Annotated in this window: 65 protein-coding genes and 2 pseudogenes (2 of these 67 only partly in view); 34 read left to right on the top strand and 33 right to left on the bottom strand. The window is 60.4% G+C overall.

Annotated features, from left to right (window positions below; all coding sequences use genetic code 11):
* From A6U98_RS32445 to A6U98_RS32425, 5 genes are all read left to right on the top strand, one after another.
* Positions 1-595: the 3' portion of a hypothetical protein gene (locus tag A6U98_RS32445; protein WP_064655303.1), read on the top strand. It extends 194 nt beyond the left edge of the window; 595 of the gene's 789 nt are visible here — the last part of the coding sequence; its start codon lies off the left edge, out of view; it ends in the stop codon at positions 593-595.
* A gap of 373 nt (positions 596-968) precedes the next feature.
* Positions 969-2,882 carry a DUF3604 domain-containing protein gene (locus A6U98_RS32440; RefSeq protein ID WP_156667920.1) on the top strand — a complete coding sequence of 638 codons (1,914 nt, stop codon included), beginning with the start codon at positions 969-971 and terminating at the stop codon, positions 2,880-2,882.
* Positions 2,879-3,808: a peptidylprolyl isomerase gene (locus A6U98_RS32435; RefSeq protein ID WP_245304592.1), complete on the top strand. Its 930-nt coding sequence runs from the start codon at positions 2,879-2,881 to the stop codon at positions 3,806-3,808. Before A6U98_RS32440 ends, A6U98_RS32435 begins: the two co-directional genes overlap by 4 nt.
* Positions 3,805-4,800, top strand: coding sequence for a HupE/UreJ family protein (locus A6U98_RS32430; protein WP_064655301.1), 996 nt, complete (start codon positions 3,805-3,807; stop codon positions 4,798-4,800). Before A6U98_RS32435 ends, A6U98_RS32430 begins: the two co-directional genes overlap by 4 nt.
* Positions 4,801-5,049: 249 nt before the next feature.
* Positions 5,050-5,592 carry a hypothetical protein gene (locus A6U98_RS32425; protein WP_064655300.1) on the top strand — a complete coding sequence of 181 codons (543 nt, stop codon included), beginning with the start codon at positions 5,050-5,052 and terminating at the stop codon, positions 5,590-5,592.
* Between the two features lie 6 nt (positions 5,593-5,598).
* Here A6U98_RS32425 and hutH (A6U98_RS32420) read toward each other — a convergent pair whose 3' ends face one another.
* The 5 genes from hutH (A6U98_RS32420) to A6U98_RS32400 all read right to left on the bottom strand — a co-directional run bounded on the left by hutH (A6U98_RS32420) (position 5,599) and on the right by A6U98_RS32400 (position 10,387).
* A complete protein-coding gene (gene hutH, locus A6U98_RS32420) occupies positions 5,599-7,086 on the bottom strand; it encodes a histidine ammonia-lyase (protein ID WP_064655299.1) in 1,488 nt (495 codons plus the stop codon).
* Positions 7,083-7,859 carry an ATP-binding cassette domain-containing protein gene (locus tag A6U98_RS32415; protein WP_064655298.1) on the bottom strand — a complete coding sequence of 259 codons (777 nt, stop codon included), beginning with the start codon at positions 7,857-7,859 and terminating at the stop codon, positions 7,083-7,085. Before A6U98_RS32415 ends, hutH (A6U98_RS32420) begins: the two co-directional genes overlap by 4 nt.
* A gap of 27 nt (positions 7,860-7,886) precedes the next feature.
* Positions 7,887-8,591 (bottom strand): ABC transporter permease subunit, encoded by a 705-nt coding sequence (locus tag A6U98_RS32410; protein ID WP_064655297.1) that lies wholly within the window; start codon positions 8,589-8,591, stop codon positions 7,887-7,889.
* A 10-nt stretch (positions 8,592-8,601) separates the two neighbouring features.
* Positions 8,602-9,327, bottom strand: a complete 726-nt coding sequence (locus tag A6U98_RS32405; RefSeq protein ID WP_064655296.1) for an ABC transporter permease subunit — start codon at positions 9,325-9,327, stop codon at positions 8,602-8,604.
* Positions 9,328-9,544: 217 nt separating this feature from the next.
* Positions 9,545-10,387, bottom strand: coding sequence for a transporter substrate-binding domain-containing protein (locus A6U98_RS32400; protein WP_064655295.1), 843 nt, complete (start codon positions 10,385-10,387; stop codon positions 9,545-9,547).
* A 196-nt stretch (positions 10,388-10,583) separates the two neighbouring features.
* Here A6U98_RS32400 and hutC (A6U98_RS32395) point away from each other — a divergent pair, with 196 nt between their 5' ends.
* Positions 10,584-11,339 carry a histidine utilization repressor gene (gene hutC / locus A6U98_RS32395; RefSeq protein ID WP_003554216.1) on the top strand — a complete coding sequence of 252 codons (756 nt, stop codon included), beginning with the start codon at positions 10,584-10,586 and terminating at the stop codon, positions 11,337-11,339.
* 378 nt (positions 11,340-11,717) lie between these two features.
* On the opposite strand, the gene hutC (A6U98_RS32390) is transcribed toward hutC (A6U98_RS32395), so the two are convergent.
* Positions 11,718-12,437 carry a histidine utilization repressor gene (gene hutC / locus A6U98_RS32390; protein WP_064655294.1) on the bottom strand — a complete coding sequence of 240 codons (720 nt, stop codon included), beginning with the start codon at positions 12,435-12,437 and terminating at the stop codon, positions 11,718-11,720.
* Between the two features lie 118 nt (positions 12,438-12,555).
* On the bottom strand, positions 12,556-13,902 hold the full coding sequence (locus A6U98_RS32385; RefSeq protein WP_064655293.1) for a formimidoylglutamate deiminase: 1,347 nt from the start codon (positions 13,900-13,902) through the stop codon (positions 12,556-12,558).
* Between the two features lie 122 nt (positions 13,903-14,024).
* Between A6U98_RS32385 and hutI the strand changes: the two genes are divergently transcribed.
* The 6 genes from hutI to A6U98_RS32355 all read left to right on the top strand — a co-directional run bounded on the left by hutI (position 14,025) and on the right by A6U98_RS32355 (position 20,726).
* A complete protein-coding gene (hutI, locus tag A6U98_RS32380; RefSeq protein ID WP_064655292.1) occupies positions 14,025-15,287 on the top strand; it encodes an imidazolonepropionase in 1,263 nt (420 codons plus the stop codon).
* Complete coding sequence (hutH, locus tag A6U98_RS32375) at positions 15,284-16,819, top strand: histidine ammonia-lyase (RefSeq protein WP_064655291.1); 1,536 nt, start codon at positions 15,284-15,286, stop codon at positions 16,817-16,819. Before hutI ends, hutH (A6U98_RS32375) begins: the two co-directional genes overlap by 4 nt.
* Position 16,820: 1 nt before the next feature.
* Positions 16,821-17,642 carry an N-formylglutamate deformylase gene (gene hutG / locus A6U98_RS32370; protein ID WP_064655290.1) on the top strand — a complete coding sequence of 274 codons (822 nt, stop codon included), beginning with the start codon at positions 16,821-16,823 and terminating at the stop codon, positions 17,640-17,642.
* 24 nt (positions 17,643-17,666) lie between these two features.
* Positions 17,667-19,340, top strand: coding sequence for a urocanate hydratase (gene hutU / locus A6U98_RS32365; RefSeq protein ID WP_064655289.1), 1,674 nt, complete (start codon positions 17,667-17,669; stop codon positions 19,338-19,340).
* A gap of 5 nt (positions 19,341-19,345) precedes the next feature.
* A complete protein-coding gene (locus A6U98_RS32360; protein ID WP_064655288.1) occupies positions 19,346-19,921 on the top strand; it encodes a HutD family protein in 576 nt (191 codons plus the stop codon).
* Positions 19,922-20,096: 175 nt separating this feature from the next.
* Positions 20,097-20,726: a J domain-containing protein gene (locus A6U98_RS32355; RefSeq protein ID WP_064655287.1), complete on the top strand. Its 630-nt coding sequence runs from the start codon at positions 20,097-20,099 to the stop codon at positions 20,724-20,726.
* Between the two features lie 21 nt (positions 20,727-20,747).
* Here A6U98_RS32355 and A6U98_RS32350 read toward each other — a convergent pair whose 3' ends face one another.
* The gene (locus A6U98_RS32350; RefSeq protein ID WP_064655286.1) at positions 20,748-21,449 is read right to left on the bottom strand and encodes a DUF899 family protein; all 702 of its coding nucleotides are present in this window, start codon (positions 21,447-21,449) and stop codon (positions 20,748-20,750) included.
* Between the two features lie 442 nt (positions 21,450-21,891).
* Here A6U98_RS32350 and A6U98_RS32345 point away from each other — a divergent pair, with 442 nt between their 5' ends.
* The 7 genes from A6U98_RS32345 to A6U98_RS32315 all read left to right on the top strand — a co-directional run bounded on the left by A6U98_RS32345 (position 21,892) and on the right by A6U98_RS32315 (position 24,391).
* A complete protein-coding gene (locus A6U98_RS32345; protein WP_064655285.1) occupies positions 21,892-22,317 on the top strand; it encodes a hypothetical protein in 426 nt (141 codons plus the stop codon).
* Positions 22,317-22,589, top strand: a complete 273-nt coding sequence (locus A6U98_RS32340) for a hypothetical protein (RefSeq protein ID WP_064655284.1) — start codon at positions 22,317-22,319, stop codon at positions 22,587-22,589. Before A6U98_RS32345 ends, A6U98_RS32340 begins: the two co-directional genes overlap by 1 nt.
* 151 nt (positions 22,590-22,740) lie before the next feature.
* Positions 22,741-23,031, top strand: a complete 291-nt coding sequence (locus A6U98_RS32335; protein ID WP_064655283.1) for a hypothetical protein — start codon at positions 22,741-22,743, stop codon at positions 23,029-23,031.
* Positions 23,032-23,337, top strand: coding sequence for a hypothetical protein (locus A6U98_RS32330; protein WP_027687811.1), 306 nt, complete (start codon positions 23,032-23,034; stop codon positions 23,335-23,337).
* A 207-nt stretch (positions 23,338-23,544) separates the two neighbouring features.
* Entirely contained in the window at positions 23,545-23,745 is a 201-nt protein-coding gene (locus tag A6U98_RS32325; protein ID WP_064655282.1) for a hypothetical protein, read from the top strand.
* Positions 23,746-23,825: 80 nt separating this feature from the next.
* Complete coding sequence (locus tag A6U98_RS32320) at positions 23,826-24,140, top strand: hypothetical protein (protein ID WP_064655281.1); 315 nt, start codon at positions 23,826-23,828, stop codon at positions 24,138-24,140.
* A gap of 38 nt (positions 24,141-24,178) precedes the next feature.
* Positions 24,179-24,391, top strand: a complete 213-nt coding sequence (locus A6U98_RS32315) for a hypothetical protein (protein ID WP_245304595.1) — start codon at positions 24,179-24,181, stop codon at positions 24,389-24,391.
* 278 nt (positions 24,392-24,669) lie between these two features.
* Here A6U98_RS32315 and A6U98_RS32310 read toward each other — a convergent pair whose 3' ends face one another.
* Positions 24,670-24,933: a DUF982 domain-containing protein gene (locus A6U98_RS32310; RefSeq protein ID WP_064655279.1), complete on the bottom strand. Its 264-nt coding sequence runs from the start codon at positions 24,931-24,933 to the stop codon at positions 24,670-24,672.
* Between the two features lie 631 nt (positions 24,934-25,564).
* Between A6U98_RS32310 and A6U98_RS36995 the strand changes: the two genes are divergently transcribed.
* Positions 25,565-25,777, top strand: coding sequence for a hypothetical protein (locus A6U98_RS36995; RefSeq protein ID WP_156667919.1), 213 nt, complete (start codon positions 25,565-25,567; stop codon positions 25,775-25,777).
* Positions 25,778-26,188: 411 nt separating this feature from the next.
* Positions 26,189-26,527 carry a helix-turn-helix transcriptional regulator gene (locus tag A6U98_RS32295; protein ID WP_064655277.1) on the top strand — a complete coding sequence of 113 codons (339 nt, stop codon included), beginning with the start codon at positions 26,189-26,191 and terminating at the stop codon, positions 26,525-26,527.
* Positions 26,528-26,758: 231 nt separating this feature from the next.
* Here A6U98_RS32295 and A6U98_RS32290 read toward each other — a convergent pair whose 3' ends face one another.
* The 5 genes from A6U98_RS32290 to A6U98_RS32270 form a co-directional block, all read right to left on the bottom strand.
* Positions 26,759-27,247 carry a GNAT family N-acetyltransferase gene (locus A6U98_RS32290; RefSeq protein WP_064655276.1) on the bottom strand — a complete coding sequence of 163 codons (489 nt, stop codon included), beginning with the start codon at positions 27,245-27,247 and terminating at the stop codon, positions 26,759-26,761.
* Positions 27,247-27,531 (bottom strand): DUF1778 domain-containing protein, encoded by a 285-nt coding sequence (locus A6U98_RS32285; RefSeq protein ID WP_064655275.1) that lies wholly within the window; start codon positions 27,529-27,531, stop codon positions 27,247-27,249. Before A6U98_RS32285 ends, A6U98_RS32290 begins: the two co-directional genes overlap by 1 nt.
* Positions 27,532-28,017: 486 nt before the next feature.
* Positions 28,018-28,767 (bottom strand): sulfite exporter TauE/SafE family protein, encoded by a 750-nt coding sequence (locus tag A6U98_RS32280; RefSeq protein ID WP_064655274.1) that lies wholly within the window; start codon positions 28,765-28,767, stop codon positions 28,018-28,020.
* Positions 28,768-28,911: 144 nt separating this feature from the next.
* Complete coding sequence (locus A6U98_RS32275; protein ID WP_064655273.1) at positions 28,912-29,226, bottom strand: GRP family sugar transporter; 315 nt, start codon at positions 29,224-29,226, stop codon at positions 28,912-28,914.
* A gap of 360 nt (positions 29,227-29,586) precedes the next feature.
* Positions 29,587-29,841: a hypothetical protein gene (locus A6U98_RS32270; protein WP_064655272.1), complete on the bottom strand. Its 255-nt coding sequence runs from the start codon at positions 29,839-29,841 to the stop codon at positions 29,587-29,589.
* A 74-nt stretch (positions 29,842-29,915) separates the two neighbouring features.
* Between A6U98_RS32270 and A6U98_RS32265 the strand changes: the two genes are divergently transcribed.
* The 3 genes from A6U98_RS32265 to A6U98_RS32255 are packed head-to-tail and all read left to right on the top strand — an operon-like array spanning position 29,916 to position 32,271.
* The gene (locus A6U98_RS32265) at positions 29,916-30,809 is read left to right on the top strand and encodes a Ku protein (RefSeq protein WP_064655271.1); all 894 of its coding nucleotides are present in this window, start codon (positions 29,916-29,918) and stop codon (positions 30,807-30,809) included.
* Between the two features lie 9 nt (positions 30,810-30,818).
* Entirely contained in the window at positions 30,819-31,646 is an 828-nt protein-coding gene (locus A6U98_RS32260) for a Ku protein (RefSeq protein ID WP_064655270.1), read from the top strand.
* Between the two features lie 28 nt (positions 31,647-31,674).
* Positions 31,675-32,271 (top strand): SOS response-associated peptidase, encoded by a 597-nt coding sequence (locus A6U98_RS32255; RefSeq protein WP_064655269.1) that lies wholly within the window; start codon positions 31,675-31,677, stop codon positions 32,269-32,271.
* A gap of 370 nt (positions 32,272-32,641) precedes the next feature.
* Here the strand turns inward: A6U98_RS32255 and A6U98_RS32245 are convergent, their stop codons facing one another.
* The gene (locus A6U98_RS32245; RefSeq protein ID WP_197496467.1) at positions 32,642-33,283 is read right to left on the bottom strand and encodes an AprI/Inh family metalloprotease inhibitor; all 642 of its coding nucleotides are present in this window, start codon (positions 33,281-33,283) and stop codon (positions 32,642-32,644) included.
* Positions 33,284-33,364: 81 nt separating this feature from the next.
* On the opposite strand from A6U98_RS32245, the gene A6U98_RS32240 reads away from it, so the two are divergent.
* Both A6U98_RS32240 and A6U98_RS32235 read left to right on the top strand, forming a co-directional pair.
* Positions 33,365-33,556, top strand: a complete 192-nt coding sequence (locus A6U98_RS32240) for a CsbD family protein (RefSeq protein WP_064655266.1) — start codon at positions 33,365-33,367, stop codon at positions 33,554-33,556.
* A 406-nt stretch (positions 33,557-33,962) separates the two neighbouring features.
* Complete coding sequence (locus tag A6U98_RS32235) at positions 33,963-35,663, top strand: diguanylate cyclase (protein WP_348627442.1); 1,701 nt, start codon at positions 33,963-33,965, stop codon at positions 35,661-35,663.
* Here A6U98_RS32235 and A6U98_RS32230 read toward each other — a convergent pair.
* From A6U98_RS32230 to A6U98_RS32220, 3 genes are all read right to left on the bottom strand, one after another.
* On the bottom strand, positions 35,632-36,084 hold the full coding sequence (locus A6U98_RS32230) for a response regulator (protein ID WP_064655264.1): 453 nt from the start codon (positions 36,082-36,084) through the stop codon (positions 35,632-35,634). The two genes, A6U98_RS32235 and A6U98_RS32230, sit on opposite strands and share 32 nt — an antisense overlap.
* A gap of 112 nt (positions 36,085-36,196) precedes the next feature.
* Complete coding sequence (locus A6U98_RS37905) at positions 36,197-36,649, bottom strand: hypothetical protein (protein ID WP_245304591.1); 453 nt, start codon at positions 36,647-36,649, stop codon at positions 36,197-36,199.
* Positions 36,650-36,667: 18 nt separating this feature from the next.
* Positions 36,668-36,907: a hypothetical protein gene (locus A6U98_RS32220; RefSeq protein WP_064655263.1), complete on the bottom strand. Its 240-nt coding sequence runs from the start codon at positions 36,905-36,907 to the stop codon at positions 36,668-36,670.
* Between the two features lie 383 nt (positions 36,908-37,290).
* On the opposite strand from A6U98_RS32220, the gene A6U98_RS32215 reads away from it, so the two are divergent.
* Positions 37,291-37,599 (top strand): hypothetical protein, encoded by a 309-nt coding sequence (locus A6U98_RS32215; RefSeq protein WP_064655262.1) that lies wholly within the window; start codon positions 37,291-37,293, stop codon positions 37,597-37,599.
* A gap of 41 nt (positions 37,600-37,640) precedes the next feature.
* On the opposite strand, the gene A6U98_RS32210 is transcribed toward A6U98_RS32215, so the two are convergent.
* Together A6U98_RS32210 and A6U98_RS32205 are read right to left on the bottom strand one after the other, a co-directional pair.
* The gene (locus tag A6U98_RS32210) at positions 37,641-37,823 is read right to left on the bottom strand and encodes a hypothetical protein (RefSeq protein ID WP_064655261.1); all 183 of its coding nucleotides are present in this window, start codon (positions 37,821-37,823) and stop codon (positions 37,641-37,643) included.
* A gap of 183 nt (positions 37,824-38,006) precedes the next feature.
* Positions 38,007-38,201, bottom strand: coding sequence for a hypothetical protein (locus A6U98_RS32205; protein ID WP_064655260.1), 195 nt, complete (start codon positions 38,199-38,201; stop codon positions 38,007-38,009).
* Positions 38,202-38,324: 123 nt separating this feature from the next.
* Here A6U98_RS32205 and A6U98_RS32200 point away from each other — a divergent pair, with 123 nt between their 5' ends.
* The 3 genes from A6U98_RS32200 to A6U98_RS32190 all read left to right on the top strand — a co-directional run bounded on the left by A6U98_RS32200 (position 38,325) and on the right by A6U98_RS32190 (position 40,494).
* Positions 38,325-38,882, top strand: coding sequence for a DUF4142 domain-containing protein (locus tag A6U98_RS32200; RefSeq protein WP_064655259.1), 558 nt, complete (start codon positions 38,325-38,327; stop codon positions 38,880-38,882).
* Between the two features lie 372 nt (positions 38,883-39,254).
* On the top strand, positions 39,255-39,620 hold the full coding sequence (locus tag A6U98_RS32195; RefSeq protein ID WP_064655258.1) for a hypothetical protein: 366 nt from the start codon (positions 39,255-39,257) through the stop codon (positions 39,618-39,620).
* A 253-nt stretch (positions 39,621-39,873) separates the two neighbouring features.
* Complete coding sequence (locus A6U98_RS32190) at positions 39,874-40,494, top strand: hypothetical protein (protein ID WP_064655257.1); 621 nt, start codon at positions 39,874-39,876, stop codon at positions 40,492-40,494.
* A 96-nt stretch (positions 40,495-40,590) separates the two neighbouring features.
* Here A6U98_RS32190 and A6U98_RS37900 read toward each other — a convergent pair.
* The 3 genes and pseudogenes from A6U98_RS37900 to A6U98_RS32180 form a co-directional block, all read right to left on the bottom strand.
* Positions 40,591-40,799, bottom strand: a pseudogene (locus A6U98_RS37900) (HlyD family type I secretion periplasmic adaptor subunit); the annotation flags it as partial.
* 237 nt (positions 40,800-41,036) lie between these two features.
* Positions 41,037-41,828: an aldolase gene (locus A6U98_RS32185; RefSeq protein ID WP_064655256.1), complete on the bottom strand. Its 792-nt coding sequence runs from the start codon at positions 41,826-41,828 to the stop codon at positions 41,037-41,039.
* A gap of 16 nt (positions 41,829-41,844) precedes the next feature.
* On the bottom strand, positions 41,845-42,546 hold the full coding sequence (locus tag A6U98_RS32180) for a haloacid dehalogenase type II (RefSeq protein ID WP_064655255.1): 702 nt from the start codon (positions 42,544-42,546) through the stop codon (positions 41,845-41,847).
* A gap of 88 nt (positions 42,547-42,634) precedes the next feature.
* Between A6U98_RS32180 and A6U98_RS32175 the strand changes: the two genes are divergently transcribed.
* Positions 42,635-43,489, top strand: a complete 855-nt coding sequence (locus tag A6U98_RS32175) for a LysR family transcriptional regulator (protein WP_064655254.1) — start codon at positions 42,635-42,637, stop codon at positions 43,487-43,489.
* A gap of 152 nt (positions 43,490-43,641) precedes the next feature.
* Positions 43,642-43,850, top strand: a pseudogene (locus A6U98_RS38165) (cystathionine beta-lyase); the annotation flags it as partial.
* A gap of 157 nt (positions 43,851-44,007) precedes the next feature.
* Here A6U98_RS38165 and A6U98_RS32170 read toward each other — a convergent pair.
* Complete coding sequence (locus tag A6U98_RS32170; RefSeq protein ID WP_064655253.1) at positions 44,008-44,946, bottom strand: LysR family transcriptional regulator; 939 nt, start codon at positions 44,944-44,946, stop codon at positions 44,008-44,010.
* 59 nt (positions 44,947-45,005) lie between these two features.
* On the opposite strand from A6U98_RS32170, the gene A6U98_RS32165 reads away from it, so the two are divergent.
* Complete coding sequence (locus A6U98_RS32165; protein WP_245304594.1) at positions 45,006-45,929, top strand: SDR family NAD(P)-dependent oxidoreductase; 924 nt, start codon at positions 45,006-45,008, stop codon at positions 45,927-45,929.
* 117 nt (positions 45,930-46,046) lie between these two features.
* On the opposite strand, the gene A6U98_RS32160 is transcribed toward A6U98_RS32165, so the two are convergent.
* From A6U98_RS32160 to A6U98_RS32145, 4 genes are all read right to left on the bottom strand, one after another.
* On the bottom strand, positions 46,047-46,391 hold the full coding sequence (locus tag A6U98_RS32160; RefSeq protein ID WP_082934026.1) for a carboxymuconolactone decarboxylase family protein: 345 nt from the start codon (positions 46,389-46,391) through the stop codon (positions 46,047-46,049).
* A 191-nt stretch (positions 46,392-46,582) separates the two neighbouring features.
* Positions 46,583-47,605 carry a zinc-binding dehydrogenase gene (locus A6U98_RS32155; RefSeq protein ID WP_064655252.1) on the bottom strand — a complete coding sequence of 341 codons (1,023 nt, stop codon included), beginning with the start codon at positions 47,603-47,605 and terminating at the stop codon, positions 46,583-46,585.
* Positions 47,598-48,683, bottom strand: coding sequence for a Gfo/Idh/MocA family oxidoreductase (locus A6U98_RS32150; protein ID WP_064655251.1), 1,086 nt, complete (start codon positions 48,681-48,683; stop codon positions 47,598-47,600). The genes A6U98_RS32155 and A6U98_RS32150 overlap by 8 nt, the downstream gene beginning before the upstream one ends.
* On the bottom strand, positions 48,680-49,006 hold the full coding sequence (locus A6U98_RS32145; protein WP_245304590.1) for a nuclear transport factor 2 family protein: 327 nt from the start codon (positions 49,004-49,006) through the stop codon (positions 48,680-48,682). Before A6U98_RS32145 ends, A6U98_RS32150 begins: the two co-directional genes overlap by 4 nt.
* Positions 49,007-49,233: 227 nt before the next feature.
* Between A6U98_RS32145 and A6U98_RS32140 the strand changes: the two genes are divergently transcribed.
* Positions 49,234-50,160: an AraC family transcriptional regulator gene (locus tag A6U98_RS32140; RefSeq protein ID WP_064655249.1), complete on the top strand. Its 927-nt coding sequence runs from the start codon at positions 49,234-49,236 to the stop codon at positions 50,158-50,160.
* A gap of 206 nt (positions 50,161-50,366) precedes the next feature.
* On the opposite strand, the gene A6U98_RS32135 is transcribed toward A6U98_RS32140, so the two are convergent.
* From A6U98_RS32135 to A6U98_RS32115, 5 genes are all read right to left on the bottom strand, one after another.
* Positions 50,367-50,804 (bottom strand): DsrE family protein, encoded by a 438-nt coding sequence (locus tag A6U98_RS32135; protein ID WP_064655248.1) that lies wholly within the window; start codon positions 50,802-50,804, stop codon positions 50,367-50,369.
* A 122-nt stretch (positions 50,805-50,926) separates the two neighbouring features.
* Positions 50,927-51,892, bottom strand: coding sequence for an MBL fold metallo-hydrolase (locus A6U98_RS32130; protein ID WP_064655247.1), 966 nt, complete (start codon positions 51,890-51,892; stop codon positions 50,927-50,929).
* Between the two features lie 92 nt (positions 51,893-51,984).
* Positions 51,985-52,809 carry an alpha/beta hydrolase gene (locus A6U98_RS32125; RefSeq protein WP_064655362.1) on the bottom strand — a complete coding sequence of 275 codons (825 nt, stop codon included), beginning with the start codon at positions 52,807-52,809 and terminating at the stop codon, positions 51,985-51,987.
* 250 nt (positions 52,810-53,059) lie between these two features.
* Positions 53,060-53,359: a tautomerase family protein gene (locus tag A6U98_RS32120; protein WP_064655246.1), complete on the bottom strand. Its 300-nt coding sequence runs from the start codon at positions 53,357-53,359 to the stop codon at positions 53,060-53,062.
* A gap of 32 nt (positions 53,360-53,391) precedes the next feature.
* A protein-coding gene (locus A6U98_RS32115) for a zinc-dependent alcohol dehydrogenase family protein (RefSeq protein WP_156667916.1) crosses the window boundary here: on the bottom strand, positions 53,392-53,393 show a 2-nt sliver of it. 1,003 nt of this gene lie beyond the right edge of the window; a 2-nt sliver of its 1,005-nt coding sequence is all that appears in the window; its start codon lies off the right edge, out of view; the stop codon is cut by the window's right edge — 2 of its three bases fall inside, at positions 53,392-53,393.

Genomic DNA, 53,393 nt, shown 5'->3' with positions numbered 1-53,393 from the left:
GGAAGTCCATCTCGACTCTGACTTCAGCGATATTCTCGAAAATCTCGACTTCGCGTTCATGGCGGCAGGGGAAGCAAGATACGATCGCTTCAGCATTGTCGGCGACGTGATCTACACGAAGCTGGGTGCGGATGCCGACACGCCGGCCGGCATCCTTGCCGACAGCGTCGATGTGACGTCGAAGACCTTCGCGGGATTTCTTGGCATCGGCTACGCCATCCTCGAAGACCAAAATGGCCATCTCGACGTGGTCGGCGGCATGAAAGTCTGGTCGGTCGAAACCGAGATCTCCTTTAATGGCGGCATTCTGGCCGGAGTGGATGTCGAGGACAGCGCCACATGGGTCGATGCCGTCGCCGGCGTCAGGGGCAACTACTTCTTCACGCCGGAGATCTATCTCACGGGATGGGGTCTTGTGGGCGCCGGCGGCGCCGATCTCGACTGGGACTTGGCATTGGGGCTCGGCTACAAGTTTAACGACAGCATCTCGGCGATCGCCGGATATCGCGCACTTGGCGTCAATTACGAGAATGACGGCTTCGTCTTCGACGTCGTCCAGCAGGGGCCGATTTTCGGGGTCGCCATACGGTTCTAACGCCGGACTGGCGAACTTCGTCCGCGAGCGATTGTCCTCCCAACATGCTCGCCTTTTGAAGGCCTGGCCCAGGAGCCGGAACAACGACGCCCCCAGGAAGCAGAGAGCCGCCTTGGCAAGAACGGTGGTTCGCAGTTCGGTATCCAGCACGGATCGATCCGAGCGATATCGTTTCACTCCGGAGGTAGCGTGCTTGGCGGGCTGGGTCCAATCGGATGATGGAAGGATTGATGAAGAAATCGCTTCGGACCAAGGGGAGACGAGGTTTCCCGTCATTGGTGCAAATCAACAAGAGTCAGCTCAGACAGTTCAAGGATAACTTCTGCAAAAGGGGGAAGCGATGAACAAGAACAAGATATCTGCGAAGTTGATAATGGCGGGGCTCGTAGGCCTTGGCTCTGCCTTGCCGGCTGCGGCCCAGGAGACCACCGACATAGGTAGTCTGGACAGCGCCAAGGCTGGAAAGGCGTTTTCCAGCAAACCTGTCTACTCGCCCTATGCGGGGCGCAATTTTCCGACCCGGCCGCTCTTCGGCGACACGCATCTCCACACCGGAGCTTCGTTCGATGCCGGCGCATTCGGCGCACGGTTGACGCCTCGCGACGCCTACCGCTTCGCTCGCGGCGAGGAGATTACGGCGTCGAGCGGCCAGCCCGCTAAGCTGTCACGGCCGCTCGACTTTCTGGTGGTGGCCGACCACTCGGACAACATGGGCATGTTCCCCGACCTCTTCGCCGGCAAGCCGGAAGTCATTTCCGATCCGCAGGCCAAGACCTGGTACGAGGAGATCAAGGCGGGACAAGGCGGCAAGGCCGCACTCGAGATCATCTTCAGCTTCGGCAAGGGAACGCTTCCTAAGAGCATGATCTACGGGCCGGAGACACGTCCCTACAAGAACGCGTGGCAGGACACGATAAAGGCCGCCGAGGAATACAATGATCCGGGCCGCTTCACCGCCTTCATCGGCTATGAGTGGACCTCGAACACGGAAGGCAACAATCTGCATCGCAATGTCATCTTCCGCGACAATGCCGACAAGGCCGACCAGGTCGTGCCCTATACGACGCTTAAGCCCTTGGGCAGCGACAATCCGCGCGATCTATGGAAGTGGATGCAGGCCTATGAGGACAAGACCGGCGGCAACGTGCTCGCGATCGCGCACAACGGCAATCTGTCCAACGGCCGCATGTTCCCGCTGATTGAATCCTTCACCGGCAAGCCGGTCGACAAGGAATATGTCGAGCAGCGCTCCAGGTGGGAACGCCTCTACGAGACGACGCAGACGAAAGGCACCGGAGAGGCGCATCCGACGCTCTCGCCCAATGACGAGTTCGCCGACTTCGAGATCTGGGACTTCGGCAATCTCGACGCCAGCGTGCCGAAAACGCCCGATATGCTGGAGTTCGAATATACCAGGTCCGCGCTGAAGAACGGCCTCAAGCTCGAAGCCGAACTTGGCACGAACCCCTATAAGGTCGGGCTGGTCGGCAGCTCCGACGCGCATACGGGCCTTGCAGCCATGGAAGAGGAAAACTTCTTCGGAAAGACCACGCCGCAGGAGCCCAGCCCGGAACGCCTGACGGCAACATTCGTCAAGAATGCCAAGACTGGTATCACGGTGATGGACTGGGAGGTTGGCGCTTCGGGCTACGCGGCGGTGTGGGCGGCGGAAAACACCCGCGAGTCGATCTGGGACGCCATGCAGCGCAAGGAAACCTATGCGACAACCGGATCGCGCATGGCCGTGCGCTTCTTCGGCGGGTGGGATTTCTCGCCAGCCGATGCCGAGAGCCGCAACCCCGGCGCGATCGGCTACAGCAAGGGCGTTCCCATGGGCGACGATCTCACAGCAGCGCCGGAAGGCAAGGCGCCGTCATTTCTCGTCGCCGCACTGCGAGATCCGATTGGAGCCAATCTCGACCGTTACCAGATCGTCAAGGGCTGGCTCGACGACAAGGGCGAGACGCATGAGCAGGTGTTTGACGTCGCCTGGGGCGGGGACCGCAAACCAGGCGCCGACGGCAAGGTGCCATCGGTCGGCAGCACCGTCGACATCGAGAACGCGACCTGGACCAACACAATCGGTGCGCCGGAACTGATCGCTGTGTGGAAAGACCCCAGCTTCGACCCGAAGCAGAAGGCCTTCTACTATGGACGCGTCATCGAGATACCGACGCCGCGCTGGACCGCCTATGATGCCAAACGCTTTGGAACGAAGCCGCTTGAGGGTACGCGGATGACTGTCACCGAACGCGCCTATACCTCGCCGATCTGGTACACGCCATGACTGCGATGCCGGCGGTTGAACCGGCCGCCGGATCGTCGACCGGCCCAGCATACGGCAAAGTGAGGACGATCCTGTTGAAACGTGTGTTGAGGGAGCCGCTGGTCCACTTCCTGGCTCTCGCGCTGCTTGTCTTTGCGGCTTATGGGCTCTTTGGCGCCGATGCGGACGACAAGCCGGACAGCATCGTCGTTACGGCGCCAAAGATCGAGCAAATGGCCGCCGTGTTCGCGGGGACCTGGCAACGTCCGCCAACGGCCGAGGAACTAAAAGCCCTGATCGACGACTATGTGAAGGAGGAAATTCTGGTACGCCAGGCGCTGAAGCTCGGGCTCGACAGGGACGACACGGTGGTTCGTCGCCGCCTGCGCCAGAAGATGGAATTCCTGAACGTCGCCGACGCCGAAGCGCTGGCACCGACCGATGCGGAGTTGGACGCCTATCTGAAAGCCAATGCAGCCATGTTCCAGATCGGTTCGATGCTGGCCTTCCAGCAGGTGTACTTCAACCCTCAGCGGCGCGGCGACACGAGAGCACAGGACGCAGCTTCCGTTCTCAAAGCGCTGCTGACCGATTCGGCCACGGATCGCACCCTATTTGGCGACCCCACGATGCTCCCGCCCGACCTGCCGCTTTCGAGCAAGACATCGATCGGCCAGACCTTCGGCGCCGATTTCGCCGAAGAACTCGACAAGATCCCTGCGGGCCAATGGACGGGTCCCGTCAATTCCAGCTTCGGGCTGCACCTGATCCGCGTGACGGAGCGCGTGCCCGGCCGAGTGCCGACGCTCGACGAGGTTCGCGACGCCGTTGCCCGGGAGTGGACGAACGCTAAACGCAAAGAACTCGAGAACCAGCGCTTGGCCGAACTCCTTAAGCGCTATGTGGTGAGCGTCGAAAGCCCGGCCGGCGTGGGAACCGACCCATGACGCGGCTTGGGGCGCTGCTGGCCGTGCTGATGCCGGTGTTGCTGGCCACAGCGGGGTACACTCATGAGATTCGGCCGGCCTATCTCGACATGCGCGAAACGGCGCGCGACGAGTTCGCCGTCGTCTGGAAGGTTCCGGCGCAAGGCGACATGCGTCTCGGGCTCTATGCAAGTCTGCCAAAGCGGTGCATCGAGAAAGCCGAACCGGCGAGGTTAATCGCGGACGGAGCTTATCTGGAGCGAAGCACCGTCGCTTGTGCGGGGGGATTGAGGGGCGGCGAGATCGGCATCAACGGCCTCAAGTCGACCATGACCGAAGCGCTCGTCCGCATCGAATACGAGAACGGCGACACGGAGGTCGTGCGCCTCATGCCGGACGCGCCCTCCTTCACCGCCGCCGGCGCGCAGACCAGCCTCGAGTTCGCCCAGACCTATTTTCTGCTGGGCGTCGACCATATACTCTCGGGTCTTGATCACCTGCTCTTCGTGCTTGCAATCATGCTACTCATTCGAGACCGCTGGATGCTGGTCAAGACGATCACGGCCTTTACGATCGCGCACAGCATCACGCTGGCTGGCGCGTCACTCGGATATTTCAGTTTGCCGCAGAAACCGGTGGAAGCGACGATCGCCCTCAGTATCGCATTCGTCGCAAGCGAACTGATCAAGATGAAGCCGGGCGAAAGGCGGCTCTCCGAGAGCTACCCCTGGGTCGTTGCCTTCGCCTTCGGGCTGCTGCACGGCTTCGGTTTCGCCGGTGCCTTGATGGAAATCGGCTTGCCGCGATCCGATGTGCCACTGAGCCTGCTGACATTCAACCTGGGTGTCGAGGCAGGACAGCTGATCTTCGTCGCCGCGGCGTTGGTCGTGCTTCGGGCAGCAAGCGCGCTGAGCACGATACAGCCCGCACCGGCACGTCAGTTCGGCGCCTACATAATCGGGACCGCCGCGATGCTGTGGCTGCTTTCGCGGATCGCGGGGTTGGCGGCGTGAGCAGCCCGATCCACTGAAGGGCAGTGGGACATCCGCCCATGACCAAGACATCATCGTCAGCTCAGTTCAGTTCGCCGCAGCGTCCAGCCGAATTTTAGCCGAACTCACAGCCAGACGCGGCAAGCGGGAACAGCAGTTCAAACTGCTATAGCGCCCATCAACATGAAAAGTCGCGCGGCGCTTTAGTAGCAAAAGCTCAACCTTCTTTTGCTATTGCTGAGGCCGATGGCGTTGGAGATTATTTCGGCGATGAAAATTCCGACAGTGATGGTTCTGATGGCCGCCCTCCTGCAGCCGGTCTCAGCCTTCGGCGAGACCGAATGGATCGGCGGCGCGAGACAATGGTCAGTCGGTTTCGCCAATGAGAGCCCGCATCCCTATTGCCGGCTGCTGTGGGACAGCGAGGTCGGCAAGACCATGGAATTCCGCCAGAGCGCGACCGAGACGTTCTGGCTGGTCGCCAAGACCACATGGGATATTCCGGCCGGCACCAAGACCGAGGTGACGCTGACCGACCGTACGGCGACGAAGGTCATCGCGGCCGATTTCTTCGACAAGAACACGCTTCGCCTCTGGGGGCCGGCCAGCAAGGGGAGCGCCGGGTTGAAGAAGATCATCAAGAGTTCCTTTGCCGGAATGCCTGACGTGCAGATCACCTTTGCCGGTGACGAAGGTGACTGGACGCTGCCGCTCTCGCGGGTGGAGCAGCTCTACCCGACCTTCGTCCTGTGCCTCAAACGTCTCGAGGACGGCGAAAAGCCAAAGCAGAATTCCGAAACCCAGCCATTCTGAGGCCGATTATCGCGGCGGCGCGGTCTCGCGGATCAAGCCGCGGACAGCCTCGATATCGCCGTTGAGCGGCCGATCGTCGCCATAATGGGAAACATGCTCCCGCACGGCCTTGTAGACGAGGTCCGTGCCTGCCGCCCGCGGCGCCGTCGTCGCCAGGAAATCATGCGCCTGGGCAGCGGCCATCAATTCTATCGCCAGGATATATTCGGCATTGTCGATGACGGCGAGCAGCTTGCCGGCGGCGGCCGTCGGATGCGCGAGAAAATCTTCCTGCAGGCCGGAGGTCAGACCGCCGTCCATGGCCGCGGGTGCGGCAAGGCGGCGGTTCTCGTTGCTGAGTGCCGCGGCGGTATATTGGGCGATCATGAAGCCGGAATGGCTGCCGGCATCGCTGGCGAGGAAGGGCGGCAGGCCGCTGACCAGCGGATTGACCAGCCGGTCCATGCGCCGTTCGCTGATCGCGCCGATCTGTGCGAGCGCAATTGCCAGGCTATCGGCCGCCTGCCCAAGCGCCGGGGCAACGGCATGCGCCTCGGAAGAGACGATCGGCTGTTCCGGGGTGCCAGAGACAGCCGGATTGTCCGTCACCGAGGCAAGTTCCTGATCGACGACGCGGGCGGAATTGTCGAAGACATCGCGGGCGGCGCCATGGGCATGCGGAACCGAACGAAGGCTGAGCGCATCCTGCGTGCGCCGGCCGAAGGCGGCGGCGACAAGGCCGCTGCCCTGGAGCCGCGCGCGCAGGCTCGCTCCGACTTTCTCTATTCCCGCCGATGGGCGTAGCGCCAGCACGGCGGCGTCGAAGGCGGCAATCTGGCAGCCCGCCGCTTCCAGCGTCAGCGCTGCGATCGCATCGGCCCAGTCGAGCAGCCGCTCGGCGCGCGAAAGCGCCACGGCCGCCAGGCCGGTGGCGCAGGCCGTGCCGTTGACCAGGCTCAAGCCCTCCTTGGCGCCGAGCACCAGCGGTTGGAGGCCGATCGCAGCCAGCGCCTCGCGGCCACTCATGCGCCGGTCGCCCAGGTGAGCGCTGCCTTCGCCGATCAGAACAAGGGCAATATGGGCGTTGTGGACGAGGTAACCAGCCGAGCCCTTGGACGGCACGTCGGGAATGCAATCATGTTCCAGCATGGCCGCAAGATGCTCGACGATCTCGCGCCGCACGCCGGAATGTCCATGGGCGAAATTGGCAATTTGTGCGGCGATGATGGCGCGCACCTCGCGGGCTTCAAGCAATGGCCCGACGCCGCAGGCATGGCTGAGCACGATGCTGCGCGATAACAGGCTCTGCGAGGCACGATCGACCACCGTATCGGCCAGTGCCCCGACACCGGTATTGACGCCATAGGCGCGCACGCCCGTCTCGACGATGCGCGCAACGATGCGGCTTGCCTGCTCGACGCGCGCTGAGGCAGCCGGCGACAGCGCAAGCGCCTCCCCTGCCCCGACGCGGGCGACATCACGCCAGGTCAGCACGGCATCGATGGTGATCGTCATTGACCGCTTCCGAAATGGCCGATGAACTGGCGGAAAGCGGGTGTCGCGCCGCCGGTGAACATGTCGTCCGGCTTGCCGCTGCTTTCGATCAGCCCTTCGCGCATGAAGACGACGCGGTTCGAGACGTTGCGGGCAAAGCTCATCTCATGGGTGACGACGAGCATGGTCATGCCTTCCTCGGCAAGCGCGCGCATGACGCGCAGCACTTCGCCGACAAGCTCCGGATCGAGCGCCGAGGTCGGCTCGTCGAACAGCATCACCTTCGGCTTCATCGCCAGCGCCCGGGCGATTGCCGCTCGCTGCTGCTGACCGCCGGAGAGATGGGCTGGATAGGCATGACGTTTATCGGCGATGCCGACCTTTTCGAGCAGCGCTTCGGCCTCGGCGATGCAGTCGGCGCGCGGTCGCTTCAGCACGTGGATCGGCCCTTCGATGACGTTCTGCAGGATCGTCATATGGGACCAGAGGTTGAAGGACTGGAACACCATGCCGAGCTCGGAGCGAATATGGTCCACCTGCTTCTGGCTGGCCGGCTTGCTCCGGCCGTTCTTGTGCACCATGCGGATCTCCTCGCCGTCGACCCAGATCTCGCCGTCGCTTGCGGTTTCCAGCATGTTGATGCAGCGCAGAAAGGTCGACTTGCCGGAGCCGGAGGCGCCGAGCAGCGAAATCACATCGCCATCTTCCGCATCGAGGGAAATGCCGCGCAAGACCTCGTGCGTACCGAAGCTCTTGCGGATATTGCGGACCGATAGTCGGGTTACGCCTGGCATGAGTGCTCCAATCGGGTCAAAAGCCGCTTACGCCTTCAGCGCTTGCGGGGCCGCGCGGCGGTGTCGGGAGAGCGAATATTCGAGCAGAGCCATGCCCTGCAGGATGATGAAGTTCAAAACGAGATAGATGATCGCCGCACAGAGAAAGACTTCCATCGTGCGGTAGGTCTGCGAGATCAGCCGCTGGGCGACGCCGGTGACCTCCCAGACGGTGACGAGGCTTGCGAGTGCCGTCGACTTCATCATCAGCACGATCTCGGTGGAATAGGCCGGCAGCGCGTGGCGGAAGGCAATCGGCGCCAGGATGCGGCGGACCAGTAGGAAGCCGGACATGCCGATAGAGCGCGCCGCTTCGATCTCCTTCGGCGAGACGGCGCGAATGCCGCCACGGAAGATCTCCGCCGTATAGCCGGCGGTGCAGAGCGCCAGCGACAGCACGGCGCAGACCATCGGCTCGCGCAGGAACGGCCAGAGGAAGGAATAGCGGATGAAGCCGAACTGGCCGAGGCCATAGAACACCAGGAACATCTGGATCAGCAGCGGCGAGCCGCGGAAGATGAAGATGTAACCCTTTGCGAAGCTCGTAAGCACCGGGTTGCCGCTGGTCCTCATCCAGACGATGACAAGCGCCAGCAGGCCACCTGTGATGATCGACAGCGAAAACAGGATGAGCGTCGTCGGTACGGCCTTGAGCAGGGTGACCATGGTCGAGGCGATGAAGGTGAAATCCATTGTCGCCTCCTTACGCCTGGCCCATGGCCGATGCCGGCATGCTGCGATTGGCGCGGCGCTCCGCCCCGTTGAAGATGCGGTCAGAAAGGCTGGTGAGGAGAAGATAGAGGCAGCCGCCGGCGATGAAGAACAGGAAATATTGCCGGGTCGAGCCTGCCGCCACCTGGCTTGTGCGCATCAGCTCGGCAAGGCCGGTGACGGAGATCAGCGCCGAATCCTTGAGACTGAGCTGCCACACGTTACCGAGGCCGGGGATAGCGAGGCGAAACACCTGCGGCATGATGATGCGGCGAAGGCGCATGCCGCGATGCATGCCGATCGCCGAGGCCGCTTCGAGCTCGCCCTTGGAAATGGCGTGAAAAGCGCCGCGGAACACCTCCGCCTGATAGGCGCCGGAAATGATGCCGACCGCAAGCGCGCCTGCGATAAAGGAGGGCAAGCCGAGGAAGCCCTCGTAACCCATCGCCTGGCCGATCGCGGTGACGGCAGAGGAGCCGCCGAAATAGATGAGATAGATGATCAGCAGCTCGGGCACGCCGCGAAACACGGTCGTATAGACGTTGCCGAGCGCGACGAGGATAAGATTGCCGGAGAGTTTCGCCGCAGCAATGATCGCGCCGAGCACCGCGCCGATCGCCAGCGCCGTTGCCGTGACGGCCAGCGTCATCAAGGCGGCGGCAATGAGCAGCGCGCCCCATCCGGTCGAGCCGAAGCCGAGCAGTTCCAAGCTTGCCATATCGTCCGTTCCCCGTCCGTGGCAGTGTTTGCGGATTGACACCAGAGCATGATGCCGAAAAGTGTCAGCGGTTTTCGGACGACATCATGCTCTAACTCTGAAATTTAGAACAGGATTCAGAATTTAGGCCGACCCGGCCTAAAATCATCCTGTTCGAGCATGCCGTCTCCGGCGATAAAGCCGGAGACAGGTGTTTGCCGCCGAAAGGCCGAAACGCTTATTCCTGCGGGCTGACGTCGACCTTGAACCACTTCATCGAGAGGTTCTTGACAGTGCCGTCGGCAAGCGTCGACTTGATCGCCTCGTTGAACTTGTCGCGCAGGTCGGTATCGGCCTTGCGGATGCCGAGACCTTCGCCCTCGCCCCAGATCGAGCCGACGATCTCTGGGCCGGTGAAGGCGAGCGTGTCGTTGGCGGCCTTGAACGCGTTGGCGAAATAGACGGCGTCGTCGAAACCGAGGTCGATACGGCCGTTCTGCAGGTCGAGGTCGCGATCGGCGCCGGTCTTGTATTCGCGAATCTCGGCAATGTCGCCGAAATTGTCATAGACGAACTTGGCGTAGACGGTCGCCGCCTGGATCCCGATCGTCTTGCCCTTGAAGGCGGCCTTCAGCGCGTCGATCTCCGTCACGCCGGTCTGCCCAGGCGTCATCTTGATCGTGGCGCCGGTGCCGGCGGCGTTTGCCAGCGGGCTGTCCTTGGCGGTGGCAAACGCTGCAGGGGTGGCGGCATAGGGAATGGTGAAGCCGATCACCTGCTTGCGCTCCTCGGTGATCGACAGCGCATCCATGATGACGTCGAACTTGCCGGCGTTGAGCGCCGGGATCATGCCGTCCCAGTCGGAGGCAACCAGCGTGCACTCGATCTTGGCGCGTTCGCACAGCACCTTGGCGAGTTCCGGCTCGAAGCCGCCGAGCGTGCCGTCGGCATTGGTGAGGTTCCAGGGCGCATAGGCGCCTTCGAGAGTAATGGTCGCCTTCGTCCAGTCCTTGGAAAAGGCAGGCGCGGCGAAGGCGGAAAAAGCCGCCACGCCACAAAACAGGATTGCGCTGAATTTCATTTGTGATTTCTCCTCTGGAGTTGAAACAGACCTTGCGTCACCACGGCCGATCTTCGCCGGCTTGCCCTTTCCTGTCCTATTTTTCTCAAAGGACCGATTGGGAGGTTGTATATGGTACCATATGAGATATTTTGTGATATGCAAGAGGGAAAGTCGAATTATGTGGCGAATTCCATTCGTGCAAAAGGAATAGGCAATGAAGCGTCCGGGCGAAATGAAGCGCGAACTGGCGGAAAATGACAGCACCCCGCTTTATGCCGGCGTCAAGCAGGTGATCCTCGACCGCATCCAGAGCGGCGAGTGGCCGCCGAAATATCGCGTGCCCTCGGAAAACGAACTCGTCGTCGAACTCGGCGTCAGCAAGATGACCGCCAACCGGGCACTGCGCGAACTTGCCAATGAGGGCGAACTCGTCCGCATCCAGGGTGTCGGCTCCTTCGTCGCTGAACGCAAGGGCTATTCGGCGCTGTTCGAAGTGCGCAACATCGCCGAGGAAATCGCCGAACGCGGCCATGTCCATGAAGCCTCTGTCGTTGTTCTCGCCCAGGAAACCGCGTCTCCCGAGGTTGCCGACGCGCTGGAACTGCCGATCGGTGCTGCGGTTTTCCACTCGCTGATCGTCCACAGCGAAAATGGCGTTCCAGTGCAGATCGAGGACCGTTTCGTCCATCCGGAAGCCGCCCCGGAATATCTCGCTCAGGATTTTTCGACGCTGACTCCGAACGCCTATCTAACGGCCGCCGCCCCGCTCAGCGGCTCCGAGCACGTCGTCGAGGCGGCGATGCCGCAGGCCTGGGAATGCAAACTTTTGACCATCATGAAGACCGAACCATGCCTGACGATCCGCCGGCGCACATGGTCGGCAAAACAGGTGGTCTCGACCGCCCGCCTCGTCTATCCCGGCCACCGCTATCGGCTGGAAGCGCGCAGCGGCAAGATGTTCGAGGAATGAAAACACCCGCGATGTTGTATATGGGACTTAGCAGGCTGCGCCATCGGGTGTGAGGCTGTGATCAGCAGAGGCTCGCATCGCTCGGCTGAGGGAGGGCTACCGCAGTCAGTCGCTCCCGAGTTTGGCCGGTACCGACTTTCACAGGACGTTATAAGTCTCCGCCAAAACCTTATAACGGCCGCCTGATGCCACGGCACAATAAACCCCCCGTATCTGCCGGATCGTCCGCCATGCCTCGCCTGCTGCGATCGCATGGCGGACGATGACGCTGCCGGCGGCCCTCATGCCCAGCAGTTTCGACAGCCAGCCACGGGCGGGATTTTGACGGATCCAGCAGGTTCGTCACCGGGGAACGAGCCGGTTCGATCGGGCTCTTTATTACGATGCCGGCGTGAAACGCGCCACCAGCGCGTGACGATCGCCCGGATAGGTGAAGCGCACATGCGTCACCGGGCCGGCATTGCTCCAGGTGCGGCGTTCGACCACGAGGCAGGCGGTATTGCGTGGTAGATCGAGAGCCGCAGCCAGCTCGGCACCAGCTGAGACGGCATGGATCCGGTGTTCGGCCGTGCTCCACGGCACCTGGTTCAGCAGCCACGGACCCGGCGCCATCGTCAGAAAATCGGCATCGGCGGCTTCAGGAACCGTCGCAAGACTGATCAGCCGCTCCTCCAGGCAGAAGGGCCGCGCGCCGGCATTGTGGATGCAGACGACCTCGACGACCGAAGACGCCACCGGCAGTTCCAGACGGCGGCTGTCGTCCGCCTTGGCCTTGCGGCTCGCCTTCTTCAAAACCGCATAGGAATAGGGCAGGTTCAGCGACTGCACCTCGGCCTTGATATCGTGGATTTCGAGAATGGCCGATTGCGCCTGCGGCTGGGTGACGAAGCTGCCGGACTTCTTGCGGCGCTCGATGAGGCCGGCCTTGGCAAGCTGGGTCAGCACCTTGTTCACCGTCATGCGCGAGCAGTCATACTGCGTGGCGAGATCGACCTCGAAGGGAATGCGGTGCCCCGGCGGCCAATCGCCAGAGACGATACGGCCCTCGATGTCGCTCAGGATGCGCTGATGCAAGGTGGGATCCCTGCTTTGGTTCATCGACACGTTCCGATTGGTCTCCCGCTATCTCTTTGTTTTTACGCAATTCCGGACGAAAAACTACACTCTTTTGCTGGAACTGCTCTAATTCGAATGCCTGGACAGGAAAAGCTCTTTTTCAGGCGGCCAGCAATTCGCCCATCGCAACGAGGAACCGCCGGTCGATGGCGTCACGCTTGAGATGGCGACCGCCCTTAACCTGCTTGCGGCCGCGTGCCCAAACGCAATCGATGGAAATGCCGCCTGCAAACAGCCAATGGTCGAGGATCTGGTCGCCTGCGAGATAGGGAACCGCCGCGGCATCGAACGAAACGATATCGGCGTGATGGCCCTCGGCGAGACCTCCCGGTGCCTTCAATGCGGCGCCGCCGCCGGCAAGTGCATGTGTGAACAGCGAAAGCGCCGTCGAACCACCGGGTGCTGCGACGACGTTGCGGGCGCGAAGCGCCAGGCGCTGCGAATATTCGAGCTGACGCAATTCCTCCGGCACGGAGATCAGTACGTTGGAATCGGAACCGATGCCGTAACGCCCGCCCTCTTCGAGGAAGAGCGGCGCGGCAAAGGCGCCGTCGCCGAGATTGGCTTCGGTGATCGGGCAGAGGCCGGCGATCGCGCCGCTTTTCGCCATCCGCCGCGTTTCGTCCTCGGTCATGTGCGTCGCATGGATCAGGCACCAGCGCTCATCCACAGGCGCATGATCGAGCAGCCATTCCACTGGCCGCGCGCCGGACCAGGCGATGCAGTCCTCGACCTCCTTTACCTGCTCGGCGACATGGATATGGATGGGACCGTCGCCCGCCATCGGCACGAGCCTTGCCAGTTCCTCGGGCGTTGCGGCGCGCAGGCTGTGCGGCGCCAGCCCGAGCTCGGCGCCGTCGAGCCGGGCGGTTACCGCCCGGCATCCCTCCATCAGCCTTTCGAAGCTTTCGAGCGAATTGATGAAACGCCGCTGGCCGTCGATGGGCGCAGCGCCGCCGAAGCCGGAATGGGCATAGAAGACCGGCAGCAGCGTCAGGCCGATACCGGTCTCTTCGCTCGCAGCACCGATGCGCTCGGCAAGCTCGGCGATATTGGCATAAGTGCCGCCGTCCCTGTCATGGTGGAGATAGTGGAATTCGCCGACGCGGGAAAAACCGGCTTCCAGCATCTCCGCGTAAAGCTTGGCGGCAACCGCCTCGACATGCTCCGGCGTCATCGCCAGGGCAAATTTGTACATGACAGTGCGCCAGCTCCAGAAGCTGTCATTGGCCGGGCCGCGCACTTCCGCAAGGCCGGCCATCGCCCGCTGGAAGGCATGGCTGTGCAGGTTTGCCATGGCCGGAACGAGGAGAGCGTGGCGTTCGTCGCCGGGCTCGAAGGGAACGCCGATTTCGACCCGCGCGATGCGGCCGGCTTCGAGCGTCAGTCGCACATCCTTCTGCCAGCCCTGCGGCGTCAGCGCCGTGTCTGCGTGAAGTGTGGTCATGGCCTTGCCTCTCCTCTTGCCGTGCCGCCGATCTTTCTTTTCCAGAAAAGCGCACAAAATTTCTCTTGTCACCTGTCGATTATGTATATACATGTTTTGGCATATGGAAAGGCGCAAAGCTGATGACCGGGAACAATTTTTCAGAGGAAACCTCGTCCGCAGAAGCCCGCCCAGTGCTTTGGCGCAATGCGCGGCTCGCCACGCTGGCGCCTGGCAAGGAAGGGCTCGGCATCGTCGAAAAGGGTGCCGTGCTGGTCGAAAACGGCCGCATCGCCTTTGCCGGCGCCGAGAGCGAGCTTCCGGCATCGGCCATCGAACACTCCGAAATCTTCGATCTCGAAGGCCGCTGGGTAACGCCCGGTCTCGTCGATTGCCACACCCATATCGTTCACGGCGGCAACCGCGCCCGCGAGTTCGAAATGCGCCTGGCAGGCGCGACTTACGAGGAGGTCGCACGCGCCGGCGGCGGCATCGTTTCCTCGGTGAAGGCGACCAATGCTTTGTCGGTCGAGGAGCTTGTCACCCAGGCGCTGCCGCGGCTCGACACGCTGCTTGCAGAAGGTGTCACCACGATCGAGATCAAATCCGGCTACGGCCTGAACCGGACCGGTGAAGTGAAGATGCTGCAGAGCGCCCGCCTGCTCGGCCATGTCAGACCGGTGCGCGTCACCACCAGCTATCTCGGCGCCCATGCGACGCCCGTGGAATATAAGGGTCGCAACGGCGATTATCTCGATGATGTCGTCCTGCCCGGTCTCGACGACATACATGGCCTCGGTCTTGCCGATGCCGTCGACGGCTTCTGCGAGGGCATCGCCTTTTCCACGACCGAGATCGCCCGCGTCTTCGACAAGGCCAAGGCGCTCGGCCTGCCGGTCAAGCTGCATGCCGAGCAGCTCTCCAATCTCGGTGGCGCCAAGCTCGCCGCGTCATACGGCGCACTGTCAGCCGATCACCTCGAATATCTCGACGAGGATGGCGTTGCGGCGATGGCTGCAGCCGGCACCGTTGCCGTGCTGCTGCCCGGCGCCTTCTACGCCATCCATGAAAAGCAGAAGCCGCCGGTAGAGGCGCTGCGGCGGGCAGACGTGCCGATCGCGATCGCCACCGACTGCAATCCCGGCACCTCGCCGCTCACTTCGATGCTGCTCACCATGAACATGTCGGCCACACTTTTCGGCCTGACCGTCGAGGAATGCATCGCCGGCGCCACCCGTGAAGGTGCGCGCGCGCTCGGCCTGCTCGACAAGACCGGAACGCTCGAAGCCGGCAAATCCGCCGACCTCGCCATCTGGAATATCGAAAGCCTCGCCGAGCTCGTCTACCGCATCGGCTTCAACCCGCTTTACGCACGCGTCTTCAAGGGCGAAAGGAACGGCCGATGACCATCACGCTCCACCCGGGCTCCGTCTCGCTCAAGGATCTGGAAACCATCTACTGGACGGGCGTGCCGGCAAGGCTCGATCCCGCTTTCGATACTGGCATCGCCAAGGCCGCTGCCCGCATCGCCGAGATCGCTGCCGGCAACGCGCCGGTCTACGGCATCAATACCGGCTTCGGCAAACTCGCCTCGATCAAGATCGACAGCGCCGACGTGACGACGTTGCAGCGCAATCTCATCCTGTCGCATTGCTGCGGCGTCGGCGCGCCGCTGCCTGAGAATATCGTGCGGCTGATCATGGCGCTGAAGCTGGTCTCGCTCGGGCGCGGCGCCTCCGGCGTGCGGCTGGAACTGGTGCGGCTGATCGAGGGCATGCTGGAAAAGGGCGTCATTCCGCTGATCCCGGAAAAGGGCTCGGTCGGCGCCTCCGGCGATCTTGCGCCGCTCGCCCATATGGCGGCGGTGATGATGGGTGAGGCCGAAGCCTTCTTCGCCGGCGAACGCCTCTCGGGCGCTGCAGCCCTGGAAAGGGCTGGCCTCAGACCGATCGTGCTCGCCGCCAAGGAGGGCCTGGCGCTGATCAACGGCACCCAGACCTCGACGGCGCTGGCGCTTGCCGGCCTCTTCCGCGCCCATCGTGCCGCGCAGGCAGCTCTCATCACCGGCGCCATGTCCACCGACGCCGCCATGGGCTCTTCGGCGCCCTTCCATCCGGATATTCATACACTGCGTGGCCATAAGGGTCAGATCGACACGGCGGCCGCGCTTCGCGCCCTGCTCGAAAACTCGATCATTCGCCAGAGCCATATCGAAGGCGACGAGCGTGTACAGGATCCCTATTGCATCCGCTGCCAGCCGCAGGTCGACGGCGCCTGCCTCGATCTGCTGCGCTCGGTTGCCCGCACGCTTGAGATCGAGGCCAACGCGGTCACCGACAATCCGCTGGTGCTGTCCGACAATTCCGTCGTCTCCGGCGGCAATTTTCACGCCGAACCCGTCGCCTTTGCCGCTGACCAGATCGCGCTCGCCGTCTGCGAGATCGGCGCGATTTCGCAGCGCCGCATCGCGCTGCTGGTCGATCCGACCCTCTCCTACGGCCTGCCGGCCTTTCTGGCCAAGAAGCCGGGCTTGAATTCCGGCCTGATGATCGCCGAGGTGACGTCTGCGGCGCTGATGTCCGAGAACAAGCAGATGTCGCACCCGGCCTCGGTCGACTCGACGCCGACTTCGGCCAACCAGGAAGACCATGTCTCGATGGCCTGCCATGGTGCCCGCCGCCTGCTTGGCATGACCGAGAACCTGTTCGGCATCATCGGCATCGAGGCGCTGACCGCCGCCCAAGGCGTCGAACTGCGCGCGCCGCTGTCGACGAGCCCGGAGCTTGGCAAGGCGATCACCGCAATCCGCAGCAAGGTCCCGAGCCTCGACGTCGACCGCTATATGGCAAACGACCTCGTCGCCGCTGCCGAGCTGGTAGCGACGGGCGCGCTCAACGCCTCGGTTTCATCTGGCATATTGCCGGTATTGGAGGGCTGAGATGATGGTGGAAGAAAAAATCTCCTCCCCATACGAAATTCGCCAAGGCACCTCCCCCGTCATCCTCGGCTTTCCCCATACCGGCACCGACGTGCCGCCTGAGATCGCCGACCGGCTCAACGATAACGGCAGGATGCTCGCCGACACCGACTGGCACATTCACCAGCTCTATGATGGCCTGCTGGACAGTGTCACCACCGTGCGCGCCACCTTCCACCGCTATGTGATCGACGCCAACCGCGATCCGGCCGGCGTCAGCCTCTACCCCGGCCAGAACACCACCGGCCTCATTCCGGAAACGGATTTCGACGGCAAGGCGATCTGGAAGGAAGGCGCTGCACCCGACGAGGCCGACATCACGGCGCGGCTGCGGGACTTCCATGCTCCCTATCACGCAGCGCTCGCCGCCGAGATCGAGCGGGTGAGAGCCATCCATGGCGTCGCGATCCTTTACGACTGCCACTCGATCCGCTCGCACATTCCCTTCCTCTTCGAAGGCAAGCTGCCGGACTTCAATATCGGCACGGATATGGGCAAGACGTGCGACCGCGCGATCGAGCAGGCGACGCTCACTGTCGTCGAAGCCGCCGCAGGTTACGACGGCGTGCTCAACGGCCGCTTCAAGGGCGGCTGGACGACACGCCACTATGGTCGGCCCGACACTGGTGTGCACGCGATCCAGATGGAGCTCGCGCAATCGACGCATCTTGAGACCGAGGCACCACCCTTTGCCTACGCCGCCGCCAAGGCAGACAGACTTCGCGTTCATCTCAAGAACATTCTGGTGCGCATCGAACAGATTGCGCCAGGCCTGAAACGATAACGATCTCTCGACAGGGGAACCGCCATGAACAATCCACGCCACAATATCCGCGAAATCCGCGCACCCCGCGGCAACGATCTCAATGCCAAGAGCTGGATGACCGAAGCGCCGCTGCGCATGCTGATGAACAATCTCGATCCGGATGTCGCCGAAAACCCGAACGAGCTCGTCGTCTATGGCGGCATCGGCCGCGCCGCCCGCACCTGGGAGGATTTCGACCGCATCGTCGCGACGCTGAAGACGCTGACGGAAGACGAAACGCTGGTTGTGCAATCCGGCAAGCCGGTCGGCGTGTTCCGTACCCACAAGGATGCGCCGCGGGTGTTGATCGCCAATTCCAACCTCGTGCCGCATTGGGCGACCTGGGACCATTTCAACGAGCTGGATAAGAAGGGCCTTGCCATGTACGGCCAGATGACGGCCGGCTCGTGGATCTATATCGGCACGCAGGGCATCGTGCAGGGCACCTACGAGACCTTCGTCGAGGCCGGACGCCAGCATTACGGCGGCAATCTCAAGGGCAAATGGATCCTGACCGGCGGGCTCGGCGGCATGGGCGGCGCCCAGCCGCTCGCCGCCGTCATGGCCGGCGCCTGCTGCCTTGCCGTCGAATGCAATCCCGACTCGATCGATTTCCGCCTGCGCACCCGCTATGTCGACGCCAAGGCCGAGACGCTCGATGAAGCGCTTGAGATGATCGACCGCTGGACCAAGGCCGGCGAGGCGAAATCCGTCGGCCTGCTCGGCAACGCCGCCGAAATCCTGCCGGAGATGGTCCGCCGGGGCATCCGCCCCGATATCGTCACCGACCAGACCTCGGCCCACGACCCGATCAACGGCTATCTGCCGAAGGGCTGGACGATGGGCGAATGGAAGGCAAAGCGCGAAAGCGATCCGAAGGCTGTGGAAAAAGCAGCGCGCGCCTCGATGCGCGAGCATGTCGAAGCGATGATCGCCTTCTGGAACGCCGGTATTCCGACACTCGATTACGGCAACAATATCCGCCAGGTCGCCAAGGACGAAGGCCTCGAAAACGCCTTCGCCTTCCCGGGCTTCGTGCCGGCCTATATCCGCCCGCTGTTTTGCCGCGGCATCGGCCCGTTCCGCTGGGCGGCCCTTTCCGGCGATCCGGAGGATATCTACAAGACCGATGCCAAGGTGAAGGAGCTGCTGCCTGACAACAAGCATCTGCATCATTGGCTCGATATGGCCAGGGAGCGCATCGCCTTCCAGGGCCTGCCGGCGCGCATCTGCTGGGTAGGCCTCGGCGACCGCCACAAGCTCGGCCTCGCCTTCAACGAGATGGTGAGAACAGGCGAACTCTCCGCCCCGATCGTCATCGGCCGCGACCATCTGGACTCCGGCTCCGTTGCCTCGCCGAACCGCGAGACCGAAGCGATGAAGGACGGATCTGATGCCGTCTCCGATTGGCCGCTGCTCAACGCACTGCTCAACACGGCGTCGGGCGCGACCTGGGTGTCGCTGCATCACGGCGGCGGCGTCGGCATGGGCTTCTCGCAGCATTCGGGCATGGTCATCTGCGCCGATGGCACGGACGATGCCGCAAGACGCCTCGAGCGCGTGCTCTGGAACGACCCGGCGACCGGCGTCATGCGCCACGCCGATGCCGGTTACGAGATCGCCATCGACTGCGCCAAGGAAAAGGGCCTGCGCCTGCCCGGCATTCTCGGGAACTGAGGCCCGTGAGGATCCTGCGCGCCGGCGATCACAAACGCATGCCGTGGAAAAACGGAAAGGGAGAGACGGTGGAAATCGCCGTCTTTCCACCCGGCGGTTCGATCAACGACTTCGACTGGCGCATCAGCATGGCGACGGTCGCGGAGGACGGCCCGTTTTCCATCTTTCCCGGCATCGACCGGACGCTGGCGATCCTCGATGGCAACGGCATGGTGCTCGATGTGGCAGGCAGCACGCCGGTGCTGCTGACAACGGCAAGCGATCCGCTGGCCTTCGCGGCGGATATCCCGGTCGCCGCCAGGCTCGAAGACGGAGCGATCACCGATCTCAACGTCATGACGCGCCGTGACGGGCTCGCCCATACGCTGATCCGGATCGACGCCGATGGCGGCAAGACCGTGCCGCTGCCGCCCTCGACATGCCTGTTCTTCTGCCATCGCGGCGCATTGTCATTCCGGCGGGACGGCGAGACTGGCGCGCTTGCGGCCGGCGATGCGCTGCTGATCGAGAACGCCGCCGCAACCATTCTGGAAATCGATGGCGACGCCAGATGTTATCTCGCTTCGATCATCACAGGCTGATCTTCGAACAACGAATTGAAAACATTGAGCAATCGAAGGTTTGCCGAAGCATTTGCACAAACCATCGCCATCTCGGGCCATGGACGTCATTCCTCGTTTCGGTCTAAACTTCGCCCTTCTGATGCAGAAGAAGACCTAGACTGCCCGCAACGTGGCGGGGAGCAAGGGAGCAGGCGTGACGGATCCATACGATATTCTCGGCGTTGAACGCGATGCGGACGAGGCGCAGCTGAAGGCCGCCTATCGGCGCCTGGCGAAGGTTACCCACCCCGATTCGGGCGGTGATTCGGACGCCTTTGCCAATCTGCAGAAAGCCTACGGGCTGCTTCTCGATCCGGTCCGGCGAAAGGTGTACGACGATACCGGCTATGACGTCGAATTCGCCGATGCGGCCGAGTTGCAGGCGCTCGTGATGATCGAGAAGCTCGTCACCGACGCGGTGCTCGACGAACGCGCACCCGGAAGTTTCGATCCCGTCGCCGTCATGCAGGACAGCCTTTCCGAGGAACTGCGCAAGGCGCGTTTCAGTAAGAGCGAGCTCGAGCGCCACGCCTCGCGAATCGGACTGCATCTGGAACGACTCGAAAAACAGTCCGGCCGCGATGTGCTTGCCCACATGTTCCGCGCCCGGATCGAAGCGATCTCCAAGGCGGTCGCCGAAACCCAGGCGAAGATCAAGGCGACGGAACGCGCCGCCGACATGCTCTCCGGCTATGTCTACGACATCGATCCGCCGCCGCTGCCGGATGACGCGGTTACCAGCATCGAATGGGCCGAGCCCTCAAGAAACCGCTCCACCGGCTGACGGCGTACGACGCGGCTGATCTTAATAAGACAGCTTCGGATACCAGTCCGCCGGGCGGCCTTCGGGCGTCGAATCGATAATGGTCCAGAGCGGCATCAGGTCGGGCGCGCCGCGCGGATCCTCACCGGGATCTGCCGTCACACCGCCCATCTCCTGGCTCCAGAAATGGCGGATGGTGCCGTCGCGGCGCGTGAAGACGTTGAAGGCCGCGTCATCGCTGCCATCCCCGCCGATTCCGTGATAGTCGCGGCTGTAGTCGTCCGTCGCGTCGGAATAAAGCGGCAGATGATGCCAGCCACGCTCCTTCTTGAAGGCGAGCAGTTTTTCAATCGGCGAGCGGGCGACGACGGCCAAGGCTGCGCGCTGCTTAATGTCGGGCACCTCGCCGTCCCAAGCCGACAGCAGCGAGGTGCACATCGGGCACGGGCGCTCGCGTTGCGGGCCGAACATGTAGCTGTAGACGATCAGCGTGTCCTTGTCGGCGAAGAGCTCGCTGAAGGAGATCGGCCCGTCGCTGCCTTCGAAGCGGTAGTCTTTCGTCACCTCGCCGCCCGGCGGCAGCGCCCGGCGCTGTACCGCCACGCGCTCGATATGCCGGCGCAATTCGATCTCTTCGGCCAGCAGCGCGTCGCGGGCAATGCGATATTCCTCGCTCTCATTGGGAAACCGGACGCCGTTCTTGGCCGCGAGCACGGCGGCGGGGACCAGATGCTGATTATCCATGGCAATAGCTCCTTCTGTTGCCTGAGAACGTGCTGAAGCCACGATCGCGGTGCCAGCACATCATGACAAGGACGATCGGCTGTTGCGAAAATCGACAGTGCCGACGGAAAATATTCGCCCCGCGCTTTGGCCGGCTCGGCGCCCGGACCGCCAAAGCCAAGCAGATCAAGATCGCGCCTCCGAATGCGGATCATCGAACCAGTTCATGATCAGCATCGCGCCCTTCCGACTGCCGATCGTACATGTCCGGCGAGCGGATCTCCAGATTTGCATCGTCGGGCGGCGGTGCGATTGCGCAAACAGTAAGACAACATGGGCGCTACGCCAACGCAGCCTTCGCCGTACATCCTAAAGCTGCGTTAACGATAGATTAACATGCAATTTGACGTGGAACCGAATTCTGCGATGGTGGCAGCGGGCAACTGAGGGGTTATCCGTGAAAATGTATCTGTTAGCTCGACGTTTCGGCGTCGTGGCGATGTCGTTCGCCTTGGCGACCTGCACAACGACGCCGGTTGAATTCAACAACAAGCCGTCGGCCGTGAGCAAAGCCGCGCTTTGCAAGACGGCGCTGGAAACGCAGGATCCAGCGTTTCAATTCCAGCTCGTGGCGGAAGTGAACCGACGCGGGATGAGCATGTTGGAATGTGAGCGGATGGTCGCTCAGCAAAGGCAGGCCGCCGCGGTTCTCGTGGGGCTTGCATTGGTCGGGACGGCAGCGGCAGTATGCGCTAACGGCAACTGCGGCGGCGGTGCATATACTCCAACGAGACGCTATCCAGGCAACTGCCAGTATGATTGGCAGTACGATGCCGCGGGAAATAGGTGCGGCGGCAGAAGCGCAATGTCTCGTCCAGGAGGCTGGTAGTGCGCAGCGTGATGGCGACGTTGCTTGCGAGCGCTCTGCTGGTGGCAACCCTTGCAGCCCCGGTCTTCGCGCAGAGCTTCGGCGGGAATTCCTGCGTCGACAACTGCGAGGGTCACAGGGCCGGCTATGAATGGGCGGAGGAGAACGGCATTCAAAGCGAGGACGATTGCTCGGGCAACTCATCGTCTTTTGCAGAGGGATGCCGGACTTATGTCGAGGACTCTGACCGCGGGGCGGAGTACGACGATGATGGCAATGAGATTGACGAGTAGCACCTGATGACCCGCTTCATTAGCAAATTTCCGGCGGCCTCCCTCCTCGGCTCCTGCGGCGCGCCTGGATGGGCTGTCCGATCGACCGGCAAATCGCGGCGGGGCATCAATTCCGCTGCGCCATCCCTAATGACCGCGCGCAGGTAAACCCATGACATCTCCCGACACCGCCACACTGCTCGAGGACGCCGCCGATCGGATCGCAGATGTTTCGCGAGCGGATCTTCAGATCATGCTTCGTCGGGCCGCGCTGCGGCTGCGTAATGCAGGCGGGCTCTCGATGGAGGATGATGTCGAAGACGCCCTGCGCGACTTGGCGGGCGAGCTCGGCAAGACGCGCAACGACATGATCAGGTTTATCGTCCGGGAGTGGATGGAGAAGAACACCTATCTGCCGGTGCACGAACTGGATGAAGATGGCGAGACCGATGGGGAAGCTTGATTGAGTGAAGATCGAATTCAGTTGTGGTTCGCGTTCTGCTTTGTCGGAAGCATGTGTGCTTACAGCTGGTATTGGTACATCAGGTCGCTCATCTTTTACCTCAGAAACGGCTTCGATTTCAGCAAAGATTTCGGCCCGAAGCTCCATCGATCTGAGTTCCCAGATCATGATCAGGACTGGGCGGCGCCGAGACAGAAGTTCCTGATCGACTGGCCTTTTTGGGTACTGACGACGTCGTTCGTTCTGCTCGGCATCGTGTTGGCTCTGACGGGAGTTCTTAAGCCTTGTATCGATTGCGCACTGTAGCGGGCAGCCGTTACACAATCTCATAAAAACCGACTGCGGATCGGCTCGTCGGCTTCACCGAGGCGGCTTTGCCATCGCGCGAAGACATCAGCAGCGCCTAAAGAAGCAATTGACCCAGATTGGTTATTGACTCACATCGAGATCAGAACATAATAAGAACATCGGCGCGCGGCCGCCATTCTGGAAATCGAAGTACGGAGCACGGACATGCGAGAGCAGCCGATCGGCGAAGCCGTGGAAGACGATGAGCGTGCAGAGGTGATTGCCTACCACAGAGGCGATACGCACGCAGCTATAGACACCCTGCTGGAGGATATCCGTCACCTTCGCCGGCAGTTGGCATTGACCGAAGGCGCCATGAGCCGAGGCATGGCCCGCGGCTGGCGACCGAGCTACCATCGAGACTGATATGCCCAAAACGATTCATGAGAGAACGCGGTTGCGGTGGCAGGTCTGTCACGTCGAGCCCGAGACCAGGGCTGACGCCCATGCTTGACCGTCCCCCACCAAAGTTCGTGTCATTTGAGACTGCTCTGAGAGACTGGTGGTCGTCGCAACCGCAGTCTTTCCGCGAGAGCATCAGCCTGTCGGTTGCCCGCGCATGCTTTCGCGCAGGATACACGGCAGGCAAGCAAACGACCGAACGGCGCTTCGTATTCAAAGCCGGCCGCATGCGCATCACAGTTTGGGCAACAGGCATCACGGAAGCCAAGAAGAAGGCCGAAGCTGAGGCTGATTTCCGCGCGGCCCAGAAGGGGTGGCCGGTCCCGAAAGCGGGCTGGCAACTCCAGGAGGAAATATGAGCGACACCGACCGACGGCCGCTGACGGAAGCGCCGCAAATGCATGTCCACTATTGCGAAGAAAAGGGATGTGAGGAGTGGGGTGGCTGGGGCAACAGTCCCTCTCCGGCTGTGGTGACCCGCTGGTGGTGCTTCGAGCATTTCCCACACAAGTCATACGAGCAGGAACAGGCACTCAGGCGGAAGCTAGAGGCGGCCGAGCGTGGAGATATCGTCCAACGATTGCTGGGAGGATCATCTGCGTATCTTTGACCGTCGTCGACGGCGACACGGTAAATTCGACGGCCAGAACATGCCGTTGCTGGGGGAAGGTGTTCCCTCCTTCCTTGGCATCGACCCGTCGCAGACGCACGTGAAGTGGATGAATTAACGGAAGCTGGCACTTGTCGCCCAAAAGAGGCCAAACGAACTGGCGTCCGCGCGCCGCCTGAAGGTGATGTTTAGCGGGATGGACCTACGCGTATGCAGCGGAACGAGAGGGCTGTGTCACGGAGGCGCCCGTGAACTCATTTCATAATCGGCAGCGAAGCTCAGTGAACGACGGTGATCACCGGAATGCCAGCTTCGTCGGCGGCACGGATCAGCGCTTCTCGTGCGTCCTCGGCCGAGACGTCCCCATGAAGTGCATCCCGGCATGCCCTAATCGCTGTGAGATACTCTTCTCCATCGTCGATGGGCCAGCAAGCCGTCAGCATATTGGCGGCCTCCCAAAGAGTTGCGACAAGTTTGTACTTTTCCGGCCCACTCACAACGAGCATCAAGGGAGTAAACTCTCCGGATCTGTGCCATTTCATGACGTTAGGTCTCCCCACGGTAAACATATTAGTAACCGTGCAAGAACCGTTCCGTGATCGTCGCTGGTATGCCGAAGCTCGTTTCGCGGGGGCGCATAGTGAAAAAGAGAATAGTTCTAAAGGCGTTTCAGTCGCCTCAGCATCGCCAGCGTCAGCATGGGCACCTGGTGGCAGGGAAACGCTGGCCAGCCATTAACGCCATGCTGAAGCCACCAAGGCCGCCGACATGTTCGCGAGGAAGTCGAACGCCCCAAATTCCGAAACGCCGACAACATCGAAATACCGCTTTACTTCGAGGATGACCGATTGCCCTGCCGGACAAGTTCCGGCGTTTCTACCTCGCCATGTTTCACCATCATCGAAGCCGACACTGATATCTCGATCGGAGAGCCAGGCATGGAGCCGCCGATACCACATTGCTTGCAAGATCCTCGGATCGTCTTGTTCGTCCCTCCGCAAGCGCATGCCTTTTTGGATGTTTGTACCTTTGCTATCCTTATAAAAGAGCCGGTCGTGGCCCGAGACGGTCGGCGGCGATCAGTTCTCTGCTCGAGAAAAGCATCGCTTCACGGCACCACCTCTTGAATAAACGGAAGGGCACGCGAGTTTCCCGGTTAGCAAGGAGGAAACCATGTCCGTACCCAACGAGCCTATCGTTCCGCCGCCAGCGCCGCCGATCGGCAATCCCGAACCTGAGCGAGATCCTGGTGAGGCCCCGCCGCCTGATGGCCCCGAGCCAGATGACGGCGACGATCCGATGACGCAAGCTCACGCCGAGGAGGCCCAACGAAGCCCGACATGGGGACTGCTCTGCCGCGGCGTTCAGGTGCATGCTGCTGACTGAGATCATGCGACGTTCTTTCTGATGGGAACGAGCTCCCCGTCCTTGGCCAGATGAGCTTGACGATTGCAGGCACGAGATTGATCACCTCTGCCAAGCGACGAACTCGTCCATAATCGGTTGCTTGCTGGCTTGACCGCTCGATCGATCGTTCGACAGTCGCTTCCCCCAATTCCGATCGGTCGCCATCTTAGTCCGGCGCGCTATCCGTCCCATCACGATGACAACCACGGCTTCGTCCCCTCGGGATGGGACACTACGGAAACAATCAACGCTTGGCGGCTGCCTCTGACCGGTGAGCGGCTGGCAGGAAAGGTAGCGGCGCGCAATAACGCGGGATACTCCTCGGAAATAATGATCTATAAATAGGCCGTAAAGGCCGTTAGTGGTGTATTAATAGATCAACAGGTGATCATGCCAAAGCTCATATCACGCGCTTACTCACATTACAGCCGGGATGCCCTGCTCGTTTTCAGCCAGTTGATCAGGCGCGCTCGGATCGAGCGCAAACTGACCACACAGGAGCTGGCAGACCGCGCCGGTATCTCGCGCGGGCTGTTGCAGCGGATCGAAAAGGGCGACCCTAGCTGCGCGATCGGAGCCTTCTTCGAAGTGGCCGCCATTGTAGGCGTGCGCCTGTTCAACGCCGATCATGCAACGCTTGCAACGGCGATATCGGCAAACAACGCGATGCTTGCTCTTCTTCCGAAGTCCGTTCGCCCCTCCTCTACGCAGGTGAATGATGACTTCTAAGGCTGAGAACAACGAACTTTCGTCTGGGTGTGGTTACCGGAAAGCAAAGAGCCAGTCGACATAGGCCCATTTCTTGTAACCGGCTTTCTTCTTCTAATACCGGCAAGCTCTAAATATTCCGAATCATGTGGCCAACAGGACATGGATCCCGATTTTTGACAAATCGTTTCGAAGCTCTCCGTCAATTCGCCGAGCGTGGTCAGACGAGCGACTGAAGGCGATTTTCACAGATCACTTCAGGCCTACTTGAGCCTTTAATGACAACACCAAAGCCATAGGATTGGCGGGCGACGCTGCAAATCCAAAATGCTCATAGAAGGCCTTGGCTTCAACCGAAATCGCGTGAACCAGAACGCCGCGAATACCCATGATATGGGCTGCCTGTCGGGTACGCAGTACGGCGTCTTGCAACAGCCCGGCTCCGATTCCTTTTCCCTGCCAGTTGCGATCGATGGCCAGCCGGCCAAGGACTACCATGGGAACCGGGTCGGGCATGTTGCGCCGGATCGCTCCCGGCGCGTCCGCGACCGCCAGCGCGCCCGATGAGAGGCAGTAATAACCGACAACGCGCTCGCCCTCGCAGACCACATAGGTTCGCGACGCGCCGCTGACCTGATTGGCCCGCGCCCTGCGGCGCAGCCATTCATCAAGGCTGTCATGCCCGCTGTCGAATAGCTGGAGATCGTGCGCTTCGCCGAGAAGCGTCGGTGCCGATAACATTACGGCTGCCAGGGTTTGGGAGCGTTCATCAACCGTTCGAAGCCTTCGCTACTTGGCGGCTGGTCGAGGATGGCGAGATAGTGTTTGTAGCTGTCAGGATCGACCCGCACCAATGTCTGATCGAGAAGCGCGTCTTCCGCGGCACGGCGCGAAGCATCGATCATGAAATCCGAACGGGTTTTCCCGTGGGCCTTGGCGGCGCGGTCGATCAGGACGCGAACGTCCTCACGAACCCTCAAGTTAACGGCGCGGGTATGGGTATCGGTGGCGTTTTTGCTGGTCATGGCCTTTTCCTTCAAGGCCATATACCACAAACGCATACACAATGTGTATCTATTTATTGCGATATTGCGGGTTGATTTCCCAAGCCTCCCTTTCGGGCCCCCTTCTGGACATGAGCGTTGGTCGCTTTCGATCCGTCCGGCTTTCACCGTTACACAAGAAACTGGCAACGCCAGTTCATCAATCCCTACGCTTTCGAGGACGCGCCCGCCGCATTGCGGGCGTTAGGTGAGTGATCCAGCAGCCCGGATCGCGCCTCTCGCCCATGAACCCGCAAATCCGCGAATTTGGAAAGGCGCACTTGGCACCAGCTCATCTGCGTGCCGCGAATATTCGGCGGCAATGACCATCGTTCGTGCGTTCTCAATCAAACCCGCTGGATACGCCGTCCCGCAATCCATTCGTCGAGCCGCTTGAGCATTTTGCGGGACTTCGCTCCTTCAATTGCAAGTTATTGACTGAGAGCCTCAGCGGTACAGGACCTCCGCTCAAAGGTAGGCTCGCGAAAAGAACACCGCGGTCGTCAAAAAGGCGACCGCGAGGGTTAGCAGCCGAACGGCCGATGATGGCAGCCTTCGTCCGATGTGTGCTCCGATCCACCCGCCGATAACGGCTCCGATCGTCATGGGAATGCACTGCTGCCATACGATTGCCCCGGCAAGTACGAAGACGACGACGGCGACCGCGTTGGCGGCGGTGACCATCACCATTCTTGTCGGATTGAGGCTCTTGATGTCCCCACCGCCGAGCGCGCTCCACGCCGCAAGCATCATGAGACCCACCGCGCCGCCAAAATAGCCGCCATAAAGACCGAGAAAGAACTGAATCGTTGCGAACAGCAGAACACTCGGACGTGCCTGCGTCTGCAACTGGGCGCTGAGCCTCGGGCCTGCAGCGAGCATCAATGTCGCCACTAGCAAAAGCCATGGCAGGATACCATCGAAAATCCTCGATGGGGTTAGCAGCAATAGAATGCTTCCGGCCACACCACCCGTCACCGTCACGATGGCAATGGGCACGACATTGACGCCACACACACTCCTAACCCCATCACGGTAGACCCACGAGCTCGCCATACCGCCGGGAAACAAGGCTAAGGTGCTTGTCGCGTTTGCGGCTACCGACGGCACTCCGACCGATATCAGCGCAGGCAGGGATACGAAGGACCCGCCGCCCGCCAACGCATTCATGCTGCCTGCCAACAGGCCAGCAAGGAAAAGAAGCATGATATCGTACATGTTCAGGTCGCCTTAGCCCCCAAGCCTGAGTCCGGCCGAGCCTCTTTTCCAATGCCGCCGTCAATCGCCGCACGCCGTTGCGCGCCCAGAAGAGCCCCCACGACAGCCATTCGCGGTGGTCAAGGAAACGCAATTGAGAGCCATTCATCCGATCACCATGAGCGTAACCGATGCTATCCCGAGGAGTACGCCAACCGCCTGATGCCAGCCAAGCCGCTCGTCGAAAACCAGAACGGCGATCGCGTTGATGGCGATAAGCTGCGCGACCGAAGACAACGAAATAGCGAGGGAAAGCCCGCTTGTCCGCATGAGAGCGATCATCGAAAGATTGCCTAATGTGTAGAGGACAAGCGCGATTACGAGCAGCCAAAGGTTCGAGTTGCTCACATATGCGCGTGAAGCGGTCGCTCCTGCCAGGAATAGGCAGACGGCTATGAAGAGGATGGCGGCAACACGCATCGATAAACTCCTGCTGATGCGTTTTGTCTGACGCCGCGCGACCCGTCAATCCATTGGAGACTATCCCCGTCCTGATCTCGACGTAGGGCGTCATGGGTGATCAGTCGATGCTACGCCTCAGCTCGCCGCCTTTCGAAGCGCGGGCTTTCCGAGCGCGTCCCTCAACCGGCACTCTGGCCTTCAAAGACGCCGGACGCCTCGCACGAATTGCCCAGACATAAGCCGTGAAGCTGTGAAGATCGTCCCCGGAAGATCCCGAGCAGCTTGTGTAATGGAAGCAGGCACCTTGCTGATGTAGGTCACCGCTTTGCACCCGCCCCTCACATGGCCGGGCCGCGCAGCACTCAAAAAACGAGTGCCTCAATGGCTTAGAGCCGAAGACGGAGCGTTGACCCTCATGGCCATCGGACCTGAAAACGTCCGGATGAGGTGATCTTCAATGTAGCGCTGGCCTTGCCCTTCTGCGTAGAGCAACATCGCCCGCTCGCACAAAACATCGGCAGTTCGTTCATCGAAGGGGACCCCATAGAACCTAAACCACATCAGGACGGCATCTGGCAGGATCGCCTCTTCGTCCTGAAGGACCTCGCTGTCGTCTTCATGCGGCTCTGACATGCACACCTTCCCGTGGTTCGGAACGAAAGGCCGAACGACAAGTTAACTGGAAAGTTCCGGCCGGAGGGAAAGTCATGGCAGCACACAGGGCTCAATGGAAAGGCCACATCAAGGTCGGGGAAATCACCTGCGGCGTCGGCCTTTATACTGCGGCGGCGACTTCGGATCGCATCTCCTTTCGGACGATCAACAAGGCCACCGGAAACCCTGTACGCCGCGAGTTCGTGGACAGCGAGACCGAGGAGACAGTCGAGCGGGAAAACCAGGTGAAGGGCTTCGAGATTGAGAACGGCGAATACATCATGATCGACCCGGAAGAGGTGACCGCCGTCATCCCGGATTCCGACAAGATGCTCGAGATCGAGGCGTTTCTCCCTTGCTCCGAGGTTGACGATGTCTATTTCGACAAGCCGTATTACCTGGTACCGACCGATGAGGTCTCGGAAGACGCATTTGCAGGCCTTCGGGATGCCCTAGGAAAAGCCAGCGTCACCGCGATTGCGAGAACGGTTCTCTTTCGACGGATGCGCACCGTTCTTATCCGCGCACACGGGCGCGGCCTGATCGCGACGACACTCAATTTCGATTACGAGGTTCGCTCGTCCAAGGACGCCTTCAAGGAGGTCCCCGAGATCAAGGTAGAGGGAGAAATGCTCGACCTCGCCAAGCACATCATCGGCACGAAGAAGGGTGATTTCGATCCGGCGACATTCGATGACCGCTATGAGGCGGCCCTCGCCGATCTGGTCAAAGCCAAGTCGGAAGGCCGGTCGCTACCCAAGCCGAAGCCAGTTCAGGTGTCAAAGCCCAATGACCTTCTGAAGGCCCTGCGCGAAAGTGCTGGAATGGGGGACGCCAAACCAGCTGCCAAATCCAAGACTAAGGCTGCAAACGCGAACGCGAAGAAAACGACGAAGGCGGCCGCTCCCAAAACAGCTGCCAAGACCCCTCACAAAAAAGCCAGCTAGGAAACTCCAATGGCACCCCGCCCATACTGGAAAGGCTACCTCAAGCTTTCGCTTGTCACGTGTCCCGTGGCAATGAGCCCGGCGATATCGGAGAGCGAGAAGGTCCGGTTCCACACGCTCAACAAGGAGACCGGCAATCGCGTCCTGTCACGTTACGTCGATTCCGTGACTGGAAAGCCCGTCAAGGATGAAAACGAAGCCAAGGGCTACGAGCGCGGTGAAAACGACTACGTTCTGCTGACCGACGAAGACCTCGAGTCCATTGACCTGGAGACCGTGCGGACGATCGATATCGAAAAATTCGTCCCGCGCGAAAGCATAGAGTGGATCTACCTTGAAACACCCCATTACCTCGTTCCTAACGAGAAGATCGGCAACGAGGCATTTGCCGTCATACGGGACGCGATGAAGGCAGAAAACGTCCTTGGCGTCTCGAGGGTGGTAATCGGCCGCCGAGAACGTGCGGTGGTCCTCGAACCGCGCGATGAAGGCATCGTGGTCTGGACCCTGCGCTTCGGTGACGAGGTCCGCCCTGAGGAGGAATACTTCCAGGGTATCGAGAAGAAGGCTGACACCTCGACGGTCGCTGCCATCACTCAAATAATCAAGCGGCACATTGATGAATGGTCGCCTTCGATGGTCAGCGATCCGATCCAGGAGAGCTTGCTGAAACTGATAGCGACCAAGAAGAAGGCTCTCAAGCCCTCCAAATCGTCCAAGGTGGCCAAGGATAAAAAGGACGACGACGCGAAGCCTTCAAACGTTATCAGCATCATGGACGCCCTTAAGAAGAGCGTCGAAGCCGACCTTAAAGGTCGAAAGAAGGCGGGCCGATAATCATCCCAAGCTGACGAGCGGTTCCGCTATGTGCAATGACTATGAACAACATATTCGCTGGAAAGAGTACTGCGAGATGATGCAGTCTCTCGCCCTACGGATTCCGGCGCACCAGTCTGAACTCGATCTACCCACGGCCGATGACATCAAAATCGGTGATATCGCCCCGGTGGTCCGGACATCCGGCGACGAGTTCGAACTCTTCGCTGCCAAGTTCGGTTTTCCGCCGTCTGCCGGACGCAAAGGCGGACCGGTTTTTAATTTCGTCTCGGAAAACCGGGATTTCTCAGAGAGCAAACGCTGCCTCATCCCGGCGTCGGCCTTCTTCGAGTTTACCGGAACGAAATACCCGAAGGCGAAGCACAGGTTCACGCTCGCCGATGGCGCGATATTCGCCATTGCTGGGCTGTGGCGCGAAGGAGAAGGCAATCAGCCGGCGTCGATGACGATGCTCACGACGAAGCCGAGCCCCGATGTCGAGCCGATCCATAATCGACAGGTTGTCATCTTGAAACCCGAGGAATGGCGACACTGGCTGGCTCTATCGAAACCCCAGGATCAGCTGCTCAAGCCACTGCCTGCGGGAAGTCTCTCGGTGGAGCAGGTGCGCGTTGGAAGCGACTGACGCTCATCTCACCGCGACGCAAGTGCGGCCGCACACTGCACTCTTCGAGTGCAACCCAGAATCTCAGTCCATCGCCAAGTGCCTCAATGCTCCTTGCAGATCCGGCCGGCTCCGCAGGTTCTCTCGGCAATCAAATGGTCGCTGAGCTCTGATCCGCAGCAATGCGGCGGCCAAGATCACCCAGACGACAATAAGGGCCGCAACATTGAAGGTCGCCCGAATGCGCGTCCTTTCCGCGAAAGGAAAGCAGTTGTCATTGTCGTCATTCATCTCGCCTCAGGTGGAACTTGCCGTCGTCGGAGACAAAGCCATCCTTGTCCGGGGTCATCGTGTAGACCCAGTCCTCCCCTCCGATGATCACCAGCTGGATCTATGCGATCTGCCATGCGTCGATTTTGGTCTTCCTGACGCTCGCTGCGCAATCCTTGCCAAGCTGAACGGCGCTGGCGTCGTCCAACCTCTTCGAGACCGTCTCCAAGAGCGATAGATGGCACAGAGGTTTGCCTCTCTTGTCGCTTAGAACCCACTTGCCGTAGGCGTCCTTGGCCGTCGGTATCCGATCCATCGATCCGGGCTGCGGGATGAAATAGATGACCGGTGAGACGTCCAAGGGTGTTCTCCACGGTCCTCCTTCCTGCTCCTGAAATCCGACGAGTTGCTTTCTAGCAGCATCACGAAGCACGATCCCTGGATCCGAGAAATCCCAGGCCGCGATCTCATCGTGCCAAGGCGCCTCGCACGTCTTGCCCTCTGTCACCACCCGACCGCCGATGGTCTTGTCTTTGCCCAGAATGTGACAGCCAACGGAGCCATCTTCTGAAGCGATCAGCCATTCGCCAATGGTGGCGTCGACGATGGCCTCGCCGACCTCCTGTGCCGAGAGTTGCCCACTCGCGGATGCCGCGAGGCACACTGCAAATACGACCCACCTCAATCCCCTTACTCGCAAGCTCAATCCTCCCGTCGATCCGCTCGTTTTAGCAATTGGCCACAAATCTCCCTCGACATTCAAGCCCCTATCGATGGAACGATCTTGTTCAAGGCCCGTTGGTATCTCACTGAAACAATTCAGTTTCCAACAAGGAGAAATTCGATGGGCAGCACAGCGGACAAAGTTACCGGCAAGGCAAATGAGCTCACAGGTAAGGCCCGTCAGGGCGTCGGCAAGGCAGTAGACAATAAGGAAATGCAAGCCAAGGGCCTCGCTCAGGAGGTCAAGGGCGACGCCCAACAGGCGAAGGGCCAAGCGAAGGACGCAGTCAAGAAGGTCGTCGACAAGGCATAAAGCCATGTGTCGGTGATAAAGGCCCGCCAGGTGCTACCGGCGGGCCTTTCTGTGTCCGACGGCACCGCCGGGTGCCTTGATCCGAGAGATCATTGGTATCCTGTCATGTCGGGAGCAGCCTTGAGCGCGATGATCATGTCGGTCATCTCGCGCGCGCTGCGCGACCCAGATTGGTGCTTCATCATCAGTTGAGGATAGCGCCAGCTCCGAACCTGAATCGTTAAGCACACGTAAATCGCTAATCGCTAATCTTCGGTCGCATAAGCACAGCTCCCATAACCGGTAGCTGCACGCGAGGACGAGCCGGATGCGGATTAGCACGATCACAAATTGGGCCTACGCCACAACCGTAGCTCTGACGCTTCTCTCGGGTGGAGCGTTCATAATGGCGGTTAGAAGCGCTGACATGGAGCGCGACGCCGCGACCACCGCTTGGACGCTGGATGAAACGGTCGAGCAGCTACAGAGTGCTGCCGAAAAGACGACCGAAGACGCCCGGCTGTATGTGATCAAGGGCGAGGAACGTTACCTGAATGCCTTTCGGGCAGCCGATGCGCTCGAGCGCGAACGAGAACAGTCGGTAAAGCGTCTCGTCAACTCGAACCTTACCGACCAGGAGCGGACGGCCCTGCAGACAGTCGAGGCCGACGCAGAAGTGCTCGACGCCATCGAGGAGCAGGCCGTCAAGGATTTCGCCGCTGGCAAACAGGACGTCGGAAGAGCAGCGGTTTTCTCCCCGGAACATGAGGAAGCGCTGACCGACTTGATGGCTAGCGTCGCTCACTTTACCGACCTTGTCGACGCGAGTGGACAGGAAGACCTTCGTTCCGCCAAGGAGAAGGCGGACCTTTGGGGAGCAATAGCGAAATCGCTTCTGGCAATCACCGCACTCGTATTCTTGAGCGTGCTCTACTTCGTATTGAAGCGGCGGGTTGCACGTCCACTCCACCAGATGAGCGGCGTCGTCCGGCGATTGGCCAAACAGGACTACACCGTCGAACTGCTGGCTGACGGCCGCCGAGATGAGATCGGCGACATGAACGACGCCATCCAAATCTTCCGAGACAACGGATTGGAGCGCGACAGGCTCGACGCCGAGCGGCGCAAGGACCAGCAGATAAAGGATCTGATCCTCCAGTTGATGCATCGGCTGCAGGGTTGCCAGGACGAGGCAGAACTTGCTCCGGTGGTGGCCCGCTATGCCGTGCAGATTTTTCCCGAGCTAGGTGGGCACCTGTTCGTCATGAGCGAAGGCCGGACCGTCTTGAGCGCCGCAGACACCTGGGGTGCTCCACGCCGCTCGACCACCGAGTTTCCGTCCATTCAGTGCTGGGGGCTTCGACGTGGCCGCCCCCATCTCAGCGAAGCCGAGCATGGCGACGTCCCGTGTCAGCATCTGGACGAAACGACCAAAGACGGAAGCCTCTGTATGCCACTCGCGGCCCATGGCGACACGGTTGGGATGCTCTACTTCGAAGGTCCCGACGGCGGATTGGAGTTGATCGCCGCCCGCATCTACATCGAGCTGATCGCAGAGAACCTTGGGTTAGCCATCGCCAATCTGCAGCTCAGAGATCGACTGGCCAACCTCGCGGTGAAGGACCCGCTCACGGGCCTTCTGAACAGACGGTCGCTCGACGAGAACCTCAATCGACTGCGCCGGGAGGCGACTGATCTCCCCGCTGCGCTGATGATGATCGACATCGACCATTTCAAGCGCTTCAACGACGACTTCGGGCATGACGCGGGCGATTTCGTTATGAGCCAGGTGGCAGCGATCATGATGGACGTGGCTGGAAATCATGGGGCAGTACATCGGTTCGGTGGAGAAGAGTTCGCGATCGTGATGCTAGGCGCCGACCAGAAGGAGGCAAGGTCGCTCGCGGAGCGACTGCGCGGTGCAATCGAGAGAGCACCCATCACCTACTTGGGTCGGCCGCTCGGGACCGTGACGGTCTCGATAGGCGTGGCGTCAACACAAGACGGCCAACCGTCGACAAACCTGATGCAGAGGGCCGACGCGTCCCTTCTTCGAGCGAAGGCTGGTGGGCGCAACGTCGTCATCACCGATTGGACTACCGGCGATGCCGAGCGGCGCGCCGTTTAGTTTGCTCCGAAGCGGACGCGCCGTGTGGCGAAAATTCGATGAAGCATTTCGGCGGCGGTATGTCCGTATTCCCAGCCCGCCGCTCGGCAAATTGGATTGCCTCGACAAGCTCGATGTCGCGGACTGGCTTCTGGATGACGCCTAGCGCTCCAGGCACGCCGCCTCGGATTCCGCCGGGATCACTGGTCATGAACAGGACCGAAACGTCCGTATCCGCCAAGGTGCGGCCGGTGATCGGCCCGGTTGGCCCATCTTCAAGATTGACGTCAACGAGCGCGATGTCCGCGCCGGTGGAAAGCAAGAGCGCCTGATACATGTTGCTCGCGATGCCGACGGTGTGGTGGCCAAGCTCTTCCACCGTATCCTGCAGGTTCAAGGCGATCAGTGGCTGGTCTTCGACAATCAGTACGTTGAATGACATTAGTCTTCTCCTGGGTTGTCCTCGTGAAGCTAATCCCTGCGGGCAGAGCCAGTTCCAATAAAACTCGGCGGGACGCCCCATCTCCGCCGACAACGAGACTGTCTCGCCCTCCTCACGACCCCGCAAGGCCATCCTTTCCGTGGTAAGTGTCTCGAAATTCCTTCGAGCGCTTTTTGTCGGGCGCGGAGACGATAACGTATCGCTTGCCATCCGTGGGCGTGTCCTGATGAGCGAGATCGATCATCCAGAGTGTAATGCCCGAGCCGCGGGTGATCTCCGCCAGCATTTCCATCGCCGGGTCCTCTTCCGCCTCGACTGCGAATGCGAGCTCGTACGCGAATGTCTCCTGCTCGGGCTGGCCACGAAGCTGCTCCCTGAACCAGCTCCACATGTTTTCGAAATCAACGGGAAACGGTGACAGATCGAAGTTCACCTGGACGACGTCGCGGGCGAACACGACCTCGCCGTCGAAAAAGGCGTGCATTCCCAGGAAATACTCTGGGAGCTGCAGGTGCTCGGACAGCGCTTCGCGGAAGATTTTGAGGTTGGAGGCTGTCTGAAACAAAGCGGTCTCCGTCTGGGATCAGTGCAACGCGGCGGAGGTCGGCGCGTTCACTCGCGTGGCGTGGATGCCTACGTAAGTTCCGATGAGCGCTGTCGCGATATCGTCGGAAGTGCGATGCCCCTCCTGGTAGAAGTCGATTGCCGCCTGGCAAAGTACGTCGGAAAGGCCGTCTTTCGGATCCACCTCGTAGAACCGGTACCAAGCCTGCACGGCTTCGGACATCGTCTTAAAGTCCGGCTTGTCGGGCTCTGTCTTCATTCAAGTACTCCTTCCACCCTCCAACACGTAGGACTGTGAAAAGGAGCTTCAACCTGCCACCGAAGTATGGGGTTGGACCGTCCCCCCGCCGCACTAGATACGTCCCTCCAAAGGAGGATTTTGTTGACAGGAGCTTCACCTGGTATCAGGAAATCGCGACGCAAAAGTTCTCCCCAAATGGCACTGCGCGTTTGAAGCTCCTCTTTGAAAGTCCAGGCTTTCGCGACGCCGCGTAAGCGTTGCGAAAGCAGCCTCTCAAACGTTGTCTTTGCCATGAGCGAGAGCTGCGGCCTGACGAGTCGCCCGCCGAAAGAAAGACATGAAGCTTCGAACAACGGAGCGCCCCAAGAGTTTTGCTTCGATCGGCCCCCAGGAGATCCATCATGGCAGACGACAGCACCGTTACGATCCGCGCGAGCTTTTCAACGCGTGAAGCCGCCGACCTCGCGGTGGAGCATCTTGTGCAACAGCAAGGCATTTCGAGGCGTGACATCTTCGTACAGTCGGCGACGGACGAAAATACCTCCGGTTCGATGGCTTCTGGCGGGGACGCATCGCATGACGAAGGAACTCGCGACGACGGCGCGTTAGAGGGCGACATCGAGGTTTCCGTCGATATCACCGCGGGGCAGATCGCAGCCGTGCAAGGGATTTTAGAGGATGTCGGCGCGATCCGGGTTTCGAAAGGCTAGCGGCGGCTCCGGAGGATCACCGGCGCCATCGCGCGATACGTTCAGCCGCCGCCGGGAGAAACGCTTTCGTCTTCACGGTCGGGAAGTGCGCCCGCGCCAGGCGTCTTGCTTTCGTCCGTCTGTTCCTTAGTCGCGTGTGGACCGGCAGCCGGTAGACCCTGCCCATCGACCTGCTTCTTCCCTGTCTCCTCGATCGCCTCCTGGGCCGTCTTGTCGTTGTCCATGCTTGTGCTCCATGCCTCGGTAAGAGGAAATCCGCCGTGCTCTCGATGGTTCCGGCCAACGGCCCCAATAGCTGCGAATCTGTTAGCGGCTCGTGCCAATTGGCGTCATCGGCAAGGAACGTCAAGCAGGAGCTACAGAACGCCCCTGTATCCGCTGACGCGGCCAGACTATGCCGGTGACCATCAGGTGCTGTTCACAACGTCCGAGATCTTCTTGACCTCGGGGTCGACATTGGTCTCGCCATTAGCGTTTTCCGCACGGTCGGGATCGTCCTTGGCGGGCAGATATCCTCGCGGCGTGTTTTCCTGGGGACCTTCCCATCGCGGAGACTGGTCCGTGGTGCCAGGCGCACCGTCCTTCGGCTTGTTCATTCCCATGATGCTGACTCCTTCTGCTAGGCTAACCTTCGTCGTCTTTGGATGTTCCCTTCTCCTCGTTGCCACGCCGGAACTTTGAGCGTTAAGCAAGGTTCGGTGTCGCGTTCAAACGAGGAGACCATCATGAACCGCCGCACCCTTCTGACTTCCGCAGCTTTCGCCGCCGCCGTCCCGGCATTCCCTTCCATGCCCGCCTTCGCCCAGACGGCCGCCGCTCCCGGCGACGCCGAAAAGAAGCACGCCGACGAAACCAAGAAAGTCGGCTCGCTGTCGCTTGCGGCCAGCCGCGTGGCCGTCGAGAAGGCGTCCGGCCCGATGATAAAGGAATTCGCCAAATGGGAAGTCGCAGAGCAGGAGACGATCGCCGACATCCTGAAGTCGATGGAGACCGACGGCAAGGCCGAGGGCGCTCTGAAGCCGCCGACCGAATCCGAGGTTGAAGCCATGCTCGACGCCGATGGCAAGTCGTCGCTCGATAAGCTGAAGGCTACTGCCGGCAAGGACTTCGACAAAGCCTACGTGACGGCTCAGCTCGACGGCCACAAGAAGCTGCTCACGATCCAGGAGGACTATCTGAAGGTCGGCCAGAACCGCGAGCATCTGAGCGTGACGAAGCTGGCCCGAGGCCAGGTCAAAGAGCACATCGACCATCTCGACATGCTGAAGTCCAAGGTCGGTTGATGACGGGCATCCACAATCCGAAGGCCGGGGAGCGATCTCTGGCCTTCTTCGGCAGGCTCTTGCGGAGCTCTCTTGTCCGACCGTCCTTTAAAGGCGGGAGGCGCCGATGACCTCAGATCTAGAGACAGCCTGACGTAGGGATAGAATGGCTTGAGCAGAACGTGATCCAGCGCGCACCGTCTGCTCGACCTGGTGCCGCCGGGGATGGCTCGCGCTGCGAACCATTCTGCTTGATTGGGGCGTTATTTCTTTCCACGATGTTAGTTGGAAGCAAGCGATCGAATACTTTGAGATCGCTCATATTTTACCGATACGTTTACCGGCCCTGAAAGATCCGACATCGTATGGAGGTCCCGAAAGGGGACACTCTTTATGGCCGCCACCGACCCAAAGGCGCAGGCGCTTTCCGACGCCCGAGCACGCATCCTGAAGCTGCAGGAACAGATGACCGACCGCGTCCTGCAGATGGCGGTGGAGGTCGAAAAGCTGATGGGGATCGTCCCGCCTGCAGAAGCGAAGGCGTTCCTGAAGGCAAGATGCAATCTCCCGGCCGTCGAGTTGTCCACATACGTGGGATTTGCGAAGTCGTTGAAGGGCTCTCAGGACATCCTTCGGGACGCCCGCCGGAGATCAAAAGGGTTCACCTACGCTCCAGTACCGAAGGCGGCGCCGACCGACGCCGTGAACGAGGGATTCGTCCCCGTTGCGCATGCGTGCTCGGCTACAGGACTTCCCTGATTGGCACTTTGTTGAGGGCTTTGAAAAGGCTGCCGAGCAGATCGGTAACGCAGTTGCGGTCAGGGTATCGAAGGCGGTCGGCCTGGCAACGGTGGCGGCACTGAAAGGCCTGGAAATGGACTGGCAGAATTTGATCGGGCCGCCGCAGGGAACTTGGCGCAGTTATCGAAAGTCCACCTCTGACTCCCGCCGACCACGCTGAAGAACAGAAAAACCATCGCAGCTTCACAACGGACGCGAATAGGATAATTTGATGCCAAGATTTTTTTCTGCAATCATTCTCATTGTGACGCTTTGGGCTGTATCCGCTGAGAGATCATCCGCTGGCATGTGGCTTGTCAGGGGGCCAGCCAATACTAGCATGGCTGCCGACCCCGCATGTAAAGTTCGCGACATTGAGCCCAGCGCGCCTGACGACCACCATTTGTGGATTGACTGCGGGATTGGCGAAAAGCATGTCACGCTTTTGATCTCTTCGGTCGCGCCTTTCGTTGCAAAGGACTTCACCTTCAAAAACGCAGTCCCGATGTTTGAGAAGATTACCGCCGGAACGGAATGGTCGGCCTTCAAGGACAAGGTTAAGTTCATAGGCGGTACATCTTTCGCAGGTTTCGAGCCTTTCGCTCAAATGAGATTGATTGGCAGGCTGTGTGACGTCGGGGAGCAATGCCCGAACCCACGGGAAAGAATCGTTGCCCTCAAGATGCTGGGAACTTCCAGGGTGACGGTTTCGCTGATTGTGATGGGAGACGTCGAGCCAAAAGACTACATTTTGCATGGGAAGCGCGTTGCAACTTACCGGTATTTCCCAGACCCCATTGCTACCATGGTTGACACATTTAACTTCGCGACGATACAAAACGCGCCATACTAGACGCAGCGCCTCGGAGCAGCGCACTCGAATCCTGCGAGGCAAAAATTGCCGTGAATCTGGCCTTAAGGGTCCTGCTCAGATTGTCGCAAGCCACTGTCATTCCTCTCTAAACGCCCGAACTACTTGATCGGTAAGAGGCTTCGTAAGATAGGCGAGTGCCTTCCTCTCCCCGTCTGAACGAAGGCTTCCACTGGCATGCCGGGCACAGGCGTCAGATCGTCAAGACGGGCCCATTCAGCGACGGGAATGGAAACTCTGAGGCGATAATAACTCTGGCCGGTCCGTTGATCGACGGTCAAGTCTGAAACCGCTCGTCCGACGGATCCACGGCAGTAGCTTCGTTATGAACTCCAGTCTGTGCTCACATTTGATGGCAAGCTCCTGCAAAGAGAAGATCCACATGGTCTCACTGCCTCGAGGATTGGTCATCGAGCACGCAGCCAGAGAAGCCTCAGCCTCGGTACTGACTGATCAGCGAAGGCACGCCCTGAAGTGTGGAATGGAGAAAAGCGAGTTCCGAAACCCGTCACCTATCCATCTGCTCAATCTCGGTATTCCGGAGCCTGCCGATCGAGTACCCGCCGGATACTTTCCAGATGCAACCGGGCGCTCTCCGGGTCCCCTTCCCGCATCTGCCGTGCCGCTTCCGCCGCGACAGCAGGTAAAACTGGCAGTAGCCTGCGGCCCGAACCCATCGCCTTCAACTGGACTTCGGCGGCGCGTTCAAGATAGTAGAGATCGTCCCAAGCCTCGGCGATGTTGGGCGCACAAACCATGACTCCATGGTTCTTCATGAACAAGATATCCTTTTCGACAAGGACCGAGGCAATTCGATCGCCCTCACTTTCGTCCAGCGCGAGACCGTTATAGTTCTCATCCACCGCGACACGGCCGTAGAACTTAAGCGCCGTCTGCCCGGCCCAAACCAGTGGTTCGCCTTCGACCATACTGAGCGCCGTGGCATTCGGCATGTGCGTATGAAAGGCAGCCCCCACCCTCGGCGACATTTTGTGCAGCCGTGCGTGAATGTAGAAGGCGGTTGCTTCAGGAACGCCATCACCGACGACAATGTTGCCCTCGAAATCACAGATCAGCAGCGATGAAGCGGTTGCCTCCTGAAACGCCCAGCCGAGGCGGTTGACGATGAAGAGGTCGGGGTGCCCAGGCACAACGGCCGAGAAATGATTGCAGATTCCCTCTTCAAGACCCAGGCGAGCAGCCATGCGAAGGCAAGCAGCAAGGTCAACCCTGGCTTGCCAGATCTCCTCGCTATCCAGCGGAAGGTTGTGACGGCGACTGTCGTTCGTCTTCGAAATCTTCAGTTCATGCGCCATTGCTGTCTCCTTCGGATTACATCCAGCCTGCCGCGGCAAAGACGGCGGGTACCTTGTCGAGTGTCGGGACTCTTGCATCTGGCTGGTAATCAGAAAGTGGTTTGCGGCCTGTGCCACGGTCGACCCAAACAGTGCGAAATCCAAGCTCGCGCGCTGCAGCAAGATCAAGATGCGGGCTGGCGCAGATGTGCACCAGATCGTCCATACCAATGCCAAGGCTTTTCCAGGCGTAACGGAAGGTCTGACCGGAGGGCTTGTAGGCACCAGCTTGCTCAGCCGTGATGACGCGGTCGATTGAACTGCCAAGCTGGGCGACATTTCCGGCGATGATGGCGTCGTCAGTGTTCGAGATGATGGCAAGGCGGAAGCGAGCAGCTTTTAACCTTTCCAACGTTGCCACGACCTCCGGAAACGGCGGCATCTTGCCGATGGAGGAAGTCAGGATTTCGGCATCAGCGGCGTCAAACGGAAGACCGAATTCGACAATCGCCCTTTCCAGGGCAAGGGCGCTGACGTCGGCAAAAGTTCGGTGAGGACGCTCCGTTTCCAGTGCATGTTCATGTCGGTCATAAACTGCGATGAAGGTTTGCTGATCGATATCGCTACCTTTTGCGGACAGTATCCTCTCCATCGCCGCTAGCAGCCCTTCGTCCCACTGGATCAGGGTTCCGTAGCAATCAAAGGTCAACCATGTTGGTCTGGCTCCGGGCAATGTCATATCTTGTCTCCTTTGTTCAGCCCGACATTGACAAACACATCAATCATTGGAAAATTAAATATCACCATACAGGAAATCGACGAATCAAATGACCTTCGGCTTCGATCTGGACCTTCTGAAAACCTTTGCCGCGGTCGTCGATTGCGGCGGCTTCACCAAGGCCGCCGAGCGGGTGCACCTCACGCAATCGACGGTGAGCCAGCAGATCAAGAAGCTTGAGCTCAACATCGGTTCTGTCCTGCTGCGTCGGGACAAATCGTCCGGAACCGTCGAGACGACTGAGGCCGGCGAAGTACTGCTGAGCTATGCCCGCAGGATACTTGCGACCGCAGCGGAAGCCGCTGAAGTCATGCGGAAACCTTTTGCACCCCGAACCGTGCGCCTTGGGGTGCCGGAGGATTTTGCCGGGCGACGCCTGATCGACCTCCTGTCGGGATTTTCTGCTGCATCGCCGCATATCAGACTCGACACTGTCAGCGGCTGGAGCACAGAGCTTCGACGTCAATTGGACGCGGGCGAAATCGACCTCGCGCTGATCAAGCGCGAGCCCGGTAATGGGCAATGTCTTGCCAGTTGGAAGGAGAAACTGGTTTGGGTACGATGCGCCACGCGTTCCGTGGAGGCCGACCCCGTGCCACTTGCGGTGTTTCCCGTCGGATGCATCTACCGGGATCGGGCCATCCGCGCTATCGAGCAAAGCGGTCGCCGTTGGAGGATCGCCTATACGAGCCAAGGCTTGATGGGTGTGCAGGCAGCGGTCGCTTCGGGCCTCGGGATCAGTCTGTTGCCATCCGATGCGGTGCTTTCCGAACACCGGCAGCTCGGTCCTGCCGATGGGTTCGACGATCAGCCGGCGTCTGAGATGGCGCTGGTGAAAGGTCGGGCAACTTTGTCCAACGAGGCAAAGTCGCTCGGAGGTTTTCTGGCGGATAACCTGGGGTAGTCGATCTTAGAATTGAGCTCCCAATTTTGGCATCGACAAAGTTCATGCCGCGCCGGATGACAGACACGCATCCGACGCACTATTCTACCCTGAATGAATCGAATTCGCCGTATCGTCCTGAAGCGCGCCTTGACTTGCATGTGTCCGATCGGGTCTCGCCGGCTCTCAATGTGCTCAAAACATTTGCGATAGGAGCATCTTGGGGCGGAACACGCAGTCTTGTTGCGCCTATGCCCGTCAAGGCCTACCGGACGGTGCGGAGGTGGGATGCAGACGATCTCGTCTTGCGCATAAGGGTTGGCCTTGAAGATCATCAGGAGTCGATGATATCGAAGCGCTTCTCGCAGAGATTTCCAGATAACGGCAGCTCCCCACCCTAGTCACGTGACCTCCCCTGCTCGCCCGAGCCGTCCGCATGCGCGCGATCTATCCCGGCGGGTCCGGATTTAGTTCGTCTTGGCGGACGGTCGATGGTGGAAACCCTGCGTGCGAGAGTCCGATCAACGGGAAGAAGCGGATCATCGTGCTTGCTTTCTATCCCGCAGGAACGAAACGAAGGCCCGCATGGAGGCACTGAGATGGCGGTGTCTCGGGTAGTAGAGATGCAGGCCTGGATAAGGCGGCGTCCATTCTCCCAGCAGTTCGACCAAGGCTCCAGTTTCAAGAGCGGCGGAGGCCATCCACTTCGTCACATAAGCCAGGCCGTAACCATGGACTGCCGCTGCCAGAATTAGCCTTGAATTGTCGAGCACGAGGCCGCCAGCCGTCTCGACGACGAGTGCCTCTCCTCGCCTTTCGAACTCCCAACGGTACATGCCGCCTCCCGGCATACGAAGCTGGATGCAACGTTGGCCCCTCAGCTCGGCCGGTGATCGCAACGGGGGACGGCCCGCAAGATATGACGGTGCGGCGACGACGATATGCTGCTGCATCGGCCCGACCGGAATTGCCACCATGTCCTCCGAGATAATCTCGCTGGAGCGGATACCGCAATCGAACCCGTTTTCGGCGATGTCCACGAGTCGGCGCTCGCTGACGATCTCGACGCGCACGTCGGGAAACGCCGCCATGAATTCAAGCACCAACGGTGCCAGCACCTGCTCCGCAGCCGCCGCATCCGCGTTGATCCGCAACGTACCGGAGGGCTTGGAAGTGAATTCGCCCAGTTCGTCCGCGGCGTCGGCGATCTCAACAAGTGCCGGTCGAAGTCGGGCGAAGAAACGCTTACCTGCGTCAGTGAGCGATACGTTGCGGGTCGAGCGATGGAAGAGCTGCACATTGAGGCGGCTCTCCAAGCTCGCGACACTGTGGCTGAGAGCGGAAGGGCTAATGCCGCTTCGTCGAGCGGCCGCGCGGAATCCGCCGTACTCCGCAACCGCTGCGAAGGCCGCCAGCTCCGCCGGCGACAACGCGCCGACCGTTCGAATTCTCTCAGCATGCCGTTCTGTGTTGTCCATCTAATCAGCACAATGAAGAACAGCTACTTCAAACACAACCCCTCAGGAAAGGAACTATGATGTCCCAGCAAATTCCATTCGGCTTTACCTCGACCGCATCGGAGGTGCTCGCCGGTGTCGACCTGTCCGGCAAGACCATGATCGTAACCGGCGGGGCCAGCGGCATCGGCATCGAAACGGTAAAGAGCCTAGCCGCAGCCGGTGCGTCGGTAACCATTGCAGCGAGGCGCGTTGACGCCGCGGAAGAAGTCGCAAAGGGCTTGAGGAAGGAGACTGGTAACTCGAAGATCGAAGTCCGCCCACTCGATGTCGCCGACTTGAATTCTGTACAAAAGTTCGTCGACGACTGGGACAAACCGATCCACGCCCTTGTCAACAATGCGGGCATCATGATGGTGCCGGAGCTGGAACGAACCGCGGAAGGCTGCGAGTTGCAGTTCGGCACGAACTTCCTCGGCCACTTCGCGTTGACGATGGGGCTGCGTCGCCAGCTTGCCGCCGCCAATGGAGCACGCGTCGTATCCGTCAGTTCGACCGGCAGCCTCTTCGGCCCGGTCATTTGGGATGATCCGCATTTTCATTTCACCCAGTACAACCCGCTTCTAGGTTATGCCCAGTCGAAGACTGCGTGCATACTGCTGTCGGTTGGCATCAAGGAGCGCTGGGCGTCCGACGGCATCGTCTCGAACGCCCTTAATCCAGGCGCCATCGCGACAAACCTCCAGCGGCACACCGGCGGCCTGAAGACGCCCGAGCATCTTCGCAAGAACCCTCAGCAAGGCGCCGCGACATCCGTGCTGCTAGCCGCCTCGCCGCTTGTTGAGGGCGTCAACGGTCGATATTTCGACAACTGCCAGGAGGCCGCTCTGATCGCCCGCCGACCGGACGGGAAGCTGGAAGGTGTTGCGCCTTACGCGCTCGACAGCGCCAATGCGGACCGGCTTTGGGAGATGGCATTGCGCATCGTGGGAGAGCCGAAATGAGCGAGATCTTCATCGGGCCCGAAGGCCGCAAGGCGGCCTCCGGGCGTGCCTGAGCGTGGACAGCGTCCCTCACCCAAATGCGGATTTCCTGGCTAACCCTCGATCTACCGCCAGCGTTCATGAAGCCTTTGATTTGACAGCATCCATCACCCGCGTGGAATAAACGAGTCCTGCCCCAGCGTTGACACCAATCGCCGTCCCGAGCGCCTCGGCGATCTCCTCCCGCGTGGCGCCCGCTTTAAGCGCGGCCTCGGTGTGCACAACGATACACCCATCGCAGCGCAACGAGACCGCAGCCGCTAGAGCGATCAGTTCGTTGACCTTGGTACCCAGCAGATTGGTTTTACGCGCCGCTCCGCCGATCGCCTGATAGCCCCTGATCACATCCGGACTCAGTACGGCAATTTCGGCTACTCCCGCCAGCACCTGCTGGTGATAGGCATTCCAATCGATCATAGACATCACATATCCTCACGATTTCAAGAGTTTAGACCGCAGTAAACCGCAGCGCGTGAAGGCGCGCTCCGCGTACTCAAGCAACCGCAGGGCATCACCGCTGTGCTGCCTCTGGGCTCAGCTCGAATCTTGTCGTCGATCGTCAGCGGCCTCTGGTATCGCCTTGGTGCCAGAGCCAACCTCTCCCAACGATGGCATCATATTTTCAACACCACTCGCCCCAAAGTTTCCCCGTCCTCCAGTGCCCTCTGGGCATCACCCACCCCGTCGAATGAAACAACTCGGTCGATATGGGCACGCAGCGTGCCCTGGTCGGCCCTCTCGGATATCTCGTCCAGAACGCGGATTTGTCTCAGTCTACGCTGGTGGTCGCGAGCGATCTGCGGCAGGCCGATATTGACGAACGAGATGTCCAGGTTTCGCCATTCCGCGAACCCGTTTCCTCCGCTCGGCCAGTTCGAGACCACGGTGTTCACGAGGCGGCCATACGGCGCAACGTGGCCGAAGCTCCGCGCGAAGTTGTCATGTCCGACAAAGTCGAACACAACATCGGCTCCCTCCTTGCCACTCCAGGACTTCAGTGCCGAGCCGACGTCTTCCATCCGATAACGGATTGCCAGGTCGGCACCCAGCTTCAGCGCGAGGTCGGCTTTTGCCTCACTTGAAACCGTAGTAGCCGTACGCGCCCCGATGGCCGAAAGGTACTGTATAGCGATGTGGCCGAGTCCGCCCGCTCCCCCGTGCACCAGCACGTGATCGCCGGGCTTGACCATCCCCTTGTCGAAGACGGCTTCCCACGCGGTCAGGCCGACTACAGGGAGCGCGGCAGCCTGCACGAAATCGAGGTTCTTCGGCTTTCGCGCAACATATGCCCCCTGTACCACCTTGTATTCCGCGTAGCTGCCCGGGTTGCCGGGATAGCCGCCATCGATGTACCATACTTCGTCTCCGATCGAGACGTTGTCGACAGCGTCGCCGATATCCTCAACAACGCCGACGCCGTCGATGCCGAGAATTGTCGGCGATCCGGCGTCCGCATTTGGATCGGGCCTCTGTCCACTCTTTCTATTCTGCCAATCGGCCGGATTAATCCCGGCCGCGACGACTTTGATGAGAACATCCTGAGGTCTCTCGATTTTCGCCTTCGCTATGTCCCGCACCTGCAGGACTTCAGGTCCGCCGGGGGCGTCCAGCACCAACGCACGCATCTTCTCAGACATTGCGCCATACCCCTCCACTCTGTTCGACCGCGTTGACCAGCCGATGCAGGTTGACGGCGCTTTGGAACGTCGGGCTTTGGCGCGTGCCGGACTGTTTGTCGGCGGCAAAGAGTTGGTAGAGTTTCTTTACGTTGCCGATCAGGACATTCTCTTCCGGCCCGAAGTCGCCTGGAACGGGGATTGGATGCAGGTTCTCGCCCGCTCGTGCACCAGAAAGGTTGAACCCGCCAACGCCCACGTAGCCGACCGGGCTGGTCAGGAGCAAGTCTCCCTTGCTCCCGTTGATCTCCATATGAAAATTCGTCGCGCGCGAAAGGCCGCCGCGGAAATGGCTTATCACAAGAGCGCCCGATTCAAGCCTGCCGCTAAAGGCGATCTGGTCTGCGACCGTGAGCGGAACAATCTCGCGGCTCTCCGCTATTCTGATAGTGGGCCGCCGAGTTGACAGCGTCCCTGAAACGCTGAGGAACTCAGACCCCAGCGCGAACCCAAGAGCGTCCATTGTATGCGCGAACGGCACGTGGAGCATGCTCGCCCCTTTGGATGGATCCAGGGTGTACCGGAAGGCTTCCTCGATTTCCTCGCCCCAGGTGATCCCGGAGCCGATAACGGAGGCCGAGAGAACCTCGCCAACATACCCGTCGCCTACGAGCTGTCGAACGTGCCAGATGGCCGGGTTGGCGCGGGTCTGGAGACCGATCATCGTCAAGACACCCGTGGCAGCGGCAAGCTCGTTCATTGCTTCCGCATCCCGGACGTTCATGCCGAGAGGCCATTCGGAAAACACTGATTTCCCGGCCTCGAGGGCGGCGGTGACCAACTTGAGATGCTCCGGGACCCTGACTGTAACGACGACGAGATCCACTTCGGGGTGGTTCACGAGCTCCTCGGTCGATGAGACAGCGTGGTCGAACCCGAACTTCTGGGCCGCTGCCTGTGCGACTTCAATCCGGCTGTGGCTTAGCGCCGAAAGCCGGAACTGCGGCAGCTCCTGAAGAGCGGGAACATGGGCGGTAGATGCCCAGCCACGGTCGGGGTGCACCCCGATGATGCCAACTCTGATTGGTGCTTGGGTCATTGGACGCGCTCCTTGGGCTTGATTTCAAGAATGGTGCGACGGAGGGCGAGCTTCGCAATGCGCCACTGTCCATCCGCCAGCTCCCACGTTTCGTGGTAGTGTCCGTAGCCGTGCATGCTGGCCGGACGTGTTTCGTCATCCTCGGGGAAGACGAGGTAATCCTCCATGGACCAGATCGCCGTGACCTGGTGGGCGGACACTCGTTCCAGTTCGGCGTTGTGGACCTGGTGGATCGTACGGGCGCCCTCAAGATAGCGGGCGGTTGCCGCGACGAAGTCGCCGACAGAATTGAACGCAGCGACTGTGCTTCCTTCTGGGTCCATGAAGCGTGCTTCTGGCTCGGTCGAGAACAGCTTCCCGAACTCACCCAGCGTTTGGTGTCAATGTATCGGCAATACCGGGCCTTCTCGACCCCGATCGCTTCGAATGCCTCTATGTCGCTATGCATTTGCAATCTCCGTTAGGGTGTCTACATAAGTCGCCCGTTCCGGACGTTTGAGATTGGTTAGTCTCTGTTTGTTGTCGGATCGTCCAACTTTGGCGAGGCAACATGGACGCGCTTTCGAAAATCTTCGCTGCCCCCCGCATCAGGGAGGCGAAGTTCACCCGTCTGGAGGCAAGCGCACCCTGGGGGATCGTTTCCCCCGGCGAGCCAGTGGTGAAGTTCGTACATGTCGTTAGCGGCTCGGCTGTATTGACCACGCCCGGCCAGGCCCTGCCCACACGGCTGGAAAGCGGTGACGTCTTCATCCTGCTGGCGGACGCCGCGTACCAAATTTTCGACGACGAACGTTCGGTGCTCATCGACTGCGTCGACGTCGAGCGAGCCCGCGTGGGCAACGGTATCAAGTTCGGCGGCGGCGGAGCGACAACGATATTCATCAGCGGATCCTTCGAGATGGAGCCGCTCGGGCGCAATTACGCCCTCGACGTGCTTCCGCCGTTTCTGCATCTGACGAAAGGCGCTGGACGAACCGAGAGTTTCGCGACCATCCTGAACATGCTTGCTCTTGAAACCTCCGTTCCTGGTCTGGGCGCAGACGCAGCGGTGGCCCGACTATTCGAGCTTCTGTTTATCCATGCGCTTCGAGCCTACGTGGGCGATGACAGGCACCAGAAGCGCGGTTGGTTGGCCGCTGCGTCCGATGACCGACTAAAATTCGCTATCGAGGCCATCCATGCCGATCCCGCAAAGGACTGGACCGTCGATTCCCTTGCCAGAGCGGCGGGCATGTCGCGGTCCGCTTTCGCCGCGCGTTTCAAAAACGTTCTTGGCCAGACTCCGCTGGAATACATGACCTCCTGGCGAGTCTACTGCGCTTCTTCGCTTCTCCTCACATCCCCAGCGCCGATATCGGAAATCGCCCACAAGACCGGATACGCATCCGATGCCGCATTCAATAAGGTGTTCAAGCGCGTAACCGGATACACGCCGGGCATGTTCAAGCGGGTGAATGAAACCCGCGAGGCGCGCTGACTAGCGATGACAACAGACGCACCGGCGGCGGCAAGAGCTGCCATCGTCTCGGTACCGATCCCGCTTGCGCCTCCGATCACGATCATTGTCCTTCCACGGAGATCAATACCCTTCAGGACATCGGAGGCCGTCGAATGGAAACCAAATGGCATTTGGAGCATGGCACTCTCCTGGGCGTTCGTTCGGCAGGACAGGGAATCGGAAGGTCACTCGGTGATCTTGACGAATCCTTGCTGGACGAGCTGGATCGTCCGCGCCATGGCGTCGAGATTGATCTTGATGCGGGGCAGAAGATCGGCGTTGCCCCAGCCGTTCACCTTCGCCGTCGCTCCGCAAAGCTCGACTTTGACACCGATGTCGATGAGGTCCGCGACCAACTTTTTGTAGGGGTTGCCAGTGGCGATGTTCCGCGACGCATTGTAGGCCTCATCGCCTAGCGTGACGTGGCCGGCGTTGGTGTGGAACACCACGATCACTTCAGATGCCGCTTTCCAATTCGCGATGTCAGTCGTGATCAACTGAAGATGGAACAGAGAGGCGGGCAAGTCGCCCTCGAACTCCAGCCCTCCGATGCTGTGGACTGACTTCACTTCTCGCAGTTCGACAGGGATATCGATTACGAGCTCGCTTTTTTCATCCGGCATGTTCGTCTCCTTAGAGATTACTGGTTGCGAATAGGTCCGGGGCGCCAATTGGCGGCGCCCCGGAGGCGCGCGAGGGAGCGGTGGGAGGAGCGCGCCTGTGGGCTTAGTTAGATCGCGGCACCCTAGACGCCGGCGTAGACCAGCCTTGTGAAGAAGGCGGGGTCAATCACGAACTGACCCCACTTCTCGTCGAACGCCGCCGTCGACTTTGCCTCGACCACTTCGTCGAGGGAGCGTCCCTGGCGCTTGAGTTTTGCCACGTTCTCGCGGATGGCGACCAGCATGTCGCGGAAGTCACGCAACTCGGCGCGGTTGCTCACGGGGTTTCCATGTCCCGGAATGATGATGGTCTTGTCTGTGGACGCGGCGAGGTTCGCTTCAGATGCCGCGATCATTCCGTCGATGCTTCCGCCTGTCGAGTGATCGATGAATGGATAGATGCCGTTCCAGTATGTATCGCCCACATGGAGGACATCCGCCTCGCCGAACATCACGGAGATGTCGCCGTCCGTGTGGGCCGGGCCGTAATATTTCAGATCGAGAGTGTTACCGTTGAGTTTGAGCGTATGCTCCTTCGAGAATACATGCTGGGGGACGCCGCTCCGCGCCAGCGGGAGAAAATTGTAGTCCCAGTCCTCCACACGTTGGACCTGCGAAAGATACTTGCGGGTCTTCTCATGCGCGATGATCTTTGCACCGTCCGAGCCGATCCACGGGTTTCCATCCGCGTGGTCGAAATGCCAATGGGTGTTGATCAAGTGGGATACGGGATCCGGCGAGATGTCGGATAGCGCCTTGGTCATCTGTTTCTGCGAGACACTGATCCCGGCGTCGACCATGACGAGGCCATCCTTGCCTTCCAACACCGCGATGTTGCCGCCCGATCCTTCGAGGATGGTGATGCCATTCCTGAGCTTGTGGGTTGAGATGGAGGACTTCGCGGCGCTGTCCTTTATGAGGCTCACCAAGCCGCGCGCCTCCGCGTAGGCCTCGCGGGGGCTCAACCATCCCCCTGTGGCGGCAAATCCCGCCGCGCCAATGCAGCAGAGGCAAAATCCACGGCGTGAGAGCATGTGATCGGATTTCATGACATACCTTTCCGCAGCCGGACTCGAACGAGCCGACGGCTTTCGAACTGGAGTTGGAGAGGTCGAGGCGCGCCTTGCGGCCTGCCCGGCCGTCAAGCCTTGATGAAGGACAAGAGATCGGCGTTGATCACGTCGGCGTGCGTCGTGAACATCCCATGCGGGTAGCCGTCGTAGACCTTGAGCTTCCCGTTCTTGAGCAACTTCACCGACAGCTCCGCGGAGTCGGCGATGGGAACCACCTGGTCGTCGCTGCCGTGCATCACGAGCACGGGGACGTCGATGACCTTGAGGTCTTCCGTGAAATCAGTCTCAGAGAAGACCTTGATGCATTCGTAATGTGCATTCGCTCCGCCCATCATGCCCTGTCGCCACCAGTTGCGGATAGTGCCTTCCGAGACGGTCGCACCGGGGCGGTTAAAGCCATAGAACGGTCCGCTCGCGATATCGAGGTAGAGCTGCGCGCGGTTCGCGGCCAATGCCGCCCTGTAGCCGTCGAACACCTCGATCGGAAGTCCGCCCGGATTCTTGTCGGACTTGACCATGACCGGAGGGATTGCGGAAATGAGAACCGCTTTCGCGACCCGGCTCTTCCCATGTCTCGCCACATATCTGGTGACTTCGCCGCCGCCCGTCGAATGTCCGATGTGGACGGCGTCGCGAAGGTCGAGAGCCTCGGCCAGTGCCGCTACATCGGCGGCGTACGTATCCATGTCGTTGCCACCGGAAGTCTGGCTCGAGCGGCCATGGCCTCTACGGTCGTGTGCGATGACGCGGTATCCTTTCGCAAGGAAAAAGAGCATCTGGTTGTCCCAGTCGTCGGCGCTGAGTGGCCAGCCGTGGTGGAATACGATCGGCTGGCCGGAACCCCAATCCTTGTAGAAAATCTGCGCGCCGTCTTTCGTAGTAATGCTGCTCATGGTCTCACTCCCGGTTTCGATGTTCGCATTGATCAGATTTGAAGAGGCCGTGGCAGCAAGTGCCTGCATCGGCACTACGGCGAGTGCCGTGGCGGCCGTTCCCAGTAGGACCTCCCGTCTCGTCACAGCAGGTATCGGAAAATGTTCTCTCGAAGTCATGGTCCTGTCCCTTTTTCAACCGGATGGCTCTGCGCGGACGGAGGTTTTCCATCCGCTTTCTGTGTTCGCCCCGGCTCAAATTGCAGGGCGGTCAGCCAACGACCGGCGCGGCCGCGGCCCACTCCTTGCGTGTCGTTGGATGGCCATCGATCGTCTCGACGATGTCTTTCGATTTCGAAAGGGTGGTCATCAGGGACTTCGGCCCCTCGAACGGCCTGCCGCCGATGTGCCAGCCATCCGTGTGCAGTTCCTCGATCAGGACCCAGACGACCTCGCGGAAGGCCTCCGAGCCTTCGAACTTGACCATGACATCGGTCAGCGCCTTGGCCATGGCGTGCTTTTCCTCAGGCGTGAAGACGCCGTCGACGAGCTTTACGTTTACGAATGGCATAGCTTTTTCCTTGGCTGGGGTGAGACGCCCTCCT

Origin of the sequence: Rhizobium sp. WYCCWR10014, assembly GCF_001657485.1 — a bacterium.
Lineage (GTDB): Bacteria > Pseudomonadota > Alphaproteobacteria > Rhizobiales > Rhizobiaceae > Rhizobium.
The sequence above is the reverse complement of the archived record's forward strand: the minus strand, read 5'-3'. Positions and strand labels throughout refer to the sequence as shown.

Bases quoted from the DNA above. Each gene is read 5' to 3' on its own strand.
- A6U98_RS32440 (WP_156667920.1), top strand. From the start codon at position 969: ATGGCGGGGCTCGTAGGCCTTGGCTCTGCCTTGCCGGCTGCGGCCCAG.
- A6U98_RS32435 (WP_245304592.1), top strand. From the start codon at position 2,879: ATGACTGCGATGCCGGCGGTTGAACCGGCCGCCGGATCGTCGACCGGC.
- A6U98_RS32430 (WP_064655301.1), top strand. From the start codon at position 3,805: ATGACGCGGCTTGGGGCGCTGCTGGCCGTGCTGATGCCGGTGTTGCTG.
- A6U98_RS32425 (WP_064655300.1), top strand. From the start codon at position 5,050: ATGAAAATTCCGACAGTGATGGTTCTGATGGCCGCCCTCCTGCAGCCG.
- hutH (WP_064655299.1), bottom strand. From the start codon at position 7,086: ATGACGATCACCATCGATGCCGTGCTGACCTGGCGTGATGTCGCCCGC.
- A6U98_RS32415 (WP_064655298.1), bottom strand. From the start codon at position 7,859: ATGCCAGGCGTAACCCGACTATCGGTCCGCAATATCCGCAAGAGCTTC.
- A6U98_RS32410 (WP_064655297.1), bottom strand. From the start codon at position 8,591: ATGGATTTCACCTTCATCGCCTCGACCATGGTCACCCTGCTCAAGGCC.
- A6U98_RS32405 (WP_064655296.1), bottom strand. From the start codon at position 9,327: ATGGCAAGCTTGGAACTGCTCGGCTTCGGCTCGACCGGATGGGGCGCG.
- A6U98_RS32400 (WP_064655295.1), bottom strand. From the start codon at position 10,387: ATGAAATTCAGCGCAATCCTGTTTTGTGGCGTGGCGGCTTTTTCCGCC.
- hutC (WP_003554216.1), top strand. From the start codon at position 10,584: ATGAAGCGTCCGGGCGAAATGAAGCGCGAACTGGCGGAAAATGACAGC.
- hutC (WP_064655294.1), bottom strand. From the start codon at position 12,437: ATGAACCAAAGCAGGGATCCCACCTTGCATCAGCGCATCCTGAGCGAC.
- A6U98_RS32385 (WP_064655293.1), bottom strand. From the start codon at position 13,902: ATGACCACACTTCACGCAGACACGGCGCTGACGCCGCAGGGCTGGCAG.
- hutI (WP_064655292.1), top strand. From the start codon at position 14,025: ATGACCGGGAACAATTTTTCAGAGGAAACCTCGTCCGCAGAAGCCCGC.
- hutH (WP_064655291.1), top strand. From the start codon at position 15,284: ATGACCATCACGCTCCACCCGGGCTCCGTCTCGCTCAAGGATCTGGAA.
- hutG (WP_064655290.1), top strand. From the start codon at position 16,821: ATGATGGTGGAAGAAAAAATCTCCTCCCCATACGAAATTCGCCAAGGC.
- hutU (WP_064655289.1), top strand. From the start codon at position 17,667: ATGAACAATCCACGCCACAATATCCGCGAAATCCGCGCACCCCGCGGC.
- A6U98_RS32350 (WP_064655286.1), bottom strand. From the start codon at position 21,449: ATGGATAATCAGCATCTGGTCCCCGCCGCCGTGCTCGCGGCCAAGAAC.
- A6U98_RS32345 (WP_064655285.1), top strand. From the start codon at position 21,892: ATGTATCTGTTAGCTCGACGTTTCGGCGTCGTGGCGATGTCGTTCGCC.
- A6U98_RS32335 (WP_064655283.1), top strand. From the start codon at position 22,741: ATGACATCTCCCGACACCGCCACACTGCTCGAGGACGCCGCCGATCGG.
- A6U98_RS32325 (WP_064655282.1), top strand. From the start codon at position 23,545: ATGCGAGAGCAGCCGATCGGCGAAGCCGTGGAAGACGATGAGCGTGCA.
- A6U98_RS32320 (WP_064655281.1), top strand. From the start codon at position 23,826: ATGCTTGACCGTCCCCCACCAAAGTTCGTGTCATTTGAGACTGCTCTG.
- A6U98_RS32315 (WP_245304595.1), top strand. From the start codon at position 24,179: ATGCATGTCCACTATTGCGAAGAAAAGGGATGTGAGGAGTGGGGTGGC.
- A6U98_RS32310 (WP_064655279.1), bottom strand. From the start codon at position 24,933: ATGAAATGGCACAGATCCGGAGAGTTTACTCCCTTGATGCTCGTTGTG.
- A6U98_RS36995 (WP_156667919.1), top strand. From the start codon at position 25,565: ATGTCCGTACCCAACGAGCCTATCGTTCCGCCGCCAGCGCCGCCGATC.
- A6U98_RS32295 (WP_064655277.1), top strand. From the start codon at position 26,189: ATGCCAAAGCTCATATCACGCGCTTACTCACATTACAGCCGGGATGCC.
- A6U98_RS32290 (WP_064655276.1), bottom strand. From the start codon at position 27,247: ATGTTATCGGCACCGACGCTTCTCGGCGAAGCGCACGATCTCCAGCTA.
- A6U98_RS32285 (WP_064655275.1), bottom strand. From the start codon at position 27,531: ATGACCAGCAAAAACGCCACCGATACCCATACCCGCGCCGTTAACTTG.
- A6U98_RS32280 (WP_064655274.1), bottom strand. From the start codon at position 28,767: ATGTACGATATCATGCTTCTTTTCCTTGCTGGCCTGTTGGCAGGCAGC.
- A6U98_RS32275 (WP_064655273.1), bottom strand. From the start codon at position 29,226: ATGCGTGTTGCCGCCATCCTCTTCATAGCCGTCTGCCTATTCCTGGCA.
- A6U98_RS32270 (WP_064655272.1), bottom strand. From the start codon at position 29,841: ATGTCAGAGCCGCATGAAGACGACAGCGAGGTCCTTCAGGACGAAGAG.
- A6U98_RS32265 (WP_064655271.1), top strand. From the start codon at position 29,916: ATGGCAGCACACAGGGCTCAATGGAAAGGCCACATCAAGGTCGGGGAA.
- A6U98_RS32260 (WP_064655270.1), top strand. From the start codon at position 30,819: ATGGCACCCCGCCCATACTGGAAAGGCTACCTCAAGCTTTCGCTTGTC.
- A6U98_RS32255 (WP_064655269.1), top strand. From the start codon at position 31,675: ATGTGCAATGACTATGAACAACATATTCGCTGGAAAGAGTACTGCGAG.
- A6U98_RS32240 (WP_064655266.1), top strand. From the start codon at position 33,365: ATGGGCAGCACAGCGGACAAAGTTACCGGCAAGGCAAATGAGCTCACA.
- A6U98_RS32235 (WP_348627442.1), top strand. From the start codon at position 33,963: ATGGAGCGCGACGCCGCGACCACCGCTTGGACGCTGGATGAAACGGTC.
- A6U98_RS32230 (WP_064655264.1), bottom strand. From the start codon at position 36,084: ATGTCATTCAACGTACTGATTGTCGAAGACCAGCCACTGATCGCCTTG.
- A6U98_RS32220 (WP_064655263.1), bottom strand. From the start codon at position 36,907: ATGAAGACAGAGCCCGACAAGCCGGACTTTAAGACGATGTCCGAAGCC.
- A6U98_RS32215 (WP_064655262.1), top strand. From the start codon at position 37,291: ATGGCAGACGACAGCACCGTTACGATCCGCGCGAGCTTTTCAACGCGT.
- A6U98_RS32210 (WP_064655261.1), bottom strand. From the start codon at position 37,823: ATGGACAACGACAAGACGGCCCAGGAGGCGATCGAGGAGACAGGGAAG.
- A6U98_RS32205 (WP_064655260.1), bottom strand. From the start codon at position 38,201: ATGGGAATGAACAAGCCGAAGGACGGTGCGCCTGGCACCACGGACCAG.
- A6U98_RS32200 (WP_064655259.1), top strand. From the start codon at position 38,325: ATGAACCGCCGCACCCTTCTGACTTCCGCAGCTTTCGCCGCCGCCGTC.
- A6U98_RS32195 (WP_064655258.1), top strand. From the start codon at position 39,255: ATGGCCGCCACCGACCCAAAGGCGCAGGCGCTTTCCGACGCCCGAGCA.
- A6U98_RS32190 (WP_064655257.1), top strand. From the start codon at position 39,874: ATGCCAAGATTTTTTTCTGCAATCATTCTCATTGTGACGCTTTGGGCT.
- A6U98_RS32185 (WP_064655256.1), bottom strand. From the start codon at position 41,828: ATGGCGCATGAACTGAAGATTTCGAAGACGAACGACAGTCGCCGTCAC.
- A6U98_RS32180 (WP_064655255.1), bottom strand. From the start codon at position 42,546: ATGACATTGCCCGGAGCCAGACCAACATGGTTGACCTTTGATTGCTAC.
- A6U98_RS32175 (WP_064655254.1), top strand. From the start codon at position 42,635: ATGACCTTCGGCTTCGATCTGGACCTTCTGAAAACCTTTGCCGCGGTC.
- A6U98_RS32170 (WP_064655253.1), bottom strand. From the start codon at position 44,946: ATGGACAACACAGAACGGCATGCTGAGAGAATTCGAACGGTCGGCGCG.
- A6U98_RS32165 (WP_245304594.1), top strand. From the start codon at position 45,006: ATGTCCCAGCAAATTCCATTCGGCTTTACCTCGACCGCATCGGAGGTG.
- A6U98_RS32160 (WP_082934026.1), bottom strand. From the start codon at position 46,391: ATGTCTATGATCGATTGGAATGCCTATCACCAGCAGGTGCTGGCGGGA.
- A6U98_RS32155 (WP_064655252.1), bottom strand. From the start codon at position 47,605: ATGTCTGAGAAGATGCGTGCGTTGGTGCTGGACGCCCCCGGCGGACCT.
- A6U98_RS32150 (WP_064655251.1), bottom strand. From the start codon at position 48,683: ATGACCCAAGCACCAATCAGAGTTGGCATCATCGGGGTGCACCCCGAC.
- A6U98_RS32145 (WP_245304590.1), bottom strand. From the start codon at position 49,006: ATGGACCCAGAAGGAAGCACAGTCGCTGCGTTCAATTCTGTCGGCGAC.
- A6U98_RS32140 (WP_064655249.1), top strand. From the start codon at position 49,234: ATGGACGCGCTTTCGAAAATCTTCGCTGCCCCCCGCATCAGGGAGGCG.
- A6U98_RS32135 (WP_064655248.1), bottom strand. From the start codon at position 50,804: ATGCCGGATGAAAAAAGCGAGCTCGTAATCGATATCCCTGTCGAACTG.
- A6U98_RS32130 (WP_064655247.1), bottom strand. From the start codon at position 51,892: ATGAAATCCGATCACATGCTCTCACGCCGTGGATTTTGCCTCTGCTGC.
- A6U98_RS32125 (WP_064655362.1), bottom strand. From the start codon at position 52,809: ATGAGCAGCATTACTACGAAAGACGGCGCGCAGATTTTCTACAAGGAT.
- A6U98_RS32120 (WP_064655246.1), bottom strand. From the start codon at position 53,359: ATGCCATTCGTAAACGTAAAGCTCGTCGACGGCGTCTTCACGCCTGAG.